The 42,304-nt window shown below is 68.8% G+C and carries 36 protein-coding genes, 2 tRNA genes and 1 pseudogene; 18 read left to right on the top strand and 21 right to left on the bottom strand.

Going from position 1 to position 42,304, the window contains the following annotated elements:
* Positions 1-106 precede the first annotated feature (106 nt).
* On the bottom strand, positions 107-748 hold the full coding sequence (locus LAO51_07695; GenBank protein ID MBZ5638625.1) for a hypothetical protein: 642 nt from the start codon (positions 746-748) through the stop codon (positions 107-109).
* Between LAO51_07695 and LAO51_07690 the strand changes: the two genes are divergently transcribed.
* Both LAO51_07690 and LAO51_07685 read left to right on the top strand, forming a co-directional pair.
* A complete protein-coding gene (locus LAO51_07690; GenBank protein ID MBZ5638624.1) occupies positions 747-2,462 on the top strand; it encodes a tetratricopeptide repeat protein in 1,716 nt (571 codons plus the stop codon). The two genes, LAO51_07695 and LAO51_07690, sit on opposite strands and share 2 nt — an antisense overlap.
* The gene (locus LAO51_07685; protein MBZ5638623.1) at positions 2,459-3,652 is read left to right on the top strand and encodes a VWA domain-containing protein; all 1,194 of its coding nucleotides are present in this window, start codon (positions 2,459-2,461) and stop codon (positions 3,650-3,652) included. Before LAO51_07690 ends, LAO51_07685 begins: the two co-directional genes overlap by 4 nt.
* Positions 3,653-3,656: 4 nt before the next feature.
* On the opposite strand, the gene LAO51_07680 is transcribed toward LAO51_07685, so the two are convergent.
* Positions 3,657-4,385: a carboxypeptidase-like regulatory domain-containing protein gene (locus tag LAO51_07680; GenBank protein ID MBZ5638622.1), complete on the bottom strand. Its 729-nt coding sequence runs from the start codon at positions 4,383-4,385 to the stop codon at positions 3,657-3,659.
* A 109-nt stretch (positions 4,386-4,494) separates the two neighbouring features.
* Positions 4,495-5,874, bottom strand: coding sequence for an MATE family efflux transporter (locus LAO51_07675; protein ID MBZ5638621.1), 1,380 nt, complete (start codon positions 5,872-5,874; stop codon positions 4,495-4,497).
* 87 nt (positions 5,875-5,961) lie between these two features.
* On the opposite strand from LAO51_07675, the gene LAO51_07670 reads away from it, so the two are divergent.
* From LAO51_07670 to LAO51_07660, 3 genes are all read left to right on the top strand, one after another.
* Entirely contained in the window at positions 5,962-6,777 is an 816-nt protein-coding gene (locus LAO51_07670; GenBank protein MBZ5638620.1) for a hypothetical protein, read from the top strand.
* A 106-nt stretch (positions 6,778-6,883) separates the two neighbouring features.
* Positions 6,884-6,959: transfer RNA gene (locus LAO51_07665), tRNA-Val, on the top strand.
* 578 nt (positions 6,960-7,537) lie between these two features.
* The gene (locus LAO51_07660; protein ID MBZ5638619.1) at positions 7,538-7,870 is read left to right on the top strand and encodes a PilZ domain-containing protein; all 333 of its coding nucleotides are present in this window, start codon (positions 7,538-7,540) and stop codon (positions 7,868-7,870) included.
* Positions 7,871-8,014: 144 nt separating this feature from the next.
* On the opposite strand, the gene LAO51_07655 is transcribed toward LAO51_07660, so the two are convergent.
* A complete protein-coding gene (locus LAO51_07655; GenBank protein ID MBZ5638618.1) occupies positions 8,015-9,652 on the bottom strand; it encodes a hypothetical protein in 1,638 nt (545 codons plus the stop codon).
* Positions 9,653-9,852: 200 nt separating this feature from the next.
* Here LAO51_07655 and LAO51_07650 point away from each other — a divergent pair.
* The 4 genes from LAO51_07650 to LAO51_07635 all read left to right on the top strand — a co-directional run bounded on the left by LAO51_07650 (position 9,853) and on the right by LAO51_07635 (position 13,459).
* Positions 9,853-9,930: transfer RNA gene (locus LAO51_07650), tRNA-Asp, on the top strand.
* Positions 9,931-10,268: 338 nt separating this feature from the next.
* Positions 10,269-12,311, top strand: a complete 2,043-nt coding sequence (locus LAO51_07645; GenBank protein ID MBZ5638617.1) for an MBL fold metallo-hydrolase — start codon at positions 10,269-10,271, stop codon at positions 12,309-12,311.
* A gap of 502 nt (positions 12,312-12,813) precedes the next feature.
* Complete coding sequence (locus LAO51_07640; protein MBZ5638616.1) at positions 12,814-13,119, top strand: nucleotidyltransferase family protein; 306 nt, start codon at positions 12,814-12,816, stop codon at positions 13,117-13,119.
* Positions 13,109-13,459, top strand: a complete 351-nt coding sequence (locus LAO51_07635; GenBank protein MBZ5638615.1) for a DUF86 domain-containing protein — start codon at positions 13,109-13,111, stop codon at positions 13,457-13,459. The genes LAO51_07640 and LAO51_07635 overlap by 11 nt, the downstream gene beginning before the upstream one ends.
* A 90-nt stretch (positions 13,460-13,549) precedes the next feature.
* Here LAO51_07635 and LAO51_07630 read toward each other — a convergent pair whose 3' ends face one another.
* On the bottom strand, positions 13,550-16,000 hold the full coding sequence (locus LAO51_07630) for a hypothetical protein (GenBank protein MBZ5638614.1): 2,451 nt from the start codon (positions 15,998-16,000) through the stop codon (positions 13,550-13,552).
* An 842-nt stretch (positions 16,001-16,842) separates the two neighbouring features.
* Between LAO51_07630 and LAO51_07625 the strand changes: the two genes are divergently transcribed.
* The 3 genes from LAO51_07625 to LAO51_07615 all read left to right on the top strand — a co-directional run bounded on the left by LAO51_07625 (position 16,843) and on the right by LAO51_07615 (position 19,169).
* A complete protein-coding gene (locus LAO51_07625) occupies positions 16,843-18,369 on the top strand; it encodes a hypothetical protein (GenBank protein MBZ5638613.1) in 1,527 nt (508 codons plus the stop codon).
* A 162-nt stretch (positions 18,370-18,531) separates the two neighbouring features.
* Positions 18,532-18,834 (top strand): nucleotidyltransferase family protein, encoded by a 303-nt coding sequence (locus LAO51_07620; GenBank protein ID MBZ5638612.1) that lies wholly within the window; start codon positions 18,532-18,534, stop codon positions 18,832-18,834.
* Positions 18,831-19,169 (top strand): DUF86 domain-containing protein, encoded by a 339-nt coding sequence (locus LAO51_07615; GenBank protein MBZ5638611.1) that lies wholly within the window; start codon positions 18,831-18,833, stop codon positions 19,167-19,169. The genes LAO51_07620 and LAO51_07615 overlap by 4 nt, the downstream gene beginning before the upstream one ends.
* Positions 19,170-19,669: 500 nt before the next feature.
* On the opposite strand, the gene LAO51_07610 is transcribed toward LAO51_07615, so the two are convergent.
* The 5 genes and pseudogenes from LAO51_07610 to LAO51_07590 all read right to left on the bottom strand — a co-directional run bounded on the left by LAO51_07610 (position 19,670) and on the right by LAO51_07590 (position 22,551).
* The gene (locus LAO51_07610) at positions 19,670-20,506 is read right to left on the bottom strand and encodes a cohesin domain-containing protein (protein ID MBZ5638610.1); all 837 of its coding nucleotides are present in this window, start codon (positions 20,504-20,506) and stop codon (positions 19,670-19,672) included.
* A 210-nt stretch (positions 20,507-20,716) separates the two neighbouring features.
* The gene (locus tag LAO51_07605) at positions 20,717-20,875 is read right to left on the bottom strand and encodes a hypothetical protein (GenBank protein MBZ5638609.1); all 159 of its coding nucleotides are present in this window, start codon (positions 20,873-20,875) and stop codon (positions 20,717-20,719) included.
* A 12-nt stretch (positions 20,876-20,887) separates the two neighbouring features.
* Positions 20,888-21,270: pseudogene (locus LAO51_07600) on the bottom strand (type II toxin-antitoxin system death-on-curing family toxin).
* A gap of 4 nt (positions 21,271-21,274) precedes the next feature.
* Complete coding sequence (locus tag LAO51_07595; GenBank protein MBZ5638608.1) at positions 21,275-21,487, bottom strand: hypothetical protein; 213 nt, start codon at positions 21,485-21,487, stop codon at positions 21,275-21,277.
* An 80-nt stretch (positions 21,488-21,567) separates the two neighbouring features.
* Positions 21,568-22,551, bottom strand: a complete 984-nt coding sequence (locus LAO51_07590) for an RluA family pseudouridine synthase (GenBank protein ID MBZ5638607.1) — start codon at positions 22,549-22,551, stop codon at positions 21,568-21,570.
* An 87-nt stretch (positions 22,552-22,638) separates the two neighbouring features.
* On the opposite strand from LAO51_07590, the gene LAO51_07585 reads away from it, so the two are divergent.
* Complete coding sequence (locus LAO51_07585; GenBank protein ID MBZ5638606.1) at positions 22,639-23,694, top strand: M28 family peptidase; 1,056 nt, start codon at positions 22,639-22,641, stop codon at positions 23,692-23,694.
* On the top strand, positions 23,691-25,151 hold the full coding sequence (locus LAO51_07580) for a CPBP family intramembrane metalloprotease (protein MBZ5638605.1): 1,461 nt from the start codon (positions 23,691-23,693) through the stop codon (positions 25,149-25,151). Before LAO51_07585 ends, LAO51_07580 begins: the two co-directional genes overlap by 4 nt.
* Before the next feature lie 81 nt (positions 25,152-25,232).
* On the opposite strand, the gene LAO51_07575 is transcribed toward LAO51_07580, so the two are convergent.
* A complete protein-coding gene (locus LAO51_07575; GenBank protein MBZ5638604.1) occupies positions 25,233-28,730 on the bottom strand; it encodes an MFS transporter in 3,498 nt (1,165 codons plus the stop codon).
* 92 nt (positions 28,731-28,822) lie between these two features.
* On the opposite strand from LAO51_07575, the gene LAO51_07570 reads away from it, so the two are divergent.
* The 4 genes from LAO51_07570 (at position 28,823) to LAO51_07555 (ending at position 32,726) form a co-directional block, all read left to right on the top strand.
* Positions 28,823-29,224, top strand: a complete 402-nt coding sequence (locus tag LAO51_07570) for a hypothetical protein (protein MBZ5638603.1) — start codon at positions 28,823-28,825, stop codon at positions 29,222-29,224.
* A gap of 4 nt (positions 29,225-29,228) precedes the next feature.
* Entirely contained in the window at positions 29,229-29,654 is a 426-nt protein-coding gene (locus LAO51_07565; GenBank protein ID MBZ5638602.1) for a hypothetical protein, read from the top strand.
* A 223-nt stretch (positions 29,655-29,877) separates the two neighbouring features.
* Entirely contained in the window at positions 29,878-31,374 is a 1,497-nt protein-coding gene (locus tag LAO51_07560) for an aromatic amino acid ammonia-lyase (protein MBZ5638601.1), read from the top strand.
* Complete coding sequence (locus LAO51_07555; protein MBZ5638600.1) at positions 31,344-32,726, top strand: acyl--CoA ligase; 1,383 nt, start codon at positions 31,344-31,346, stop codon at positions 32,724-32,726. Before LAO51_07560 ends, LAO51_07555 begins: the two co-directional genes overlap by 31 nt.
* Positions 32,727-32,742: 16 nt before the next feature.
* Here LAO51_07555 and LAO51_07550 read toward each other — a convergent pair whose 3' ends face one another.
* From LAO51_07550 to LAO51_07505, 10 genes are all read right to left on the bottom strand, one after another.
* Positions 32,743-34,620, bottom strand: a complete 1,878-nt coding sequence (locus tag LAO51_07550) for a radical SAM protein (GenBank protein ID MBZ5638599.1) — start codon at positions 34,618-34,620, stop codon at positions 32,743-32,745.
* Positions 34,621-34,824: 204 nt separating this feature from the next.
* Positions 34,825-35,577, bottom strand: a complete 753-nt coding sequence (locus LAO51_07545) for a polysaccharide deacetylase family protein (protein ID MBZ5638598.1) — start codon at positions 35,575-35,577, stop codon at positions 34,825-34,827.
* The gene (locus LAO51_07540; protein MBZ5638597.1) at positions 35,577-36,239 is read right to left on the bottom strand and encodes a glycosyltransferase family 2 protein; all 663 of its coding nucleotides are present in this window, start codon (positions 36,237-36,239) and stop codon (positions 35,577-35,579) included. The genes LAO51_07545 and LAO51_07540 overlap by 1 nt, the downstream gene beginning before the upstream one ends.
* Before the next feature lie 12 nt (positions 36,240-36,251).
* The gene (locus tag LAO51_07535; protein ID MBZ5638596.1) at positions 36,252-37,211 is read right to left on the bottom strand and encodes a hypothetical protein; all 960 of its coding nucleotides are present in this window, start codon (positions 37,209-37,211) and stop codon (positions 36,252-36,254) included.
* On the bottom strand, positions 37,208-38,422 hold the full coding sequence (locus LAO51_07530; GenBank protein ID MBZ5638595.1) for a beta-ketoacyl-[acyl-carrier-protein] synthase family protein: 1,215 nt from the start codon (positions 38,420-38,422) through the stop codon (positions 37,208-37,210). The genes LAO51_07535 and LAO51_07530 overlap by 4 nt, the downstream gene beginning before the upstream one ends.
* On the bottom strand, positions 38,419-38,712 hold the full coding sequence (locus LAO51_07525) for an acyl carrier protein (protein ID MBZ5638594.1): 294 nt from the start codon (positions 38,710-38,712) through the stop codon (positions 38,419-38,421). The genes LAO51_07530 and LAO51_07525 overlap by 4 nt, the downstream gene beginning before the upstream one ends.
* A gap of 72 nt (positions 38,713-38,784) precedes the next feature.
* The gene (locus LAO51_07520) at positions 38,785-39,720 is read right to left on the bottom strand and encodes a lysophospholipid acyltransferase family protein (protein ID MBZ5638593.1); all 936 of its coding nucleotides are present in this window, start codon (positions 39,718-39,720) and stop codon (positions 38,785-38,787) included.
* A 94-nt stretch (positions 39,721-39,814) separates the two neighbouring features.
* Positions 39,815-40,606 (bottom strand): outer membrane lipoprotein-sorting protein, encoded by a 792-nt coding sequence (locus tag LAO51_07515; protein ID MBZ5638592.1) that lies wholly within the window; start codon positions 40,604-40,606, stop codon positions 39,815-39,817.
* Positions 40,599-41,825 (bottom strand): FtsX-like permease family protein, encoded by a 1,227-nt coding sequence (locus LAO51_07510; GenBank protein MBZ5638591.1) that lies wholly within the window; start codon positions 41,823-41,825, stop codon positions 40,599-40,601. Before LAO51_07510 ends, LAO51_07515 begins: the two co-directional genes overlap by 8 nt.
* A partial coding sequence (locus LAO51_07505) for an ATP-binding cassette domain-containing protein (GenBank protein MBZ5638590.1) occupies positions 41,822-42,304 on the bottom strand: 483 nt, incomplete at its 5' end. The genes LAO51_07510 and LAO51_07505, both read right to left, overlap by 4 nt.

Below are 42,304 nucleotides of genomic sequence, written 5' to 3'. Positions count from 1 at the left end.
CCTACGTTATACCCGAAGAAAGCATTTTACTGGCGCTCACCTCAGCCGCCCAGCGCGGCGTGGAGGTTACGTTGATCGTATCAGAGAAGGGAGATCAATTTCTGGTCTACCATGCGATCTCCCTGCGCGCCTTCTCCATGGCGATCCGCCGGTTCTCGAGGTCGGCGCCCGAGGACTCGCGATAGGCCGCGAGATCCTCGCGAGCCTTGTCGGACTCCACCTGCGCGCGGCGCAGCGAGAGCTGCCGCTCCTGGTATTTCCGGCGATCCAGGAGGTCCTCGGGGACGGCGGCGTCGATCTCCGCCTTCTCGAGGGCGACCTTCCGCTGCTCGACGGTGAACTCGCGGTCCTGGATCTGCGACCGGGCGTCGGCGTCGGCCCGCGCGATGTCGCTCTCCGCCTGGACCAGGGCGAGCCTCTTCTCCTCGAGGTCGCCGGAGAACGCGGCGTTGTCGAACTCGACCACCTTCTGGCCGGCGGCGACCGTGGATCCGTCCGCCTCCATCCACCGGATCGCGACGGTCCACTGCGGGGTCCGCGGCGCCGTGAGGTTGTCGGAGCGCACCGCGTCCAGCTCGCCGGTCAGCAAGAACCTCTCGCGGAACTCTCCTCGGCGGACCACGAGGTCGCGGCCGGCCGAGACTGCATCACCCGCCCCCGCCGGCGTCGGCGCGCCCCCGCAGCCGCTTCCCGCGAGCGCGAGGACCGCGAGCAATCCGGCAGCGATCGAGTGGGCAAGCGTTTTCATGCGAATCGAAGAGCGCACCGCCCCCCGGATGGGGAAGTATCCCCTGCCTCCCGCCGGGCGTCAAATCCCCGTGGCGCACGGCGCGGGCGAACGCGGCGTCTTCACCGCGCTCGAGGGCGAGGGAGACGCCCTGGGCGTGCGCTCGGACCGGTCTCGACCTAGACTGAAACGGATGTCCCGCACGCGCGCTCGCCTGTCGCTCGGCGCCGCGATCCTCGCGGCCGCGCTCGCCGCCCCCGCGTGGGCCGGCAAGTCCGCCGACGTGCGCACGGATTCCTTCCGGCTCCTGAGCGAGGGGGTCGCCGCCTACAACCGCGGGGAGTTCAAGGAAGCGGTGGACAAGCTGGCCGCGTCGTCCTCGATGGCCCTGAACTCGTATCGTGCCTACTACTATCTCGGGCTCGCGCTCATCGGCGATCGGCGCTACGCGGAGGCCGTGGACGCCCTCGAGGTCGCACTCGACCTCGACCGGAACGAGATGCTGGCCCACGTCGCGCTGGGGGACGCCCAGCTCAAGCGCGGGGACACACCGGAGGCGATGGCGGCCTACTACCGCGCGCTGAAGCTCCGCGCGGAATTCTCCCCCGCCCTCGACGGGATCGCGCGGGCGCACGAGGCGCAGGGGAACGACGAGAGGGCCCTGGAGTTCTACCGCCGCGCCATCGCGAGCAACAAGGGGTTCGCCGAGGCGTACGTCCATCTGGGCGACCTCTTCCTCCGCGAGAACCGCCTCGAGGACGCGATCCGGCTGCTGCTCGAGGCGATCACGATCCGGCCGGACTTCGCGCCGGCCCTGAACCGCCTCGCGGTCGCCTACAACCGGATCGGACTTCGGAACGAGGCGGTCGCCACGATCCGCAAGGCCATCGCCCTCGAGCCGAAGTCGGCGGACCACCGCGCCACCCTCGGAGAGATCGAGCTCGCCCTCGACCTGCCGGCGGGCGCCGAGGCGTCGTTCAAGGACTCGCTGGCGCTCGAGCCGGGCCACCTCGCCGCCCGCGAGGGAATGGCGGAGATCGAGCGGCGCCGCGGAGCGTACGACGCCGCCCTCGCCCAGCTCGAGGAGCTGCTCAAGGAGCCCCGTCTCGAGGCGCCGGTGCGGAAGCGCATCGAGGAGCGGCGCGCGGCGGTGGCCGTCGAGCGCGACCGCGCCGCAGCCCTCGAGGCGAGCGCGTCCTCCGGCGCCCCTCCTCCCGACGACCTGAGGGCTCTGGCGGCCATCTACGCGTCCCGGGGCCAGTGGGTACGGGCGGCCGACACGCAGTCCCGGAGCGCGCCCGCCGGCGCCGCCCGGGAGAGCCTCGGCTACTACCAGATCCGCGCCGGGAGGTTCCGTGCGGCCCACGAGGTCTACTCCGAGCTGGCGCGAGGGGCCGCGCGAGCCGACCTCTGGGTCAACGACGGCGTGGCCCTCGCCGGGGCCGGCGACGACGCCGCGGCCGCGGAGTCCTTCGAGCGCGCGCTCGGGATCGACCCGCTCGAGCCTCGCGCCCGCCTCTACCTGGGCAACGCGCTGCTCCGTCTCGGGCGCGCGGACGACGCCGCGGCGACGTTCAAGCGGTACGCGGAGGACCATCCCGACGGCGAATCGGTCGAACGCGTCCGCCGGATCCTCGCGGAGATCGCCCCGGGAGCGCTGCCTCCTCCCCTGCCTCCCGCCGGTCCCGTGACCGGTCCTCTCCCCGAGCCGCCGAACGTGGAGGCTTCGAGGTGATCCGCCGCTCGCTCCTCGGCCTTCTGGGCGCGGCCGTTCTCGCCGCGTCCCTCGCTCCGCCCGCCCTGGCGCAGGACGCGGAGCGGCGCCGCGGCTTCGCGATCCAGATCACGAGCCCGGCGAGCCAGGACATCGTCCTCGGAAAGACCCGGATCGCCGCGAAGGTGAGGATCGACCGGCCGGAGGACGTGGACCGCGTCGAGTTCCTGGTCAACGACGCGGTGGTCTTCGTGGACCGGGAGCCCCCCTACGAGTGCTTTCACGACTTCGGCGAGACGCCGCGCTCGTTCGTGATCCGCGCCGTCGCGTACCACAAGGAGGGGATCACGGTCAGCGACGCCGTGGTCACGCGGAAGATCGAGGTCGCCTACTTCGAGCAGGTGAACCGGGTCATCCTCTGGGCCAGCGTCACCGACAGGAAGGACCAGTTCGTCTCCGGCCTCGGCCGCGACGACTTCCGCGTCATCGAGGACGGCAACGAGCAGACGGTGCAGGAGTTCACCGCGGAGGACCGCCCGATCGCCCTCGCGATCCTGCTGGACACCTCCGGGTCGATGAAGGAGCGGATGAAGCAGGTCCACGCCGCCGCGGGCGCTTTCGTGGACACCCTGCGCCCCGAGGACCGCGCCCTGGTGATCGCGTTCGACGACAAGGTGTTCCTCCTGCAGGACCTGACCGCCGACCGGGACGCGCTCAAGGACGCGATCACGAGCACCGAGGCGATCGGGGCCACCGCGATCTACGACGCGCTCCACGCCGCGTTCCGCAAGCTCCGGGGGATCCCCGGACGGAAGGCGATCATCCTGCTGTCGGACGGCGACGACACCTCGAGCCAGGCCGGGTACGCCCGCGTGCTGGAGGAGGCCAAGGCGCAGAACGTTCTGATCTACGGCATCGGCCTCGGCATCGGCATGCTGGACCGCGGTCGGAAGAACGTCCTCAAGGAGTTCTCGGACGTGACCGGGGGACGCGCGTACTTCGTCAAGGAGGCGAAGGACCTCGCCGGCGCTTACCAGCAGATCGCGGACGAGCTGCGCCACGAGTACTACCTGACCTACTCGACATCGAACACGACCTGGGACGGCCGCTGGATCAAGGTCGAGGTCGAGGCGAGGAATTCCGACTACTCGGTGCGCGCACGTCGCGGGTTCTTCGCGGTCCGCGCCGCCGCCGCGGGCTCGACCCCTTAGCCCCTCACCTCGCGTGAGGCGGGATCGCCTCTTCCTGCGGGAGGAGGTCGATCGCCGGGGCGACGTAGTTCGCCGGCTGAGGGACCAGGATCGCCTCGACGCTCGCATCCTCGGCCAGATCGAGTGCCGTCCGCACGGGGAGGTAGCCGGGACCGAGGACCTCGATGCCGCACTCCCCCGCGGGAACGTCCTCGACGGCGAACGACCCGTCCCGCTGCGTGAGCGTGGCTCGCGGGTCCTCGGTCCCGTCGGTCCGGATGAGCCGCACCCGAGCCTCCGGGAGCGGTCCCGCTCCCCTGACGGTCACGATCCCGGTCAGTCGGACGCGCTTGCCGACCGCCGCGGCGTCGTGCCCCGCCGCGGCCCGCCCGGTCGCCCGGGGAGAGAGCGTCACCTCCACGACCGCGCGGAACGGGAAGCGCACCTCTATACCTTCCTTGACCACGGGTTCGAGCCCGTCGCGCCTCAGCTCGACGCGATAGGTCCCCTCGGGAAGCGCGTCGAAGATGAACAGGCCCTTGTCGTCGGTCGACGTGAGCCAGAAGAGGGAGCGCCCGGCTCGGGTGCCGGCGACGACCGCGGCACCCACGACCCGGCGGTGCCGGTCGAGCGACGCGGTCCCCTCGAGCCGCGCGGTGCGGGACCCCGTGGAGACGGTTTCCGCGGGGCGCGCGGCCCAGAAGGACGCCGTCAAGGCGACCGCGGCCACGGCGATCCGAGCGGCTCGTCGCATGCGTCTCCCCGGAGCCCGCGAGCCCGCCGTACGGGTTGCCGCAGGCGCCGACAGGCCATTATAGGCGGGGCCGCGAAGGCGCGCCGAGCGCACCCGCCGAGGCCGGGAGTCAGGACGGACCGACGAGGAGCCGGCTCCGGCCGGCGCGAGCGACCCCCGCGAGCCGCAGCACGAGGAGGGCGGCCACGGCCGCGAGCGCCAGGACGAGACCGGCCCAGACGCCCCGCGCGCCCCAGCCGGCGCGGAACGCCAGGGCCCACCCCACCGGCAGCCCGACGAGCCAGTAGCCGACGAGGTTTGCCGCGGAAGGCAGGTGCACGTCGCCGACTCCGCGAAGGACGCCGAACGAGACCACCTGGGTGCCGTCGAACACCTGGAACGCGCCGGCCAGCGGCAGGAGCGTGGCCGCCAGCGCGATCACCGTGGCATCGGGGGTGTACAGCCCGGCCAGCGCGGCGGGAGCCAGGGCGAACGCCGCCGCGGGAACCAGCATGAATCCCACGGCGAGTCCCAACGCGACCCTCGCGGTGCGCGCCCAATGGAGGCCCGCGCCGAACAGATGGCCCACTCGGGTCGCGGAAGCGGCGCCGAGGGCGTTCGGGACCATGAACGAGACCGTCGCCAGGTTCATCGCGATCGCGTGGGCGGCGAGCGGCACGGCCCCGAGCCGCCCCATCATGAGGCCCGCGGCGAGAAACGCCCAGACCTCGAGACCGACCTGGAGCCCCAGGGCGAGACCGATGCCCAGCAGGCGACAGAGCGCCGACCACGCGAGCGGCGCGCGCCAGCCGAGCCAGTGTCCCCTGAAGCTCCGTCGGCCGAAGAAGAGGAGCGCCGCGAGCATGAACCACTGCGCCACCGCGGTGGCGTATCCCGAGCCGAGCACGCCCAGCGCGGGCATCCCGAGCTTGCCGTAGATCAGCACCCAGTTGAGCCCGGCGTTCACGAGATTCGCGAGCAGCACCGCGATCGTCCCCGGCCGCATGACCCCCAGCGCCTGGGTGAACTGGCGGCAGACCGCGAACGCGAGCAGGCCGGGCACGCCCAGGAGGAGCGCCCTGCAGTACGACCCCGCGGGCGCCAAGAGTTCCTGCGGCTGGCCGAAGAGGGCGAGCGACGGCTCGGCGAACGAGAAGAGCGCGAAGATCGGCAGCGTCAGGAGCGCCGCCATCGCGACCCCGAGGGAGAGCCCCGCGCCGACGGTCCGGCGATCTCCGGCGCCGTGGGCCTGGGCCACCACGGGGTCGAGGGCGCGCGCGGCGCCGAGGGCGACGATCACGATGCCGAAGTTCCAGGTGTTCGCCAGCGTGACCGCGGCGAGCGCGCCCGTCCCGAGGCGCCCCACCATCATCGCGTCCACGGTCCCCATCGCGACCGTCCCGAGGTAAGCGACCACGACGGGCGAGGCGAGCCGGATCAGGCGCGCGGCTTCTTCCCGTGCCGCGCCCTCGGCGGCGATCACGGTCGGTCCCGGTGCGGAAGGCTCCATAGGCGCGACATTGTAACGGGCCGCCGGGCGCCGGCGCGCGTCCCGGGGTTAGACTCCATTTCCCGGCTCACCTCGAGGAGGGTCGCCGTGAGAACCTCGCTCCTCAGCCTCTCGCTCCTCGCGGTCGCGCTCTCGCCGGCCGCGGTCTCGGAGGAGACTCCGCCCGCCCCCGCGCGTCTCGACTGGACCGCATCGCAGCGATGGATCCACGTCGACACGGTTCCCTCGGAAAAGGTCTCCGTCTTCGAGTCGGCGCGCGTCGAGTGGCTACGCGAGCTGAACGCCCACGCGCCGCCCCTCGCGGACGGCAGGGCGCTTTTCTGGTCCGCCGATCGCGGGGCGGTCACGACCTACTTCACCTTCTATCCGTTCGCGAAGTGGAGCGATCTCACCGCCCGGGGCGCGATGATCGAGGCCACGAACGCCGCGGTGGGAAAGGACGCGCTCTCCCGCTACGACGACCGCTCCGACGCGGCGCTGGTCCCGCCGCACCGATCGGAGATCTGGGTCGTCAGGCCCGACTTCGCGTTCGAAGCCGACCCGTCGCGGCCGCTCGACGAGACCACGGCCGCGGCCGCGTGGGTCGAATTTCAGCACGATCGCTTCGACGAGTACGACCGGATGACCGCCACGTGGAAGACCGTGACGGACGCGCTGCGCCAGCAGCACTTCCCCCTCACCTGCCGCACCTTCAGGAGCAGCTACGGCAGCGGCGACCTCGTGCGGTTGTGGCTCGCGAGCGACGAAGTGGCGCTTCGGTCGGCGCCGACGCTCGAGAGGGCCGTGCGCCGGGCGCTTGGACGGGGCGCGGGGAAGACGCTGGCCGAGTACCGACGTCTCTTCCCGACGAGCGAGCGCTTCGTCATCCGGCGCCGAGCGGAGATGTCGCAGATGGCGCCGTGATCGGTGCGGCCGGCCCGACGAGACCCGACGCACACGTGGTATCTTCACGGGTCTCGCCCGGCGGGAAGGGGCGCTCGGGACTCCGGACCGGCCGAGCGGCATTCTCAGGCGGTTAGCTCAGCTGGTAGAGCACCTGCCTTACACGCAGGGGGTCGCCGGTTCGAGTCCGGCACCGCCTACCAACTCCAGGATCTCTCGGCGCCGCGAGCCGCGGTTTGACAAGGCCGCGGACGTGGCGGAATATTTTATCGAGCCCGCCCGTGGCGGCGGCCCTCACGGATCTGGGCGGTCCGCGGGCCGGGAGGGTTGGGACCCTCCGATCCGGTGACGCCCTGAGAAGGAGGTGATCCAGTGGACAGTAACCGTTACGGTCTGGTGGAGGTGGCGTCCTCGTAAGGGGAACCTCCGATCTCGGTTGGACCTTCGGGGGACCCCGCAGGCGGGGAAACCCAACGTCACCGAAACCGACTGATGCAGCGTGAGAGGCTCCGGTTCCCAGGGGACCGGAGCCTCTTCTTTCTTTGGACAATCGACAGGCGTCGAGACCCTCGCGACGCCGACGCGTCGGCCCGTACTTGACCCCCCTACCTCACGGAACGAGATTCTCCCCGACGAGTCGCAAACCAGGAGGAGGATCGAGGGGGGTCCGCTCGCCCAGCCGGGGAATCGCCCGAAGGCGGGCTCGAAGAGGAAAGGGTGGCGTGCCATTCCTGATCCGGACCGCACCGTCGAGGAGCGGAGGCTTCACCCTCGGGCGAACGTGCGCCTTGCCGCCGAACTGCTTGTGAAGGGCTCGGTCGGCTGGAAGAAGGCCCTCGTTTACGATCTCAGCGCGAGCGGGGCTGCGGTGTGTACCGCCACCCCCCTGCCGCTCGAGTCCGAGGTTCGGGTCCGGTTCCGGCTGCCCTCAGACGGGGCCACTTACCCGGCGATGCTGGAGATCCTCGGTCTCGTCGTCGGAGCCGCGAGCCAAGTCCAGCACGACAGGGAGCTGCCTTGCCTCGTGGGCGTCCATTTCCTCGCCCTCGACGGGGCGGACTTCGATCGGGTCCGCGCCTTCGTCTGGAGGCTCCTCCACCCGGACGAGAGGTGACGACCATGGTGCGCGATTGACCGACGCTGCCCCCCGCCCGAGATGCCCCGCCGGCCCACGTCCAGGCTGAGGAGCGAGGGGAGCGCGCGGGGGATTCGCGCCACGCCGGGGCGATTCGGTCCCGTGACCCCGATCAGCCCAAGCTCAGGGGCGGACCCAGAATCGCTCGAGCCGCGCCAGGGAATCGCTGGGGACGTCGATCTCGACCCCCCCGAGCCGGCGTCCGGTCACGGCCAGCCGCTGCGTCTCGTACAGGAACGTGTAGGGCTGGTCCCGATGGATCGCCCTCTCGATCGAGGCGTAGACCGGCTTCGTGCCGGACCCGTCCCGGATGGTTTCCAGGCGGCTCAGGAGGCCGTCCACCTCGGGCGACCGGTACCGGATCACGTTGTTGCCGTTCGGCGGGACTCCCGCCGAGCCGAAGATCGGCAGGAGATCGATGTTGCCGAGCATCTTCCAGCCGCCGACGTACGCGTCGAAGGAACCCTCCGACGTGCGATGCACGAGGGTCTGCATCTCGAGCGTCGAGACGCCGGCGCGCACGCCGATCCTCCTGAGCTGCTCCTGGACCTTCACCATCACCGCCTCGCGAAGGCGGTTCCCCGCGTTCGAGACGATCTCGATCTCGAACGGCTTCCCGCCGCGCGCCAGGACCCCGTCGCTCCCCTGCGGAGCGAACCCCTTCGATGCCAGGATCCTGCGGGCCTCGGCGGGATCGTAGGGCCAGGGTTCGAGGGTCGGATCGCTCGCCCACCAGAACGAGAGGAGAGGTCCCTTGCTCACCCGACCGAAGCCGTAGAGCAGCTCGTCCACGAGGGCCTTCCGGTCGATCGCCAGGGTCATCGCCCTGCGGACGTCGGGATCGTCGAACGGCGGGCGTGAGGTGTTCCAGCCGATGAAGTCGTACATCGGGTAATCGAACGAGATCAGCATCGCGCCCGGCGTCCCCCGAATCCTCCCGGCCTCGCGCGGGGAAACCCCTTCCATGTAATCGAGGCCTCCCGCGAGGACCTGCGTCAGGAGGGCCGTCGCGTCCGGCACGACGCGGATCACGACTTTGTCGAGCAGCGGGTATCCTTCGCGGAAGTACCGCGGGTTGCGGGCGAGGACGATCTCCTCCCCCGGGGCGTGCCGCTCGAGGACGAACGGGCCGGAGCCGACGCGCACGTCCGACCAGTCGTGGCTCCGCCACTCCTTGAAGGGGACCGCGCCGAAGACGTGCTCCGGGAGGATCCCTCCCTCCACGGCGTCGGAGAGCTGGTACGGGTAGACGTGATCGAAGCGGAACACCACGGTCCGGTCGTCCACCGCCTCGACATCGGTCACGTGCCGTTTGTCGGCCGAGGAGAGCCAGGCGACCTCCGGCGACGTCTGCGCCTTCCAGGTGAAGAGCACGTCGGACGCGGTGATCGGCCGCCCGTCGCTCCACGAGGAGCTCCTCAGGTGGAACGTGAGCGTCTTGCCGTCCTCGGAGGACTTCCAGGATTCGGCGAGCAGGGGCTCGAAGCTCGCGGGGTGCTCCCGCGTGTCGCCCAGCTCCTGCGCCAGCCGGAGGAAGATCCGGCGGTGGATCCCGCTCGCGAACGCCTGCCTCGAGAGGTACTCGTTCCAGGAATCCACGTCCGTGATGCTGCCGAGGACCGCGGTCCCGCCCTTTCGCGCGCCGTCGCTTGAATCGTGGCTGGACGCCGTGCTCCGACCGCCGCATGCGACGAGGAGAATGGTCAGCGCGAGGGCGCAAGCGAGGCTGAAGCTTCTGGAGACGCGGCGTTTCGGCGACACGGGCTCCTCCGATCGACGGGCTCTCTCGGCGAATATAGTGACCGGCTCGGAGGGGAGTCAACGGGGACCTGGGGCCGTCTCCTCTTCCCGCCCGGACAGCGCTTGAGGCCAGCGGGTCTTGTGCTAATATCTGTGGGCTCCAACGGGCTTGGCAACTCGGTGAAGTTCGACCCAGGTCCTTCGGGCGCGTCGGTCATCGCGGGGCCGTAGTGCAGATTGGTTAGCACACCGGACTGTCACTCCGGAGGTCGCGGGTTCGAGCCCCGTCGGCCCCGCCAACTTGCCCGACATCACCCATCCGGCCGCTGAGCCCGACCCCACCGTCCTTGAGTTCTCTGCGCGTCAGACAATTCCGTGCTTGGACTGCAGCGCCCGCCGTGCCATTCGGAGGCAGCGAAAGCGCCCCCGGACGCCGACCCGCACGACGCCGACCCGCATCTTGCAAAGCCGTTGGGTGCAGAGTATGAACGTCAGGGAGAATAGCGCCGACGAATTGGGCTGCGAGACTCGCAGGCTTTGGAGGAAATCCTCGCAGTCCAATTTGAGTCAGCTGGCTCACAGCTACTGCGCAGCCAGCCAAGCATCTCGAAATGAACAACCGCTGAGGCGTAAACCAATGAATGGCAACGATGCAAATGCCACCACGACCCATCGTGCGCTCGTACGGATGGCCCTGCTTGCGGCATGTACGATCGCCCTGGCCTGCGCGCTGGACGCGGCACCTCCCATCCCTGCTTCGGAAGTGGCCAGTCCGAAACCTGCTTCGGAAGCGACTGCGGCAGCCAACGCCGCGGTCCTGAAGGAATTGCCGTTCCAGGACGAGCTGGACTTTCAGGACGCGATGCGCGGCTTCATTGCCCCCCTGCTGAACAATGGCGCCATCACCAGTGATGATGGCCGGGCGGTCTGGGACCTGTCGCGGTTCCAATTCGCCAAGAACCAGCCGGCCCCGGCCACGGTGAACCCGAGCCTGTGGCGACAGGTCCAGTTGCTGGCCATCGGCGGCCTATTCGAAGTCACGCCAGGCATCTACCAGGTTCGCGGCGCCGATCTCTCGAACATCACCTTCATCGAGGGCAAGACGGGCATCATCGTGATGGATCCCTGCATCTCGGTGGAAACCGCAGAGGCTGGCCTCGACCTGTATCGCAAGCACCGGGGCGACAGGCCGGTCGTGGCCGTCGTCTACACCCACAGCCACATCGACCATTTTGGCGGCGTGCGCGGCGTCGTGGACGAACGGGACGTGAGGGCCGGCAAGGTGAGAATCGTCGCGCCCGAGCATTTCGTCGAGGAGGCAGTTAGCGAGAACGTGCTGGCCGGCAACCACATGCGCCGCCGCGCGAGCTACATGTTCGGCAAGCTGCTTCCACCCGGCCCCGTTGGCACGGTGGGCGCGGGGTTGGGGCTGACGACCCCCAACGGAATGTCCACCCTGATCGAGCCGACGGTCGTCATTACCAAGACCGGAGAGACGCTTACGATCGACGGACTCACGTTCGAGTTTCTGCTGGCGCCCGGCTCCGAGGCGCCGGCCGAAATGCATTTCTACATTCCGGAACTGAAAGCGCTCACGGCGGCCGAGAACGCCAACCACACCCTGCACAATCTGTACACGCTGCGCGGCGCCAAGGTGCGCGACGCCCGAGCATGGGCGAGCTATCTCGACCAGACGATCGAGCGTTGGGGTGACAAGGCGGAAGTGCTGTACGGTCCACACCACTGGCCGACCTGGGGTAATGCGCGGATCGTCGACCACTTGAAGAAGCAGCGTGACATGTACAAGTACCTGAACGACCAGACGCTCCGTATGGCGAACCACGGCTACAACATGGTCGAGGCAGCCGAGATGATCGATCTACCCAGGGAACTTCGGCAGTACTGGGCCAACCGTGGCACCTACGGTAGCGTCAGCCACAACGTGAAGGCCGTGTGGACCTACTACCTGGGGTACTGGGACGGCAATCCCGCCCGCCTCGATCCCCTGCCCCCGATTGATGCGGGGAAGAAGTACGTCGAGTACATGGGCGGGGCTGGCGCGGTGATCCAGAAGGCGCGCGAGGACTACGAGGCCGGCAACTACCGCTGGGTGGCGCAGGTGCTCGATCAGGTCGTCTGCGCCGATCCCTCCAATCAGGAAGCGAAGAACCTGCTGGCGGACGCGCTGGAGCAGATGGGCTACCAGGCCGAGAGCGGACCCTGGCGCAATTTCTATCTCACCGGCGCTAAGGAACTGCGGGAAGGCGCAAAGAAGCTTCCCGCGCCGCAAACCGCGAGTCCGGACATCATCCGGTCCATGCCGATCGAGATGGTCTTCGACTACCTGGCCGTCCGCTTGAACGGACCGAAGTCGGAGGGCAAGAACATCTCCATCAACGTGGATCTTCCAGATTCCAAGCAGCAGTACGGCCTGGTGCTGGAGAACGCCGTACTGCACGCCAGCAAGCCGGTCAAGCGGCCCGACGCTACCCTGACCATTGCTCGGGCTTCGTTGAACGACATCATTCTCGGCCAGGCTTCGCTGGCCAAGAAGCTGGAGTCGGGCGACGCGAAGGTCGAAGGGAACAAGGCGCAGCTCGACACTCTGCTTTCGTTGCTCGACACCTTCGAGTTCTGGTGGAACGTCTCGACGCCGAACCCGCCTCCGGCCAAGAAGTAGCGGCTGAGAGATGGGCATCACGAGCTGAGGCAGTGGCGTCCATCGCGAGACCTGTGAGCGGTTGTGGAGATAGGTGACAGTTTACTCTGGGGACCTTGGAGTTGTCTCCGGCCAAATCCTGGTGGACCGACCTCCCCGTGCTCTCCCAGCCCACGTGAACCGCCCTGGGCTAGCCAGAGATCCTGTTTCCCGAAGGGTACGCAGATCGTACGCAAGCCGGTGGAAACGGTGGACGCCGGTGGAATCGGTGGACCCAAATCGGGGCGCCGCCCGACGAAAACCTAGAAACGGCGCCCCTTCGTAACGTCCTGTCACTCCGGAGGTCGCGGGTTCGAGCCCCGTCGGCCCCGCCAGTTCTAGGTTCCCCACCACCGCGCTGAAGGCATGCGCCCGGCACCTTGTACGATCCGCGGGGCTTTGTGCGAAACTAGGCCACGCGCGTTAGCACGCGGAGCCCGCGGCCACGCGGCCTGCCGCGGGTCTCGCGAAGGGGAGAAAGACCATGAGCCCGGCGGAGCGCTTGAAGGTCTCGGAGGAAGCCCTGGCTGCGATCTGCGCCCGACACCACGTTCGCGAGCTGGCGGTGTTCGGCTCTGCTGCACGGGGGGACGCCGGGCCAGAGAGCGACGTGGATCTCCTGGTTCTCTTCGAGGACGGCGTGCCGGTGACCTTGTTCACGCTGATCGATCTCCAAGCGGAGCTAACGGAGTTGTTCAAGCGACCCGTCGACCTCGTGCCGAAGGATGGCTTGAAGCCGGTATTGCGGCGCGAAGTCCTCGGCGAAGCTCAGGTCTTGTATGCGGCCTGAACGCTTGTACCTTCTCGATATCGTCGAGGCCGCGGAGAACATCGTCGTCCACTTGGCCGGGCGCGATCGGGAGGCCTTCGTAGGCAAGGTGACAATCCGCGCGGCGGTGCTTCACGAGCTGACGGTCATCGGGGAGGCCGCCGCGAGACTCCCCGAGGATTTCCGGAGTCGGCATCCTGGGGTCCCGTGGGCCAAGATCGTCGCGTTCCGGAACTTCGTGGTACACGAGTACTTCGGGCTGGACTGGCCGATCGTATGGCACACGGCCGCGGACCTCGTACCGGAGCTTCGCAGGCGAGTGGCCGCCATCCTCGATGCCGAGTTTCCCGATTCGGCGTGAAGGCCGCTGCACGGAGTGCTGTACCCAGAGAACCAGTGATCGCGCGTCCTGGGGGTTCCAGCGAGTCAGGCCGAACTTTCAGGCCAGCACCTAGGTGATCCAGAAGCTCTCGACTCCGGCGACCCACTTCCCATCGACCTTGTGGAATTCCACCTCGCCGCCTCTCCATGAGGCGTCCCAGATGGCATACGCATGGTAGCTGGCCCTGTCAACGATCAGGAGAGAAATGCGGGTCGCGAAGATCGGCCCGAACTTCTTAATGGCCGCCTCGTGCTCGTCCGGCCTGAGCACCACGATCCGCCGGTCGGGGAGAACCCCACGGAATATCCGGCGGTCAGCAACCACGAATAAGGTCTGCCGTCCCGTGAACGTCGCCCGCTTCGCGTTGGCGAGAAGATCGTCGATGGAGTTCGATGGCGATGCAGACCCCCTGGCCTCGTGAATGATCGCCTGGGAAGCCGAGCCGGCGGCCTGCCTGAGTAGAAGCTGCAGTATCTCCGCCCGATCGTCGACCGATGACTCGAGAGGAACTTGCGGCATCGGATCCTCGGCGTCGCCCAGCCCATCTCCGTCGGTGTCACGGTTTTCCGGATCGGTTACCAGCCGTTCTTCGGAGAGGTCCGTGAGGCCGTCCCCGTCGGTGTCCCGTTCGAGTTCCTTCCAGGGAATCTCGAGGAAGACCCCGCTTTGCTCTCTCTTGATTCGAGATGCGATAGGTGGGAAGAAGATGGTACTGGTGTCGAGTTCTCGGACCACAACTTCCAGCTGGAGACCGTCTGCGGAGGTGAGCGGAAGGTTCGAGAACGACGGCACGACGTAGGGCATGGTGATGCGGAGGCCCGTGTACAAAGGGGCTTGCCATGTCATGCCCCCGTTCATGGATTGGACCACCCAATAGGCGCCGCGGGACAGCTCGCCGACCGGATCGAAATCCTGGGACGCGCAGACAGCAACGACCTGCTTTCCTTCTCGTTCGACCCGCACGGGTTCCAGCCCGTCGGGAAGGATCAGCCCTGCGAGCTGTTCCTGAAGACGCCGTTTCTCTTCCTTTTCCGAGAGCTGGACGGGCGGGATCGTCTGAGGCAACGGCCGCTCTTTGAAGGGAGCGAGTCGAGGGGATCTCAGCAAGCGGGACACCGTTTGCCGCACCGCACCGTCCGCGTTTCCCTCCTGCCCCGAGGCGGCGTCGGCCCTCGAGTCCATGACCTGGCGCAGGTTGGCGATCGCGTCCGCGAGTGCGTGGGCGCGGGAGACCACCCGCTCGGGGAGGTCCGCATCCGCAATTTCGCGTGTGCCTTCGGACCACTCCAACTCGATCGATGCCCTTCTCAACATGTAGCCGGAGAGTTCCGGGTAGCGCTCCCGCTCCGCGAGTAGCGCGAGCGCTTGCCGCCACGTCGCTCCAGCGAGCGGGTCGGACCCTGACGGGGACTGGCCGTTCCGAAGCAACTGGACGAACATCTCGAACGGATCGGCGTCCTTCGGCTTCAGGAGTCTCCCCAGTAGCTCAAGCCGCTGAGTCTCGACGCTGGGCTTGGCTCCTTCGAGCGACGGATCCGCAGCGGGACTGACCTTCGCCATCAACTGTTGCGCGGTGTCGGTGTCACCCCGGAGAGCGGCGGCGGCCGATAGATCGAGCCGAAGATCCCGATACTCGCCTGAAACGGACAGCCCTTCGATTTCGAACTTCACCTCTCCACGGGTTGCGCCGAGGAATCCCGCACGATGGGCTGGGGGCCACTCGGAAAACCTGGCGAGGGCCTGGTCGATCAGGCCGGCATCGAGGAGGGCGCCGAGCCACTGCTGAGCGATGAGTGCGCGCACAGGGAGCGGTACGTCGTGACCCGGGGCGTCGAGCGCTTCGTAGGCCTTCTGCGCCAATGCGATCCGGTAGTCGGGAGCCTCAACGGCTCGTGACAGGGCATACAGGAGCACAGGGCTGTCCGGTCGGGAAGTTAGCGCGATCGCGAGAGCTGGTTTCGCCGCGTTCCACTTCAGGCTGTCGCACTCGCTTCGGGCGATTTCGAGCGCTGCCATTGCCGGATCCGCGGATTTTCTGAGCCAGGACAGCAATGGGGCAGGCTCGTTTCCGAGCGCTGCGCCCCACCGATCGTGGACCCACAACAGCGATCGCACGATTGGCATCGCGTTGCCGGACCGGCTGGCGGCCTCTTCGAAGGCACTCACCGACCGCCGAACATCGGCCTTCTGCTTCTCGCTGAGGTCCTGCGGCGATTCATCCTTCAATCTCGTCGAGAGCAGGACGGCATCGAGCACGGGACCCGCGAGGGGGTCTGGAACTCCAAGCTGATCCCTCAATACCCGCCGGGCTCCGCAGGTCTCAGCCTTGGACGCGCAAGCCGCGGCGAGAATCGTCTCTACCGTTGGTGAGTCGGACGGCCAGGGAGACTCTTTGGCGTCGAAGCTCCGGAGGAACTGTCGGAGCCCAGGAGGACTTTCGTCGTGGTTACGGGCAATCAAGGGCTGGAGCCCAACCGAGCCCACGATCAGGATGAGGAGCACTCGCCTGAGAATCCTCATGGCAGAACCTCCTCTACCGCTAGTGGGACTATACCGCGGCCGTCGGCGACGTCGACGGTCTCCCGGAGTTCTCGCTGCGATCGAGTCGCGGTCCTACCACGCAGAAAGCCCCGACTAATCGACGTCGCACGCTCGTGACGGGCGCGAACCGAGGCGTTCCTCGGCTCCCGTGCGCTCGGGGATTCGCAGCGATCGGGAGCGGCGTCCGAATCCGGCTTGGGATCAGCGCGATCGACCTCCCCGTCGAGTTCAGCGAGTCTGGCAGCTGCGGATCAACGCGGGTGGTCAGGTCCTGCCTGCGATTCAGGGCAGCGAAGGGGATCAATCGACCGTCGCGGACATCTCCACCGGCGTGCCGGTCAGGTGGGTGAGCTTGATGACGTCGCCTTTCGCCGCCCTGGCAAACGAGGAGCAGTCCCGAGGGTACGCAGATCGTACGCAAGCCGGTGGAAGCGGTGGACGCCTGTGGAAGCGGGGGACACAAATCGGGGCGCCGCCCCAGGAAAACCTTGAAACAGCGCCCCTTCGAAACGTCCTGTCACTCCGGAGGTCGCGGGTTCGAGCCCCGTCGGCCCCGCCACACACCGCGACGCCACCCAGACTCTTAGGTAGTTCCCGCCGGTTGGGTCTCGGCGGCGCCCCCGTCGCCGACGGTTTCGTTGACGCTGGGGACCCCGGCGTCGTTGCCGCGAGGTGAGGCGCCTGGACCGATTCTGACATCCGCGACGCTGCGCTCTCCGCCGCTGGAACCTATACTGTCCCTGGTATCGACGGACCTCGAGGTTCGCGTCGTGCGCCCACCCTCAGTACCATGGAACGCGGCTTGTCTCGCGTGGGTTGCGGTGCTGCTCACCGCGAACGCTTCCGCCGAGCTTCTGCCGGCGATACCGCCGCCCGATGTACGCACCCTGAGGATGAGCGCGGACCACCGGAACGGGGTGATCGTCCTGAACTGGACGGATGGGACGGCGCCGTTTTCGGTGGCGCGTAGCGAGTCGGCGGACTTTTCTGCGCCGACACGCCTCACCTATGTCACCAGAAACGACCGCATGAGTACCGTGTGGGACGCCGTGCTGGACGACGGCGAGACCTACTACTACCTCGTGTCGGATCGGAACGCCGCTCCGACCGTGTACTCGATCGCCGCGACCGAAGGTCCGGGAATTCACGACGGCGACACGCTGGTCATTGACGGTGTCGGTTTCGACGACGACTGCTCCCGGATTGCGGTTTATTTCCCCGGTGGGACCAGCATCACACCGATCTCGTGCAGCAGGACTCGAATCGAAGCGCAGGTGCGGGCGGAGACCGCGTCGCGGAGCATTGCAGTCGTGAGTCCAACGGGTGGGTCCCGGCCCGCCGGGCAAGTGAAGGCCACCGGCACTCGCTCCCACCCAAAGGAAGCCAAGCCGCCACAGGCGACCCTCGACCTCAGCCTCCTGGCCAGAATCGAGCACGAGCTCTCACTTCCTTCGTGTGGCATGGATGAGCTTGACGCCGACCAATCCCAGCTCGACGCGCTCGGACACTTCGACCAAATGCCCTACCTGGTCGCAATGGCGACGAAGCACTACTCGAATGACCAGTCCTTCCTAAATGTCACCGCCGTAGGGCTCGTTGGCAACAAAGGAAGTCCTCGCGCGCGCGACGTACTCCGGGCCCTCTACCGGGACCCGGACATCCCGGAGGGAACTCGATCCCACGCCGCCACCTGGCTGGCCGCGAAGTTCCACGACCCGACAGGGCTCCCGACCATCAAGCTCCGTCTCATGTCCAAGGACACGCAGGCACGCGCCGACGCGCTCGGTGACCTGTCCCACGTGCTGAATGACGACAACGTCGGCCTCGTGCTGCCGCTCGCGGCCGATCGTGACGAATACGTCCTGGAGAGGTTCGGAATCCTCTGCGACTCCATTCCCGAATTCCGAGCGCGAGTGGTGCCTCACCTGAAGAACAGCATGGCGAATGCGTCGTCGCGGGACGCGGCTAGAATCGGGTTCGTGCTGCTCCTGGCGGGCGATTCGGCAGGGATTTCGCAGGTCAGGGACTTCCTACTGCACTACACCGGGCCAACCTCGTCATCCGACCTCTACCAAATCACCCGTTGGAGCCGGGCCCTGACCGAGCGTGGTTACACCCTGGGACTGGATGCCGCCGCTCACCTCTTGGAGATCTACCTCCGGACGCAGCGAGACGGGTGGTTTCGCTTCACGGTTCACACTTTCTCTGACTACACCAGCTTCGGGCTCAGGACTTCCAATTCCGATACCCTCAACGCGAACACCGCTCGTCTCGCGATCGAGTGGTGGGGTCGAAATCGTGAACGAATCTTCTTCGACACGACGACTAAGAGATTCCGAATCCGATGAGCACCTCTCCTGTCGCTCCTCTCCTAGATCGCTTCCCCTCCGCGCGTTATCGACGCCCGCACGAGGATAGACTCTCGGGACTTTGAGACGTAGACTCGGAAACTCCAATTCCGCAGCGCCCGTGAGGTGCGTCGCGGTAGAATCAAAGCGGAGGATGGCCGCATGCCGACGGGAACGGATTCACGCGGGGTGCCCGCGCCACTGGCGGCGGAACTGCGCAGGCTCGGGGAGCGGTACGGGATACGCAACATCCGTGTCTTCGGATCGTTCGCGAGAGGAGAGGCAAGCAGCGACAGCGACCTCGACCTGCTCGTGGACTACGTGCCGGGACAACGCGGTTTTGCGTTTGTCCGGTTCTGCGAGGAGGCCGAGGACCTTCTGGGGCGAGACGTGGACGTGGCGACCGTCGGGAGCCTGCACCCGATGATCCGGGACAGCGTTCTTGCCGAGGCGATCCCGCTGTGACCCCTTCGAGCCGAACCGAACGCCTGTACCTCGCGGATATCCGGGACGCGATCGACAAGATCCTCCGCTACACGTCCGCCGGCAGGGAAGCGTTCGCTTCCGACGAGCGGACCCAGGACGCGGTCCTCCGAAACATCGAGATCGTCGGCGAGGCGGTGAGGGGGGTTACCGACGAGACTCGAGCCGCGCACCCGGACGTGCCATGGAAGGAAATGGCGGGGATGCGAGATCGGATCATCCACGACTACTCTCGCGTCGACCTCGACGTGGTTTGGGACGTCGTCTCGCGAGATCTTCCGGCCTTGAAGATGAAGATCGCCTCCCTCCTCGGATAGGCCGGCTAGCGCCTCCCCAAGACATCCATCCAGTTGGTCTGCTCAAGTTTCGGTGCCGAGCCGCCGATCCGAGAGAATCGGGACGGTGACCGCACGTCTCGGCCCCACGATCACCGGTGACCGATGGCCGGTCCATCCCCGCTGCCGCAACGGAGCACGAATCGACTCGCCGGAACTCGGTCACTCTAAATTGCCCGCATCCGCAACCAAAGGGTACGCAAGCCGGTGGAAACGGTGGACGCCGGTGGAAACGGTGGACAGAATTCAGGGCGCCGCCCCAAGATAACCTTGATACGGCGTCCCTTCGTAACGTCCTGTCACTCCGGAGGTCGCGGGTTCGAGCCCCGTCGGCCTCGCCAAGCATCACGACATCACCTACGTGCTTGGCGGTCCCGATCCAGGTCCACGGGGCTCGGACCGGAAAGGTGCGCGCCGCTCCGCGGCGCGTCGTTGACCTACCCCTCCGATCTGGCCGTTTGAGGCTCGAGAACCAGACCGCCTCAGGGCGCGACTTGGACCGACGCCGTGAGGAACGTGGAGGGGAGATTCATCGCCTGACCGTTCTTCACGCTCCCGTCCGTGAACGCGAGCCCGCAGTCCCCGGCGGCGACCGCCTGGAACCCGAAGGTCGCAAGGAGCCCGGAGCCGCTCACTCCCTGGCCGCCCCCCAGGCGGGACAGGCCCACCACAACCTCGCCGCCGCCCGGGACGTCGCTCGCGAGAAATACCGTCCCGACTCCGTCGCTCCCGAGAAAGGGCCCCTCGATCCCCGGGGGCACGAATTCCAGCGTCTGACGGTTGTACCGCAAGTGGAACGGCACGGAGCCGACCCCCGTACCGTTTTCTATTCGCACCTCGACGACGACGTTGTCCCCCACCCTGTACGACGGAGCGGTGGGAACCAGCCGGACGATCGCCGGAGCAGGAGGCCTTTCCTTCTCGACGACGATCGCGACCGTCTTCGTCAGCGTCCCGGAAGTCGCGGCGACCTCGATCGAGCCCGGCGCGTCGTAAGGCACCGTCAGCACGTCCTGCGCCAAGCCGTTGGAGTCGGTGTCGACCGGCGCCCCGGCGGAGGCGAGGACTCCCGCGGTCGCGCTGAACGTGACGGCCGCCCCGTGCCGGGGAGCGCCGTCGGACGTCCGCACATGCGCCGCGAGACGGGCGGCAATCGGAGTCGGGTCGCTCGCCGGGAAGACGACCCGGCTCGGATCGGCGGCCAGGGTCATGGTCGATTCGCCCGGGGCCACGACGTCGCTGTCGTTGCAGGCCCCGGCGATCGCCACGATCACGAGCATCAGCCCGGCAACCCGAACGCGGTCTCCCTTGCAGCTCACGAAGGGCCTCCTTGCCGTGACGAACTGCGCGCTCACGTCCCCCTGCTTCTCGATCCGCCGCCCAGGCCCATCTTCCTCCCGGTGCCCGGGGGAATTCAACCTGCTCGCGAACGACGCAGGGTGCGCGGCTGCTGACGGCGGCGGGAGGCGCAGAGCCATCCGTCGGCATCGGCGCGGGTTCCACACGTGCTCCCGTGGCGCAGAGAGCGTCTACCCTTCCTGGACGAACAGGGGGCGCAGATCGTACGCCAGTCGGTGGAAGCGGTGGACGCCGGTTCGAGCCCCGTCGGCCCCGCCACACGTCGCGACACCACTCGCCTGATCGGCGGTCCCCATCTCCGCTCCCGGGGCTTGGGCCGAATCGACCATCGTCGCTTCACCTCATCGACGCCGCGAGAGCGAGCGGATCGACCGCCGGATCCATGGGAGCAGACGATCGAAATCGCAATTGCCCGCCTCGAGCAACCCGATGAGGAAGCGGTGCGCGGCATCCGGCCGCACGGCGAGCTTCGACCCGTTCAGCCGGAGGAAGACGTCGGTCGCGAAGAAGGCGACCCGCTTGTTGCCGTCGACGAACGAGTGATTCATCAGGAGGGACTCGAAGAGCGCCGCCGCCATCTCCGCGAGGGCGCCGTAATAGCCGGTGCGCGGCCGGAACAGAGCGCTCTCGAGGAGGCCGGGTCGCGCAGGCCCGGCGTCCCGCCGAAGGCGTCGACGAGCCGCTCGTGAATCGCGACGACTTCGTCGCTGGTGAAGAAGAGCATCTCGTCAGCGGGCAAGGAGGCGTCCCAGCTTTTCATTCTCGGAGATCGAGTCCTCGAGGTGACGCAGCGCCACCGGCCGCACTCGCCGCCGCTCCACGTACTCGCGGATGGCTTCCGTCAGCAACTCGGAGACATTGCGGTGGGATTCCGAGGCCGTCGCCTTGAGGTCCTTCCAAACCGACTCCTCGACCTTCGAGCTGATCTTGATGGCAGCCATCGGTCCTCCTGACATGTCAAGATGCGTCGAGACGCGGGTGCCGTCCAGACGGGTTCCGACGTGAGCAGCCGTGGCGAGCCTCAGTCGATCTCCTCGTTGCTTTCGGCCGGCTCTGCGGCCGAGTGCCCCTCCGAGTCCTTCGAGCCCCTGAGCGCGCGCGGGGGCGGGCACTCCACCACGAAGGGCTCGCCCGTCTCCGGGTGGGACAGGGCGAGCCGCAGGGCGTGCAGGAGGTAGCCGGTGCTGCCGGGGAGCGCCTCGCCTTCCCCGCGCAGGCCGCCCCCCGCGGCGTAGAGAGGATCGCCGGCCAAAGGGTGACCGCACGCGGCCATGTGGATGCGGATCTGGTGGGGACGTCCCGTCTCGATCCGCACCTCCACCAGGCTCGTCGCTCCCCTGCGCTCGAGGACCCGGACCTCGCTGCGCGAGGGCGAGCCGTCCGGGCGGGCGGCGTGGACGGTGCCGAGCAACGGGTGCGGGACGCGCCCGATCCGGGTGTCCACCACGAAGACGTCCTTCTCCGGGCTGCCCTCCACGACTGCCCGGTAGACCTTGGTGACCCGGCGCTCCCGCCATGCCCTCGCGACGGCCCGCGACGCGTGGGACGTCAAGGCGAAGAGCACGATGCCCGAGGTCCCGCGCCCGAGCCGGTGCATGGGAACGGCGCGCGGGTAGCGCTTCCGCACCAGCGCGAGGAGGGTGTGGTCGAGGTAGCCGCCCCCCGGCAGCGTGGGGAGCCCCGAGGGCTTCGAGACGGCCAGCAGCGCGGAGTCCTCGTGGAGCACCGCGTAGGTCATCGGCGCCTCGGGCTCTTCCCAAGGCGGCCGGCTCCAGGTCACCCTCTGGCCTCTGCGCAGGGTGTCCCCCTCACCCGCGGGACGGCCGTCGACGAGGACGAGGCCCGCCTCGATGCGCTCCCGCCACTCGGCCGGCGAGCTGTGCGCGTGGCGCGACGCGAGATGGTCGAGAAGCGAGCGCCCCTCTTCGCGGCCGTCGATGATCTCGGTGTACAGGAAGCCGCCGTTCACAGCCGCAGTCTCCCGAGGATCGCGCTCCCCGCTCATTCTCGCACGCGGGCCGGTCGGAGTGGGCTCGTCCGACGACACGGCCCCGTCGCGCGCGTCGGCGAGAGGAGTGGTAGCCTCGCCGCGATGAGCGGCCAAGACGACGCCGGAGATCGACCCGACCGGTCAGCCGATCCGGCCAAGCCGGGCCTGACGTGGCGGCACGTGGCCAGGGCGGTGGGCATCGCCGTCGGCATCGTCGCCCTCGCGTGCGTGGCGACGCTTCTGGCGATCCGGGGTCCGTTCGTGTTCCGCGTCCCGGCCCCCCCGCCCGAAACTCCGGTTTCCGCGGAACGGCTTCGGCAGACCGTCCAGTACCTCTCGGTGGACGCCGGTCCGCGGTGGTACTCGAACGTCAAGAACCTCGACAACGCCGCGCGCTGGATCGAAGACCGCTTCCACGAGTGCGGCCTCGAGGTGACGACCCAGGAGTATCCGTTGCGGGAAGGCACGTACCGCAACGTGATCGCCCAGAGGAAGGGAACGAATCCGAGGGCGGGGGTGGTCATCGTCGGCGCGCACTACGATGCTTACGGTGGATTGCCAGGCGCCGACGACAACGCGAGCGGCGTCGCGGTGCTCCTCGAGCTGGCGCGCACGCCGCCTTCGGCTCCGTCACGACGGACCCAGATCTTCGTCGCCTTCGTCAACGAGGAGCCCCCGCTGTTCGGATCCGGCGACATGGGCAGCGCGCGCTACGCACGCAAGGTGCTCGAGGACGGGACTCCGGTCGACCTCATGATCGCGCTCGACCTCGTCGGGTTCTTCTCGGACCGGCCGGGGAGCCAGCACTACCCGCTCAAGGGCCTGGATCTCGTGTACCCGAGCGTGGGCGACTTCATCGCCGTCGTCGGGGACATGGGAGCCGGACGCTGGATCGAGAAGGTCAAGCGGGGGATGCTCTCGTCCCGGGCCCTGCCCGTCGTGTCGTTCCGGGCGCCCAGCGTCACGGAGGTCGTCCTCTACTCCGACCACAGATCGTTCCGGCAGTTGGGATTGCCGGGGGTCATGGTCACCGACATGGCCTTCGAGCGGTCACCCCACTATCACCGGAGGACGGACACTCTGGAGACCCTCGACTTCGACAAGATGGCCGACGTCGTCCGTGCGATTCGAGGGGTCCTCTGGTTGGAGGGCCAGTGATCCGGCATTTACCCGGTTTCCCCGCGTCGCTGTCCGGCGTGTTCTGCAAGCTGGAGCGCGGAGCGACGGCTCCCCACCGCGGTGCCTCGCACGGCCCGAAGGCTCCGCGACTCTTGCTCGCCGCGTTCGTCGTCGTCGCTTGGGCCCTCGCGCCCGCGGTGGGCGCCAGCCCGGAGGAGGACCTTCAGAAGGCCCGAACGCTTTTTCTCGCAAAGAAATACCAAGAGGCGGTCCCGGCCTTCGACCGTGTCATTACGGAGCATCCGGGGAGCAAGGAGTCGATCTCCGCTCGGCTCGCCAAAGCAACCTGCCTCGAGAGGATCGGAAGAGATGCGGAGTCGATCGCGATTCGCGAGGAGGTCGTTCGAGATTACCCTGGGACCGAAGATGCGGCACGCGCGCTTCTCCGACTTGGCTCGTATTACGAGAGTCGTGAGGAGCGCGGTCGCGCCGCCGAGTACTACAGGCGCGTCGTCGCCGGCTCTCCCGCGGGTTCCATTTCGGCGAAGATGGCTCTCTCCCAGCTCAAGACGCTCGACAGGTACTTCATCAGCCCGCTCTACGACAAGCTGATATGGGAGATTCGAGTACGATTTCTCGACGGCCTTCTTCACTACAAGAGAGACACCCCCGCCCGCTTCGACCTCGGAGTGGGCCTTGAGCTGGGGCTGACGGAGTACCTGGTCCGGCTGGGGGCGCTCGGACTCACGCTGCTCCTCCTGGCGGCATCGCGCCGGTTCGTCCGCCCCGCGCCGACGGTCGATGGCGTCCTTTCGAGGCGCTGGACGCCGCGCCGCGTCGTTGTCGTGCTCGTCCCGTGGTGGACGTGGTACTTGCTTCTGTTCGTCGGATCTTGCGTGCTGGCCTCCGAATTCTCAGCTACCGGATCGCCTCGTGCCGCGCTTCTTCGAGACGGTCTCGACGTGGGCATCACGCTCATGTCCTACGCAGCGTTCACAGCCGCTGTGGTGTGGCAGGAATCGCTTTCGCGACTCTTCGCGATTCCCCGGACCCTGTTGCGCAGAGCCCTCGTAGGACTCGGGCTGACGGTCGTTGCATTGTGCTCCGCGGGGGTCCTCGCCGGTCTCGCACAACACGCGCTGCGGCGTGTTGGGGTCGGTGGGACTGTTCGCCTGTGGATCCCGCCCGGCCTCCCGCCGGACACGTCGTGGATTTGGGCGATAGCCAGTTACTTGCTCGTCGCAGTGGCGGAGGAGTCGATGTTCCGCGGGGCAGCCTATCAAGCATTCAAGTCGTGCACCGATCCGCGAATTTCGGCGGTACTGGCCTCTCTCCTCTTCGCTCTGACTCATGTCCGACCGCTCGAGCAAACGATTCCATTGTTCGTGTTCGGCCTGGCGCTCACCTGGCTCCTCGAGCGTTCACGAAGTCTGACTCCGTGCATCGTCTTGCACTGGCTTCTCAATCTCCTGATATTCGCCGGGAGAGCGCGATAGAAGTCCCCGCGGGAGCACGGGTGCGCGACAGGCGAGCGAGATCATGACAGCGTGATCGGTTCGCGAGCGATCCCACCCGGCTCAGCTCGCGCGGCCGAACTGCGCGGCCAGCTCGCGGATCTTCCTGAGGTCGAGCTTGCCCGAGCCGAGGAGCGGAAGCGCGTCGACCCGGTGGAACTGGTCCACCCGCGGCGTCCAGAGATTGGAGAGACCGGCCTTCGGGAGCGCCTCGAGAACCGCGGCCAGCTTCTCCTCGGGAAGGGTGTGGAGCACGACGAGCCGCTCCCCCTTCCTCTCGTCGGGGACGCCGGTGACGGCGAAGACCTGCTCGGTCGCGCCGGCGACCTCCTGGAGCTTTTCCTCGACCTTGATGTGGGGGACCATCTCCCCCCCGATCTTGCTGAAGCGGCTCAGCCGGTCGGTGATGACGAGGAAGCCGTCCGGGTCCAGCTCGGCGACGTCGCCCGTGACGTACCAGCCGTCGCGCAGGACCTCGGCGGTCTTGTCCGGGCGGCCGAGATACCCCTTCATGACGTTGGGCCCGCGGACGACGAGCAGGCCGGGCTGGCCGACCGGCAGCGGCAGGAGCGTCGCGGGATCCACGATCTTCACGCTGATCCCCGGCAGCGGGTGGCCGATCGAGCCCCGCTTCGCCCCCACCTGCCGGAAGCCGGCGGCGCGGTAGTCGGGGCGGTTCACCGCCACCGCGGGCGAGCACTCCGTGCAGCCGTACGCCTCGAAGGGCCTCAATCCGAAGCGGTCCTCGAAGGCGACGGAGATCCGCTCGGAGAGCTTCTCCGCACCGACCATCACGAACCTCAAGCTCCCGAAATCCTCGGGCTGGCAGCGGCGGATGTACCCCTGAAGGAAGGTCGGCGTCGCGAGGAGGAACGTGACGCCGTACGTGCGGACGAGGCCGCCGATCGCCCGCGCGTCGAGCGGGCTCGGGTGGTAGACGACGCCCGAGCCGAGCGCGGCGGGGAGGCAGAGCGTGCCGGTGAAGCCGAAGGAGTGGAAGAACGGAAGGACCCCCAGGATCCGGTCGCTCCCGCCGAGGCTGAAGATCTGGCCGATCTGCTCGATGTTCGACCCGACGTTGTCGTGGGTCAGCATCACCCCCTTGGGATCCCCGGTGCTGCCGCTCGAGAAGATGACGGTCGCGAGATCGTCGAGCGAGGCCCGCCGGCGCCGGCCGAGCGCCCGCTCGAGGAGGCCCGCGGGGGCGAGGAGGCGCAGGAGGACCGCCCAGAGCTTCTCTCGGGCGCGCGGATGCGCCGCCAGGTCCTCGAGCAGGACGGTCCGCCCCGGCACGCGGACCTCGAGGCGGTCGAGGAACGCCTTCGCGGTCACGACCGTCTCGAGGCCGCACTGCCGTGCGCAGGACTGGAGGACCTCGTCAGATGCCGTGTAGTTCAGGTTCACGGGGACCTTCCCCGTCAGGAGCGCCGCGAAGTTCACCAGGGCGCCGCCGACCGACGGGGGGAGCAGGATGCCGACCTTCTCCTGCCCCTCCCAGACCGGCCGCAGGCGGCGCGCGAGGAAGATCGTGCGCGCGAGGGCCGCGCCGTAGCGGAGCTTCGGCACCTTCCCGTCGGCCATCGCGAAGCGGAGCGGGTGCCGCCGGGCCGACGCGACGAAGGCGCGGTGCAGCGTCCTGCGAAGCCGCCTGCGGCTCGCCCAGGCCTCCGTCTGGAGCGCCTGGACCGCCTCGCGGACCTCGACGTGCGTCGAGCCGGCGGGCATGGGCCGCCCGAAGCTCACCGTCACGGGGAACGGGATCCGGTGGGGGATCTTCCAGAAGAAGCGCCCCTTCTCGAAGCTGAAGATCGACCCCCAGACGCCCTCGAGGGCGACCGGGACGATCGGGGCGTCCACCCCCTTCATGATCCGTTCGAAGCCGCGCCGGAACGGGAGCAGCGCCCCGATCCGCGTGATCTGCCCCTCGGCGAAGATGCAGACGACCTCGCCCGCCTGAACCGCGTCTCCCGCGACGCGCAGCGCCCGGATCATGTCGCGCGGCCTGAAGTCAGAGGAGACCGGGATCGCCCGGATCGTCCGCGCGAACGGCTTGACGAGCGGGTGGTCGTAGATCGCCTGGTAGATCAGGAAACGGACGGGACGGTCGGTCGAAGCGCTCAGCAGGAGCGCGTCCACGAAGGAGAGGTGGTTGGAGACGAAGAGGGCGCCCCCCTTCTCGGGGATGTTGTCGCGCCCCTCGATCCGGATCCGGTAGAAGGTGTGCGTGAGGAGCCACAGCAGCAGACGCAGCAGGGCGTCGGGAAGGAGGCGGAGGACGTAGACCGTCGCGGCGAGGGTGAGGAGCGCGCTCGCGAGGACGATCGACGGTGGCGAAAGGCGTCCCGCCGAGACCAGCAGCCAGTAGACGCCCGCCGCGAGGAAGACGCCGATCCAGCTCAGCAGGCCCGCCGCGGCGATGATGGCCCCCCGCCGCGCCGCCGCGGGACGGTGCTGGATCATCGCGTTGACCGGGACCGCGAAGAACCCCGCGAACACGCCGAGCAGCGCCAGGCGGACCGCCACTTCGCCGAAGGTCAGACCGTGGGGCGAGAGCATCAGGGCGAATACGGTGATGCCGAGCGAGCCGAGCGGGACGAGGCCGTACTCGATCTTGTTCCCCGAGAGGTATCCCGCGGCGAGGCTGCCGAGGCCGATCCCGACGGCGAGCGTCGCCTGCAGGACGCCGCCCTGCGATTCGCGCAGGTGGAGGACGTCCGAGCCGTAGAGCAGGAGGACCGGTTGGAGGATCGCGCCGAGGAACCAGAAGTAGACGTTGCCGGCTACGGCGAGGGCGAGGACGCGGTCCTTCCGCATCTCGCGCATCTCGGTCGAGAGGGCTCCCAGGAAGTTGAGCCGGAGGCGGCTGCCCGGGTTGGCGGCGGGCACGCGGCGAATCCCCAGGCTCGCGAGGAGGCCGAGGGCGGCGAGCCCGACGAAGATCGCGCCCGAGTACCCCTGCCTTCCGCGGAACGCCTCCGCCATCAGGGCGCCGCTCACGGTGCCGAGGATGATCGCGAGGAACGTCCCCAGCTCGAGGATGCCGTTCCCCCACGAGAGGAGCTTCTCGGGGAGCAGCTCGGGCAGGAGGCCGTACTTGGACGGCCCGAACAGCGCCGCCTGGGTGCTGAGGAGGAAGACGGCCGCCGCCTGCACCGGCAGACTCGGGAGCGCGAGACCCGTCGCCGCAAGCAGGACCACGCCGAGCTCCATGACCTTCGTGCCGATCGTGACGGACCGCTTGCTGAACCGGTCGGCGAGGAAGCCGCCGGTCATGGAGAACAGGACGAACGGGAGCGCGAAGAGGAAGAGGATCAGCGGGATCAGGCTGTCGCGCTTCTCGGTCGGCAGCCCCATGCGGAGGATCAGGAAGATGATCAGGTTCTTGAGCGCCGAGTCGCTGAACGCCCCCTGGAACTGGGTGACGATCAGGCTCCAGAAGCTCGCCTTCCAGGGCTCCGGTTCCGCGGGGGCCAAGCCTGAGGCCGCCTCGATGACGGTGTCCTCGCGCACGCGCCCCCTTTCGCCGAAGGTCGGGGCCTGCCGGTCGATCCTGGGGGGCATTCTAGACCACCGTCGGCCGCCGGACGTCGTCTGTCCTGGACCCGACGCAGCGACGAACCGCTCGAGACCCGATTGACGGGAAACGAGCGGCTATGATGAACTCGGTCGTCGTCGACGCCCCCGAGAGGACGGCCGGCGAGAGGTTGCGAATGGAGTTCCCGATCCTCGGGTGCTCGAAAACGGCGGAGGGGTGGGATTGCCGAATCGCGATTCCCCTCAAGCATCCCGTGTTCGAGGGGCATTTCCCGGGCCGGCCGGTGCTTCCGGGGATCGCGCACCTCGCGGTCGCCGTCCAGGCGATGGCTGCGGTGACGAAGCGTCGCGTCGTGCTCGCGGCCGTCCCGATCCTCCGGCTCCGGCGCCCGGTCGCTCCCGGCGACGTTCTCGATGTCTCGATCCGGCGGCCGACTCCGGACGCGACCGTCCCCTTCGACATCCGTCGTGGCGCCGAGCGAGTGAGCAGCGGAATTCTCGTGCCGGATCGGGAGACCTGACGTCGTGGCTCCGACGCTACCCGAGATCGAGGACCTGATTCCGCACGGGGGCCCCACGCGGCTCCTTCAGGCCATCGAGGAGGTCCTGGAGGATCGGCTGGTCTGTCGCGCGCTGATCCCCGCGAGCAACGCCTTCGTCTCCGGGGGAAGCGCGCCGGCGTTCATCGGCCTCGAAGTCGCCGCCCAGGCCGCCGCCGTGGCCGAGGCTCTCGAGCGTTTCGACGCCGGGCGCGCCGTGGCGCCGCGGATCGGGTATCTCGTCGGCGTCCGCGACGCGGTGTTCAGCGTCGATCGCCTGCCGATCGACCGCCGACTACAGGTCTTCGTGCGCCTCGTGGAACGGGCTGGCCCGCTGAAGGTCTACGGCGCGCGAGTCGCCCTGGAGGGTGAAACCTGCGTCGAGGCGACGATCAGCACCACTATCCCGTGAGTCCCCGAATCGACGGTGGCGGGACTCGCGATTCCGCCGGGCGTCGAATGGAACCGCGACCGACCGGGCCTTGACTCTTGTTCGCCCAACCGTTACGGTTCTTCCGTCCGGGCACGGCACGCTGCGGCTCGCGTCGTGGCTCGAGTCGCGCATGAGAATCCGTCCCCCGCGTTGAATTCGAGTGACGAAGAAGATGCGATCGAGGGAACCGATCCGTCGTGGGGTGAGAATCGACGACCGCGGCGTGTCCCCGGAAATCGTGATCGCCGTGGCGTCGCGCCGCGACCGGGTCGAGCTTTCATCCCGGCCCGCTTGGCGGAATCGGATCCGGCGGTCGCGCCTGGCGCTCGACGACGCGCTTCGCGAGGGCCGGCGCGTCTACGGCGTCTCGACGGGCGTCGGGAACGCCTCGTCCCGGCCGGTCGGGCCGCGCGAGCAGATCGAGTACACCCGCGCCATCATGGACCAGCACGGGTGCGGCGTCGGCGAGCCCCTGTCGGAGGAGGAGGGACGCGCCGTCATGTTCGCGCGCCTCGTGTCGCTGGCCAAGGGGTACTCCGCCGTCCGGTTCTCCTTGCTCGAGGCGCTCCGCGACCTCCTGAATCGGGGTGTGGTCCCGGCGATTCCGCGCTTCGGCTCCGTCGGGGCGTCGGGAGACCTGACGCCCCTGTCCTACGTGGCGGCCGTGATGGCCGGCGATCGCGAGGCTCGCTACCAGGAGCGGATCGTCCCCGCGAAGCGGGCGCTGCGCGCGGCGGGGCTGGCGCCCTTCGTCTTCGCGCCGAAGGAAACGCTGGCCATCATGAACGGGACCTCCGTCATGACCGCCCTGGGTATCCTCGCCGTCGAGCGACTCCGACGGATCGTGGAGGTCGCCGAGCGGGCGTCCGCTCTGGCGGTGGAGGTTCTCCACGGCAGGTCCCAGGCCTTCCATCCGCTCGTTCACGCGGTCAAGCCCCACAGAGGGCAGATCGAGAGCGCCGGGAACATCCGCGCCGCGCTCCGGGGGAGCCGGCTCCTCGACCCGCCCCACGTGGAAGGGCGCCCGGTCCAGGACCGATATTCCGTTCGCTGCAGTCCCCAGGTGCTCGGCGCCACGCGGGATGCCCTCGAATGGGCGTGGCGGCTGCTCGGAATCGAGCTCAACAGCGTCAACGACAATCCGCTGGTCGACCCCGGCGGAGGAGGTGTCCTGTTCGGCGGGAATTTCTACGGCGGCCACGTGGCCCTGGCCATGGACTTGGTCAAGATCGCGGCCGCCTCCACGGCGGACCTTCTCGACCGGCAATTCGCGCTCCTCGTGGAGAGTCCGCACAACATGGGGCTGCCGGAGACCCTCGTCCCCTACGGCGGCTGCGGCGTGAAGGGGCTCCAGATCACGTGCAGCGCGCTTGCCGCGCTCGCCGTTCAGAGATCGACCCCCGACAGCACGCTCTCGCGGTCCACCGAGTGCGCGAATCAAGACAAGGTGAGCATGGGGCTCAACGCCGCGGTGAACGCCGCGGAGGTGGTCGGTCTCGTGGCCCGGGTGCTCGGCACCGAGCTGATCGCGCTGTCGAACGCGGCGCGCCTCAGGAACGAAACGCGCCTCTCCCGCGAGGGGCGCAGGCTGCTGCGGAGCGTCCGCGCCATCTCGCCCGTTCTCGACGCCGACCGGCGGCTGGACCGGGACCTCGCGCGAATCGCCGCGTGGGTCGAGAGCGGCGCCGGGTCGTCATGACCGCGGGGGGGGGCTCGAGCGGTCCGCGCGAGTCTCCCATCGCCGCGACGTTCGCCGGGGACCCCGGTCGCGCGTACCTCGACGACAACGGCGAGACCTGGACGGTCGGACGACTGCTCGCCCTGGCGGCCGGCGTCGCGAGCGCGATGGCCTCCGAACCGGCGGACACGATCGCCGTCCGCTCGCACTCGGCCGCCTTCGTGATCGCGGCGATCCTCGGGGCCTGGAAGACCCGCCGCGCTCCGCTCCTGCTCGACCCTTCCTCGCGGGTCGAGCGGGTCGAGCCGGGAGGACCCGGCCGACGCGCCGCCGTTCTCGTTCCCTCCGACGAGCAGGACGAAGGGACCGCGCTCGCGGTCCGTGAGGAACGCTCCGCGCCGATCGACCCGGAGTTTCCGGCGGGCGAAACGACCGAGGTCGCCTTCCTGACCTCCGGCTCCACGGGCGAGCCGAAGCGGACCTTGAAGCGCGGGTATCAGCTCGCGATGGAGTTCGAGGCCGAGCCCGGCTGGCTGCACTCCCCGCGGCCTTGCAACGTGCTCTGCCTCGTCCCGCCTTATCACATCCTCGGATACATTTACGGACTCTACCTGCCCGCCGCCACCGGCGGCCGCACGTGCTTCATGCGCGGCGGGACCCCGCAGGCGTGGGTCGAGCGGATCCGCGCGCGGCCCCCCGACCTCGTCGTGGGCGTTCCCTCGCATTACCGGCTGCTGAACGGGATCCTGCGGGAGCCCTTGCCGCCTTCGACCTTCCTGAGCTCGGGAGCACCCCTGCCGCCGGCGGTCGGAGAACGCTTTCTGAGCCTCGCCGGCCGGAGGATCGTGCAGGTTTACGGATCCACCGAAACCGGCGGCATCGCAACGCGCGACCGCGAGGGCCCTTGGACGCCTCTTCCCGGACTCGAGTGGAGGGTGGAGCGCGGCGACGGCCGTCTCGCCATCCGCTCGCCGTGGCAGGAGCGTCCCGCTTCGTGGCATCGGACCGACGATCTCGCCGAGGACGCCCGGGGCGGCTTCCTGCTCCACGGCCGCGCCGATTCGATCGTCAAGGTGGGCGGCCGGCGTTTCTCCAGCGGAGAGATCGTCAAAGCCGCCCTGTCCCATCCAGCGGTCGACGAGGCGTACGCCGTGACGTACGGCCGCTACGGCGAGCCCGCCGTCGCGCTGTTCGTGACCGTCGTCTCCGGAGTGGAAGCCACGACGTCGGGAATTCGGGGCCACCTCGCCGAGCGGCTCTCCGCCTTCAAGGTGCCGAGGACGATTCAGATCCTCGAGCGGCTCCCCACCAAGGGGAGCGGGAAGGTGGACGCCGAGGCTCTGCGCGACCTCGTTTCAACCCCCGGCGCGTAGGGCGGCCCGTCGCCCCCTATCGGCGATCGGCCGTCGCGAGGCCTCGGACGGAGCCGCCGACGGTTTCCACCGCCTCGATCGGCCTCTCTTCGACGCGGGTCACCGCCGCCGGGCCCTCCGTGGGCCCGAGCGGGACCGGCCGATCCCCCGCGTAAACCGCGTGCCGCCCTCGGGTGCGGTACCACTCCGCGGTCGTCGCCGTCCTGTGCGTGGCTTCGATGATGGGTCGCCACCCGATCCCGGTGTTGTACGCGCAGAACGAAATCTCTCCGCGCTCGGTGCCGTACGGAACCACGCACATCCGGGTGCGCTCGAAATCGTAGGTGAAGACGTCCTGGAACCACATGGCGCCCACCAGCAAGGGGCGCCAGGCGTAGCGGCTCCGGTCCGCGAGTCCCAGGGCCAGCCGGTTGTAGCCGTCGACGCTCCTCAGGAGCTCCAGCACGCCCAGGTTCGCCGGGAACCCGTCCACGTTCATGTTCCTCAGGAGAGCGAGCGCGGACCGGAACAGCGCGAGTCGTCGGCCTCGAGCCGAATCTCCGACGAGCCTGAGGTCCGCGAGCAAGCGATCGAGATTCACGAGATCCGTGGCCGGCAACGCCTGCTTCGTCTCTTCGTTGACCACGAGGTACGTGGCCGCGCCGCAGTGGGGGTGGCAACCGCAGCTCAGCGCGCCCCAGTCGGCCTCGGGCCCCGCGAGGAGGTCCTTCAGATCGGTGAACGGCCCGGCGGCGGAGAGCGGAAACCAGTCTCGGAGCGGCTCGATGAACCCCAGCTGGTCCCTGAGGTCGTGAGCCAGCTGCGGCAGGGTGTACCGATGGCGCGCCCGCGTCGCGTCGTCCGCGTCCTCGCCGCGCCCCGTGAACGAGACGGGCTGGAAGACGACGGCGTTCACCTTGCCGATGTTCTCGATGACGAACCGAACGATGGGGCCCGCCTGGTGGTTGTTGACCGTGTTGACGATCGTCGCGACGAGCGTGACGTCGACGCCGGCCGCGTGAAGGTTGTCGATGGCGCGCCGCTTGACGTCGAAGAGGTTGGTGACGTGCCGGTGGAGATTCGCTTCGTTCCCCACCCCGTCGAACTGCAAGTAGACGAGCCTCAATCCGGCCCATGCCGCTTCGCGGGCGAAATCGGGGTCCTGGGCGAAGCGAATTCCATTCGTGGCCGCCTGCACGGCCAGGTATCCGAGACTCCTCGCATAGGCCACTGCGGGAATGAAGTGCGGGGAGAGCGTCGGCTCGCCGCCCGAGAATTGCACCGACATCTGCCGTCGGGGCTTCACCTGGAGCGCGCCGTCCAGGATCGACTGGATGCGTTGCCAGTCGAGCTCGTAGACGTAGCCGACCTGGTTGGCGTTCGCAAAGCAGGGATTGCACATCATGTTGCAGCGGTTGGTGAGGTCGATCGTGAGCACCGAGCCGCGGCCGTAGCGGATCGCGCTCGAGCCGTGCTCGTGCCGTCCGTCGGGAACCCGCTCGAAATCGCGGCCGGGGTCCAGGGACTCCATCCGACGCATGAACGCCGGGTCCGTCGAAAGGACGTCCTCGATCCGGCCGTGAACGGGACAGGTCTTCACCATCCACACCTTGCCGTCGCGCTCGAGGACATCGGCTTCGATTTCCGCGTGATGCCCGTGCGCGAGATCCTCCGTGGCAAGCTCTCCCGCGAGGACCCGTGCGCGCACTTCCTTCACGCACGCCGGGCAGAGCGACAGGGTGCGACGGGGAAACCCCAGCGGCGGGTGGGACCGCTCGACGCTCCTGAGCCGAGGGGAGGGCGCCCACTTCGACCGAACCCTGCGCAGCTCGCGCCCCCCATGGATGCTGCGGAACGCCGCCCAGAGAACGTTCGAGGCGGCGACGATCGCCCGCTCCTTGGGCCTTCCGGGCATGCTCCGCTCCTCGGCGCCGGGGACGCTGGCGCGGGTCGGCGTCCGCGTGCCGTGCGCTTCCACTCGGAACCGCCTCGTCCGGCTACCGCGGCCATCTTACTTCCTAGGAGTCCGGGCGTTCCAATGACGATCGCGCGGACGATCGGACCGCCCTATTCCCCCTTTCGCGATCCGGGTAGGCGTCCGGGCGGGGCGCGAGCCGCTCTAGGAGAGCGGGACGCAACGGTACCCCATCGCGTCGAGGTCCGAGAGAAGCCGCGGCAGGAGGTCGATCACCTCGGGGCACCCCTCGACCTTGCGATCGTGCCCGTCGTGGAGGAGAAGGATGCTCCCCGGCGATACCCTGCGGAGGCGACGGCGATGGGGACCGTCGCGGCGCAAGGGATTCCTCTGAGGGAAGCGGACCTCCCAACTCACCAACTCGAGCCCGGATCGGGCGAGCACCCGGCGCAAGAGACAGCTCTTCATCCCCACGGGAGCGCGGAACCACGCGCACGGCTTTCCGGATGCCGCCTCGACCGCCGCCTTCGACGCGCGCACCTCCCGCAGCAGCCGGCTCGCCGGAAGGAGCCAGAAGAGGTACGAGTGACCGTATGAATGGCAGCCGAGCGTGTGCCCGTCGGCGACGATTCGCCGCACGACATCCGGGTGGCGGTCGACGTGCTTGCCGACGAGGAAGAACGTCGCATGGATTCCCTTCGCCCTCAGGATCTCGAGGACCCGTGGGGTCACCTCGGGATGGGGACCGTCGTCGAACGTGAGAACGGCGACACGGTCCCGCGTCCTGAGACGCGAGCGGTTGGGCCCGAAGATCCTGCTCCTGGGATGGAGCACCCCCCAGGCGACGAACACGTGATACATGCCGTACCCGAGGAGCACGCCCGCCGTGAGCGGCCCGTTTCGCAGCAACAGCGCCAGAAGCGCGAGGTGCATCGCGACGGAAAGCCCGAGGAACATCAGCGCTCGAACCGGGAGGCCACCACCCTGACGCAAACCCGGGCGGTGTCCCGCCACGAGCGGTAGTGGCTGGTCTTCGATCCTTCGACCTGCCGGACCCGAACGGGAACGCTGAGCACGCGAAAACGGGACCGAATCGCCTTGACGATGACCTCGCTCTCCATCTCGTATCCGGTCCCGGTGAGCCGAAGGCATCGAAGCAGGCGCGCGTCGTAGAGTCGAAAGCCGCTCTGCGTTCCCGTCACCCTGGCCCCGGCGAAGATCGAGATCGCACGATCCGCGAATCGGTTGCCGAAGCGGCGGATCGGGATCATCCCGTCCTGGAGATGGAGCTGCGATCCGATGACGATCCCGGCGCCCGAAGCCGCCCAGGACTCCACGAGCGTGGGGATCTCCCGGGGGTCGTGCTGCCCGTCCGCGTCGAGGGTCAATACGCCGTCCGCATCGGCCTCGAGGACGTGACGAAAACCGGCCCGAAGCGCCGCACCCTTTCCCCGGTTCGAGCCGAGCCGGAGCACGACGGCTCCGGCGCCTTGCGCCCGCTCCGCGGTGGGATCCGTGGAGCCGTCGTCGATGACGACCACCTCACCCAGGACCCGGCGGGTCGCCTCGACGACTTCGGCCACCGTGTCCGCCGCCTGGTAGGCAGGAACCAACGCCACGATTCTCACGGCTCAGAGCCCGGGTCCGATGACGATCGCGGCGGCCGAGCCCCCGCGGGCCTGCCTCGCCACGATCGAGGCGGACCCGCCGCCGGCCGCGATCCGGTCCATCGCGAGGACCGCCCGAAGCACACCATCCGCCAGGATCCAGCCGATGCGGTCGGAAACCTCCTCCGGCGCCACGGCGGGAATCGCGCCCGCCGGGTCTCGCGGGATCCCGGCCGACTCGAGCGCCAACTCCAGGGCCCGGTCCAAGGCATGGGGCGGAGGAAGCCGCAGAGGCGGGCCGGCGACAGGAGCCCCGGCTTGCCCCCGTCCGATCAGCGATCCGAGGGTCCTGGCGCCGCGTCGCGCGGCGGACTCGCGGGTCTCGAGGACCAGCGCGGCGGCAGCCTCGCCCGCCTTCGCCCCGGGAACGAACCGGGACAGGAGATCCTGAAGCTCGGCGGTCGCGGCGTCCCCCGCCGCGACGATGACCGCGTCCGCGGCTCCCTGGCGCAGCAGCAGCTCCGCGAGGATCATCGCACTCTCGCCGCTGATCTCTCGCTGCGTGACGGTCAAGGACGGACCACGGCAGCCGAGGACCATCGCCACGTGGGCAGCGGGCGAGCTGTCCATCGAATCCGGGAAGTTGATCGCGTCGGCGTAATCCAGCCCGGCTCCGGCGACGCCTCGAAGGTAGGCCGCCGTCTTCTCGAGGCAGCCCAGACCCGTTCCCATGACGACCGCGGCCCGGTCGTCGGCGAGTCGCTCCCACGCCGCCTGCTCGGCGGCCTCAAGGCACGCCGCCAGCACGAGCTGGGAGAGCCGGTCGAGACGTCGTTTCTGGTTGGGATGGAGCCGCGTGCCGAAGTCGAACGCGATCCGGGTTTCCGGGCCGCCCGGGATCCGGAACGCGGCGACGGCGGTGGGCACGTCCCCGCCGAGCGGACAGACGAGGCCGGCTCCGGTGATGACGGACGGTGCGTTCACCACGGGTCCCGCCTTCCGAGACAGAGCACGGCGTTCGATCCTCCGAAACCGAAGGAGTTCGACAGGACGACGCGCACGTCCTCCCGGCGCGATCGATCCCGGACGATCTCGAGCCCGAAGGCCGGATCGGGCTCGCGGAATCCCACGGTCGGGGGGATGATCCCCGTCCGAAGGGTCTCCACCGCGACGATCGCCTCGATGGCTCCCGCCGCGCCCAGCGTGTGCCCGATGCTCCCCTTGACCGAGGTGACCGGACAGCACGCGGTCCTCCCCTCGAGCACCGACGCGATCGCTGCCGCTTCGGCGGCGTCGTTGAGAAGCGTCCCCGTGCCGTGCGCGTTCACGTGGTCGACGGCCTCCGGGGGGACGTTCGACCGAGCCAGCGCGGCCCGCATGGCACGGGCCGCGCCGGCGCCGTCGGGTGCCGGCGCGGTGAGGTGGTGTGCGTCGGAGCTCTGGGCTCCCCCCAACAACACCGCGAGCACCCCGACGCCTCGCCTCTCCGCGCCGGACTCCCTTTCGAGGACCAGCATGCCGGCCCCCTCGCCCAACGAGAGCCCGCAGCGATCGCGGTCGAACGGGCGGCACGGCTCCCTAGAGACGACCCGCAGCGAGTGGAATCCGCTCACGATCATTCGAGCCAGGGTATCGACGCCCCCGGCGAGCGCCACGTCCGCCTGTCCGCTCCGAATCAGGTCGGCACCGATCAGGATCGCGGACGCGCCAGATGCGCAGGCGGAGTGGAGCGTCAGGCGCGGCCCGCGCAGGTCGAATCGGTTCGCCAGGATGTCGGCGGTTCCCGCCTTCTCGAACACGACCAGCGCCGAACGGCGCCCCGGCCTCCCGTTCGCGCGGGAGACGAAGTCCTCCTCCGTCTCACGAATGCCGCCCGTCGTGGTGCCGACGACCACCGCGACCCGGTCGCGGACGCCGAGGTCGGAGAGGCGCGCCTGGACGGCCGCCTCCTCGGCGGCCGCCGAGGCCAGACGGTCGGTCCGTGACGCGAAGGCCGGAATGTCCTTCGACGGCGGAGGATCGCTCACCTCGGCGGCGATCGGGCTCTGCCCCCGTCCGAAACGGGCTTCGAGAGGGCGGATCCCGCAGTGCCCCTCGACGAGACGATCCCACGAGGATCGGACGTCGCGACCCAGAGCGTTAAGGGTCCCGCACCCGGTCACGACCACGCGAGGCTGGCGAATCACACCGCTCATCCACGGGCGGATCCCGGGTCGGGGGCGGCGGCCCGCCGCTGGCGAACGAACGCCGCGAGCGTGGCGATCGACTGGAACGCCTCTCGCGCCGGCTTCTCGTCCGCGATCTTGAAGCCGTATCGCTCCTCGAGGGCGAGCGTGAGCTCGAGCAGGTCGATGGAGTCCAGGCCCAGCGCCCCCCCGACGAGGGGTTCGGAGTCGTCGATGGAGTCCGGGGAGACACCGGGGAGGCGCAGCCTCCGAATCAGCAAGTCCTTCAGTTCTTGCCTCAACCCCGCGTCGTCGGTCACGACGTGATGATATCACGGCGTCCCCGCCCGTCGGCGGCCGCACGACCCCCTAAGGCTCCGCTCTGACGCCGGTCACGCCGGCGCCGGCCCGTCGCGGTTCGAGAGCGCCGATCTCGTCGACGGCCAGAGGTCATAGAAGTTGAACCACTGATCCGGGTGACGACGGACGGCTTGCTCGAGTTGCGCCGCGTATTGCGCGACGCCGGCGGCGATGTCCGCGCCGCGGTCCGAGGTGCGAGGGAACCGAACCGGCTCTCCGACCTCGCTTCGCCAGCGCCACCAACCCTCTTGAACGACGAACGTCGGGACCATGGGGACGTCGCAGCCGTACGCCAAGAGGAACGGGCCCAGGGGGAAACGGAACGGAGCGCCGAAGAGGCCGACCTCGACGACGCGGTCGCCGGTCGCGCGATCTCCCTGCATCGCGACGATCTCGCTCCTCGCGAGCGCGGCACGCAGCACGAGCGCGCTCGCGGGGTCGCGGCCCACCCGAAGGACGCGGACACCCCCGTTCACCCTGAGACGGTTCAACCACCGCTCCGCGGCGTTCGTCCGCTCCACCTGCATCGCCACGAGGACGGGCCGTCCGATTCCTTGGAGCGCAAGAGTCCCAACCTCCCAGTTCCCGAGGTGAGCCGTGAGGACCAGGGCGCCGCTCCCCTGCTCCAGAGCCTCGCGAAGCCGCTTCTCGCCCGGCGGGTCGCGAGCGAGGCGCGGCTCCAAGCTCTCGGGCGTCATGCTCCGGAGCTCACAGTAGCTCGCCATGAAGCGGCCGAAGTTGTAGAAGAGGCCCCAGACGACGCGGTAGAGAGGCCAACCGCCCCGGCGCAGAACGCGACGGAGGTTCCGGATGGCCGCCTGCCGCTCGCGCTTCATGACGGCGAGGCAAATCGCCGCGGTGACGGCACCGAGGACGGGAACGATCCGGCGAGGCACGCGCGGGGTGATCGTCAGGATCAACCGCAGCGACGTGGCGGTATTCCAGCCATGAGCGTACCAGCGGCTCATCCCGGCACTCCGACCGCCGCGGCGAGGGTCGCTCCCGAGCCCAGGAGACCTCCGCGTCCTCGCCCGCACGGGAATCCCGAGGGGTTCGGTCCGCTCACGGGACTCCGGAGAAGGACCGCGCACCGTCCGGGGCAAATATCGCGGCATCGAGCGGGACGTGCCGATTCCCGAGGAACTCGAGGACCGTCACCTCTCCCCGCTCGTGAGCGAGGAGGTGCCGGATCTCCATCTCGGCGAGAACCGCGCGGCCCCCGTCGCGACGAAACACCTTGAAGAGAATCTCCTTCGCCTCCTTGCCGGAGCGGAGCGCCAGTCGCAGCCGGCGCGGGAGCCGGTCCTCCTGGCCGATCCAGAGGGTGCCCGAGGCGTAGGACGCCCGGGGGCTCTTGGCGGTCAGATCCAGGACCCAACACGGCGTGCTCCCGACGAGTTCCGGGCCGCTCCTCGGACTCCCCTGGAATTCGTCGGCCAATCGCAGCCGGGCGACGTCGGCCACCGAGGCCGCCCCGAGCAACCGCTGGTTGGCGCTGACGGCCACGGGGCGCTTCGAGCCCGGCACGATCAGCCACACCCGGCTTCCCACGACGAGTATTCTTCTCCCCTGCTGCCGGCCTTCTCGAAAGACGCAGAGGACCTTGTCGGAGCCCTTGACGTAGACGTCCAGCCCCGATGCGGCCGCGGTCCCGTCGCGCTCCCGGACGACCGCCCGCAGCGAGATCACCCCCTCCTCGATCGGGTGCCATGCCGAATCCGCGGCCAGGAGCAGATCGTGCGCGGGGACCGCGGCGCCCGACGCGAGAGCGAGCCTCGCGAGCACGAGGACCGCGACCCGGGTCCCGAGCGCTCCAAAGCGTCGCGCGAGCCGGTTCCTGCCGCCTTCACACATGGGTGAGGGCGTCCACGATGGACATGCTCGCCGCACGGCGTGCCGGAAGGTACGACGCCAGCATGAGCGTCGCGAACATCACCACGGCTCCCGCCGCGTGCGCGGCCACGAAGAACTGGACATGAAGAGGAGCGCCGTGGGCCGCGCCGGGAGGCGGCGGGAGCACGATTCCCGAGTGGTTCAGGGCGAAGCGGACCACGAGGGAGAGCGCCACGCCGCCGGCGCAGCCGCTCGCGGCCAGGCAAAGTCCCTCGAGCAGGAAGAGCCGCCGGATCAGTCCCGGCCGCGTTCCGAGGGCGCGGAGCGTCCCGATCTCGCGTGTCCTCTCCGCCGCGGCCATCAGCATGGTGTTCGCCGACGCCAGGAGCACGACGATCACGAGGACGATTCCCATGAACCCGAAGATCCCGAGGTACAGAAGCCGCACCTGACGGTAGAAAACCGCCAGCTCCCGCCAGGTCTTGCCACTCACCCGGATTCCCTCGCGCCGGAGCCGTTCCTGCGCCCTCTCGAGCGCGTCCGACGCCTCGCCGGCGGAACGGAGCACGACGACGAGCCTCGAAACCCGGTCCGTGGCTCCCAGCAGCTCGCCGGCCAGATCGAGCGACGTGGCCAGATAGCGCTCGCTCAGCTCCTGGACCGGGAGATCGACCCGCCCCACGACGATCGCGTCGACCGCGTTCAGGACGCCGTCCGCGCTCGTGGCGAGCATCGTGACCGTGTCGCCGTCCCGCACCGAGAGCGCCTTTGCCAGACCGACGCCGAGAACGACGCCGCGCTCGCCGCGGCCCGCGAGCCATCGGCCCGACGCGAGGACCTCGGGGTAGTCCATCGATCGGGCTTCCGGAGCCGGGTCGAGCCCCACCCCGAGAAACGGAACGGACCGGAGCCCCGCGCTGACGAGGCCGACGAAGTTGATCCGGGGCAGGACCTCCACGACGGCCGGGTCCCGCCTCAGGATCCGCTCGATTCGAGACGCGTCGACGAGACCGTGCTCCGCCCCTCCCTCGCCGCTTCCCTCGAACTCCGCGGGATCGGCCAGCTGCAAGTGCCCCAGTCCGTTGCGGATCGTCCCCTCGCGCAGCCCGTCGAGGCTCTGCGCCATGAACCCGCCCGCCAGCGCGAAGGCCGCGAAACCGAAGACCACCACGCCTCCGGTCAGCAGGCTCCTGCGCCGGTTGCGCGCCACGTTGCGGAAGGCGAGGCGCCAGAGCGTCATGCCGACCCCACGACGCTTCCGTCCTCGAGGGTCACGACGCGGCCGGCCCTCGCCACCACCCTCGGATCGTGCGTCGCCACGACGAAGGCCACGCCGCGCTCCCGGTTGAGCTCCCCCACGAGGTGGAGGATCCCATCGGACGTCCGCGTGTCGAGGCTCGCCGTGGGCTCGTCCGCCAGGACCACGTCGGGCTCGTTCGCGAGCGCGCGAGCGATGGCGACCCGTTGGCGCTCGCCTCCCGAGAGCAGGTCCGGCCGGGCCTCTGCCCGCGCGGCGAGTCCCACCCGAGCGAGCAGGCTCCGGGCCCGTCGGCGCCTCGCGCTCGCGGGCACGCCCTTGAGCATCAACGGGAACTCCACGTTCTCCGCGACCGTGAACACCGGCACGAGGTTGAAGTTCTGGAAGACGAAGCCGAGACGATCGCGGCGGAGGTCCGCCAACGAGTCTTCGTCCAGGCCTTCGATCGGACGGCCGTCGAG

The organism is Terriglobia bacterium, assembly GCA_020073205.1.
Taxonomy (GTDB): Bacteria; Acidobacteriota; Polarisedimenticolia; order Polarisedimenticolales; family JAIQFR01; genus JAIQFR01.
The sequence above is the reverse complement of the archived record's forward strand: the minus strand, read 5'-3'. Positions and strand labels throughout refer to the sequence as shown.

Coding starts and splice junctions, on each gene's coding strand:
- LAO51_07690 (MBZ5638624.1), top strand. CDS start 747: ATGCGAATCGAAGAGCGCACCGCCCCCCGGATGGGGAAGTATCCCCTG.
- LAO51_07695 (MBZ5638625.1), bottom strand. CDS start 748: ATGAAAACGCTTGCCCACTCGATCGCTGCCGGATTGCTCGCGGTCCTC.
- LAO51_07680 (MBZ5638622.1), bottom strand. CDS start 4,385: ATGCGACGAGCCGCTCGGATCGCCGTGGCCGCGGTCGCCTTGACGGCG.
- LAO51_07675 (MBZ5638621.1), bottom strand. CDS start 5,874: ATGGAGCCTTCCGCACCGGGACCGACCGTGATCGCCGCCGAGGGCGCG.
- LAO51_07645 (MBZ5638617.1), top strand. CDS start 10,269: ATGAATGGCAACGATGCAAATGCCACCACGACCCATCGTGCGCTCGTA.
- LAO51_07640 (MBZ5638616.1), top strand. CDS start 12,814: ATGAGCCCGGCGGAGCGCTTGAAGGTCTCGGAGGAAGCCCTGGCTGCG.
- LAO51_07635 (MBZ5638615.1), top strand. CDS start 13,109: ATGCGGCCTGAACGCTTGTACCTTCTCGATATCGTCGAGGCCGCGGAG.
- LAO51_07630 (MBZ5638614.1), bottom strand. CDS start 16,000: ATGAGGATTCTCAGGCGAGTGCTCCTCATCCTGATCGTGGGCTCGGTT.
- LAO51_07620 (MBZ5638612.1), top strand. CDS start 18,532: ATGCCGACGGGAACGGATTCACGCGGGGTGCCCGCGCCACTGGCGGCG.
- LAO51_07605 (MBZ5638609.1), bottom strand. CDS start 20,875: ATGGTCGATTCGGCCCAAGCCCCGGGAGCGGAGATGGGGACCGCCGAT.
- LAO51_07595 (MBZ5638608.1), bottom strand. CDS start 21,487: ATGGCTGCCATCAAGATCAGCTCGAAGGTCGAGGAGTCGGTTTGGAAG.
- LAO51_07590 (MBZ5638607.1), bottom strand. CDS start 22,551: ATGAGCGGGGAGCGCGATCCTCGGGAGACTGCGGCTGTGAACGGCGGC.
- LAO51_07585 (MBZ5638606.1), top strand. CDS start 22,639: ATGAGCGGCCAAGACGACGCCGGAGATCGACCCGACCGGTCAGCCGAT.
- LAO51_07575 (MBZ5638604.1), bottom strand. CDS start 28,730: ATGCCCCCCAGGATCGACCGGCAGGCCCCGACCTTCGGCGAAAGGGGG.
- LAO51_07570 (MBZ5638603.1), top strand. CDS start 28,823: ATGATGAACTCGGTCGTCGTCGACGCCCCCGAGAGGACGGCCGGCGAG.
- LAO51_07550 (MBZ5638599.1), bottom strand. CDS start 34,620: ATGCCCGGAAGGCCCAAGGAGCGGGCGATCGTCGCCGCCTCGAACGTT.
- LAO51_07545 (MBZ5638598.1), bottom strand. CDS start 35,577: ATGTTCCTCGGGCTTTCCGTCGCGATGCACCTCGCGCTTCTGGCGCTG.
- LAO51_07530 (MBZ5638595.1), bottom strand. CDS start 38,422: ATGAGCGGTGTGATTCGCCAGCCTCGCGTGGTCGTGACCGGGTGCGGG.
- LAO51_07520 (MBZ5638593.1), bottom strand. CDS start 39,720: ATGAGCCGCTGGTACGCTCATGGCTGGAATACCGCCACGTCGCTGCGG.
- LAO51_07515 (MBZ5638592.1), bottom strand. CDS start 40,606: ATGTGTGAAGGCGGCAGGAACCGGCTCGCGCGACGCTTTGGAGCGCTC.
- LAO51_07510 (MBZ5638591.1), bottom strand. CDS start 41,825: ATGACGCTCTGGCGCCTCGCCTTCCGCAACGTGGCGCGCAACCGGCGC.